The sequence below is a fragment of the Streptomyces sp. WM6372 genome (genome assembly GCF_001279655.1).
Lineage (GTDB): Bacteria > Actinomycetota > Actinomycetes > Streptomycetales > Streptomycetaceae > Streptomyces.
The window spans coordinates 1-55,529 of record NZ_LGDB01000180.1 but is presented as its reverse complement, the minus strand read 5'-3'; the positions used below and the strand labels follow the sequence as shown (position 1 = coordinate 55,529).

The following is a 55,529-nucleotide window of genomic DNA, read 5'->3' as shown; positions in this document are numbered from 1 at the left end:
GAGTTCGCGGAGGTGTTCCTCGACGAGGTCCGGGTGCCCGTCGCGAACCGGGTCGGGGACGAGAACGACGGCTGGCGCGTCACCATGGTCACCCTCTCCTTCGAGCGGGGGACGGCCTTCGTCGGCGAGGTCGTGGCCTGCCGCCGCACCCTGGGCGAGCTCGCGCGCACGGCGAAGGCGAACGGCCGCTGGGACGATCCGGTGCTGCGGCGCCGGCTCGGGCGGCTGTACGGGGAGTTCGGCGCGCTGTGGCGGCTCACCCAGTGGAACGTCAGCGAGTCCGAGGCCTCGGGCGGGGTGCCGGGCGTCGGCGGCTCCGTCTTCAAGCTCGCCTACTCGCACGCGCGCCAGGAGCTGTACGACGCCGCCGCCGAGGTGCTCGGCGCGGACTCCCTCGCGCTGGACGGCGAGTGGGCCCTGGACCGGCTCTCGTCCCTCTCGTACACGATCGCGGCGGGCACCTCGCAGATCCAGCGGAACATCGTCGCCGAGCGGATCCTCGGCCTCCCGAAGGGCCGGTGAGGGCCGTGGACTTCCGGCTGACGGACGAGCAGCGCGACCTGCGGGCCGGCGTACGGGACCTGCTGGCGGGCCGGTACGGGCGCGAGGCGCTGCGGGCATCGGTGGACGCGGGCGGGGCCCTGGACCGGGGGCTGTGGCGGGAGCTCGGCGAGACCGGGTTCTTCGCGCTGCGGCTCCCGGAGGAGCGGGGCGGGGTCGGGCTGGGGCTGCCCGAGGCGGTCCTCGTCTTCGAGGAGGCGGGCCGGGCGCTGCTGCCGGGGCCGCTGGTCGCCACGCACCTGGCGGCGGGGACGGTCGAGGGGGCGGCGCAGGGGCGGGCGGTGGTCACGGCGTTCGACCTGCGCGGGTCGCTGGTGGCCCACCTCGGGGAGGCGGACGCGGTGCTCGGCACGCCGTCGTTCCCTTCGGGTGAGCCGGTGCCCTCGGCGGACCCGCTCACCCCGCTGCACCGGGTGGCTCCGCGGGCGGCCGGCGGGGAGGCGTACCGCGACGAGGGCGCGCTGCTGACGGCCGCCCTCCAGGCCGGCAGCGCGCTGCGCACGGTGGAGCTGGCGGTGCGGTACGGGCGCGAGCGCGAACAGTTCGGGCAGCCGATCGGGGCGTTCCAGGCGGTCAAGCACCTGTGCGCGCAGATGCTGGTGCGGGCGGAGGTGGCCCGTACGGCGGTCTACGCGGCGGCGGTGACGGCGGACCCGGCGGAGGTGGCCGGGGCCAAGCTGCTGGCCGACGAGGCCGCCGTGCGCAACGCCCGCGACTGCCTCCAGGTGCACGGCGGGATGGGGTTCACGTGGGAGGCGGACGTGCACCTGCACCTCAAGCGGGCCTGGGTGCGCGCCGAGCAGTGGCGGACGGCGGGGGAGGCGGAGGAGCTGCTGGCGGCCGAGCTGGGCGGCGGGGCCGGCGGCTGAGCCGACTGCTGACCCGGCGGGGGCCGACGGCTGACCCGGCAGCCGCTGCTCGGGGGTAGCTCCCTGTCACGAAGAGCCGGGGAACGGGGCACGGTCGGGACGGCCCGGGACGCATGTCCGATTACGGAGAGTTGATATCGGTTTGTGTCCTTGGCCCGGCTCATTGCGGCCCGGACTCCGGGGCCTGCTCCGGTACGCTCCCGGGAATGCGAGCGGCCCAGCAGCGCGAGCGACGCGCAGTATGCACCACGCCTACTCCTTCGCGCTGGAATATGCCCGAAGCGCTTGTTGTCGTGACTGTATGTCAACCATGCTGCTCCGCAAGGGGGTCACAGTCGGTGATCCCGTCCTGTCGCGAGGCGAAGTGTCCGCCGGTTCGGATGGTGTGAGCGGTGCAGGTGCTTCAGGTACAGCTGGAGGTAGGACCGGACCCCGCCGAAGTCGGCCGGGCCCGCCGCTGGGCGCGGTCCCGGCTGGCGGGGTCGGGCATAGGGGACGACGAACCGCTCGCCGAGACACTCATCCTGCTGATCTCCGAGCTGGTCACCAACGCGGTCGTGCACACCGGTTGTCCGGCCGTCCTGCGGATGCTCTTCGGGGAGCCGGGCGTACGGGTCGAGGTCGCCGACACCAGCGCCCGCGGCCCGGCCCGCCGGCAGGCCGCCGGGGACGACACGGGCGGGCGCGGGCTGGAGCTGGTGGACGGACTGGCCGACCGCTGGGGCTGGCAGCGCGAGGGCGCGGGCAAACGGATCTGGTGCGAGATCGACCGCGCAGGCAAACCCGCGGACTGCGGATCGACGGCGTGGGAACCGCGCGTGTACCTCTAACGAGGTGTTGACGGTTCGTCAACTGTTGATCACCCTTGTACTGAGCGATTCGTCGCGAGGGGACGCCAAGGGCAGACCTTGACGAGTGCGGGTCGTGGGGTGGCGGCTGCCGTGCCGCGCTCGGGGCGCGCACGACCGTACGCCGCCACCCGCTGGTTCTCGCGCTGCCCTACTGGGGCGGCGCGACCAGGCCCATTTCGTAGGCCTTGATCACCAGTTGTACCCGGTCCCGGGCGTCCAGCTTCGTCAGCAGCCGGGCCACGTGCGATTTCGTCGTCGCCACCGTGATGAACAGGTCCTGCGCGATCTCGCTGTTCGACCGCCCCCGCCCCACCAGGGTCAGCACCTCCTGCTCCCGGCCCGTGATCGCCGGGACGCGCTCGGGGGCGGGCGCCGGGCCCGCGACGAAGTCGGCTATCAGGCGGCGCGTGACACCGGGCGCGATGAGGGCGTCGCCCGCCGCGACCACGCGGACGGCGGCGAGGATGTCGTCCAGCGCCATGTCCTTCACGGCGAAACCGCTCGCACCGGCGCGCAGCGCCCCGTACACGTGCTCGTCCTCGTCGAAGGTGGTCAGGATCAGCACGCGGGCGCCGCCGGGGGCGGCGGCCGTGAGCCGGCGGGTGGCCTCGATGCCGTCCATCTCCGGCATCCGGATGTCCATCACCACCACGTCGGGGGCGAGCTCGGCGCTCATGCGGACCGCCTCGGCGCCGTTCGCGGCCTCGCCCACGACCTCCAGGTCCGGGGTGTCGGCCATCAGGACGCGCAGCCCCGAGCGGACCAGGGGCTGGTCGTCGGCGAGCAGGACGCGGATGCCGCTCATTCCTTCTCCTCCCGTTCCTGTCGTGCGGGTTGTTGCGGCGGTTCCGGCTGCGCCAGGGGGAGGGCCGCCGTGACGCGGAAGCCCCCGCCGTCGCCCGGTCCGGCCTCGAAGCGGCCGTTCAGCAGGGTGGTGCGCTCCCGCATGCCCGTGAGGCCGAACCCGGCGCCGGGAGCGGCGCCTTCCGGGAGGCCGCGCCCGTCGTCGGTGATCTCCAGGGCCAGTTGGTCCCGTCCGTACGCGATCTCCACCCGGCAGCGGTCGGCGCGCGCGTGCCGGACCACGTTGGTCAGCGCCTCCTGCACGATGCGGAACGCGGCCAGCTCGATGTCGGAGGGCAGCGGCCGCCGCTCCCCCGACCACGCCACGTCCACCCGTAGGCCCGTATCGCCCGCGGTGGCCGCGGCGAGCCGGTCGACGCCGTCCAGGCCCGGCGCGGGCGCCAGCGACGCGGGATCCAGCGGCGCGGGCTCGTCGCGGCGCAGGGCGACCAGCGTGCGGCGCAGCCCCGCGAGGGTCTCGCGGCTGGTGGCCTCGATGGCCCGCAGCGCCTCGCGGGCCTGTGCGGGCTGCGTCTCGATGACCCGGCTGCCGACCCCGGCCTGGATGGCGATGACGCCGATGCTGTGGGCGACCATGTCGTGCAACTCGCGGGCGATGCGCAGCCGCTCGTCGGTGAGGGCCTGCTCGGTGGCCCGGGCCTGCGCCTGCGCGGCGGCCTCGCGGCCGCGCCGTACGGAATCGCCCATCAGCCAGGCGAGGACGACGATCGGCAGCTGGCTCTGGGTGAGGACGAGGGCGGAGCCGGTCGCGGGCAGCGCGAACTGGGCGGTGAGCAGCAGCAGGACGGTGATGCTCACGGCCGACAGGGTCACCCGGCGCGAACGGGTGGCCGCGACCGCGCCGAGCGCCACCGCGGCGGGCAGCACCGTCGCGAGGGTGAGACCGGGGGCGCGGCCGAGGAAGAGCACCAGGTACGTGCCGAGGAGCATCAGGGCGAGGGTGGTGAGCGGCGCCCGGCGCACCAGGAGGGCGCCGGTCAGCGCGCCGATGACCGCGAGGAGCGGCCCCACTTCGAAGATCCTGTCCCCGACGCCGAGGGGGACGCGGTACGCGAGGTTCCACAGTACGAGGGTGCCGAGCGCGGCGCCCGTCCAGAGGGCCGCGACCGGCCACCGGAAGGCCGGCGGCCCGCCGCCCGTATGCCCTGATGAGGTGTTCATGCCGCGACCCTAACGACCGCCCCGGGTACGGACATCGGCCTGCGGGATGCATCCCGCAGGGGGGTGTCGGGGGCGGTGGTAACCAAGCATTCCGCTTCGAGGACAATTGGGGACGCACTCGACGTTACTCAGCGGTAGGAGCAAGCGCGTTGAACCAGGACAGGCGCCGCCAGGCCGAGGAATTCCTCCAGCCCGACGAGCAGTTGATCGCCGTATGTGCCTGCGAACCGGGTCCGGGCGTGCCGAGCCCGCCGGAGGACCTGCTCGCGCCGCCGGAGCCGGCGGCGCTCGGCCGGCGGATCGAGGAGAAGCTCCCGCGCCCCCTCCAGCACTTCTTCAGGGCCCGCGCGCACGAAGAACGCCGGGACGACCCGGCGGCCGAGCGGCGCCCGGACCCGGCGGACGGAAAGGGCATGGAGGGCGGCTGGCAGAGCGCGGCCGGCCGGTACCTGATCGGCCGGGCCAACGCGCGGGGCTCTGCGACGGACGTCCTCGTCGTGACGGACCGGCGCTGGTTCGCCCTCACGGACGTCTCGCCGGTGTGGCAGTCGACGCCCGCGATGAAGCAGTTCTGGGAGGTCCCGCGGTCGGCGGTCACCGTCGTCCGGGCGAGCGCGGCGGGCCTGCACGCGAAGGGCCGTATGGACATCGAGTTCGCCGACCTCTCCTGGGTCGCCGTGGCGGCCCTGGCCCCCGCCGAGGCCCCCGCCTTCGCGGCCGCCGCCGCCCGCTACCGCTAGCGCTGCGACCGCAGCGGGCGCGGTCGGCGGGCCGGGCGCACGCGGGCTCGGGCGGGGGCCGAGGGGCGCCGGAGGGCGCCTCCTTCGCGCCGGTTGACCACGAAAAGCACTCGCGTGAATACTCTCCGTTGCGAAGTGGGTCCGTGGTCCGGCATGGGAGACGGTGGCGTATGAGCATCCTGAACAGTCCCTACGGAGCATCCCCGCGTCCGCCGCGACGCGCAGTGCTCGCAGGGGTGCTGGGCCTCGCGTCCGGACTGGCCGTCACGGGAGCGACCGCCGCGACCGCCGCGACCGCCAGTCCGGCGGCCGCGGCGGACACGCAGGACAAGTGGCGGTTCTGCGTGAAGTGCCACTGCATGTTCTTCCGCGGCTACCCGAACGACGGGGCCTGCGCGGCGGGCGGCGGGCACGACGCCGACGGGTTCGACTTCAACCTGCCCCACGACGTGCCCGAGACCGCGAACACCCAGCGCAACTGGCGGTTCTGCGACAAGTGCTTCGTCATGTTCTGGTACGGCGCGCCCAGCGCCGGCCACTGCCCCACCGGCGACGGCCACCGCATGGCCGGGTACGACTTCGTCCTGAGGCACGACGTGGTGCAGATCGCGAACACCCAGCGCGACTGGAGGTACTGCGACAAGTGCCACGGCCTGTTCTGGAACGGCTACGCGGACAAGGGCGCCTGCCCGGCCGGCGCCAAGCACCACATGGCCGGCTACGACTTCGTCCTGCCCTACCTGTAGCCCTCGCCCGCGGGCCGGACGCCCAGGGGCGGGCGCGGGTCCGGGCGCGGGTCCGGGTCAGGGCGCGGGTCCGGGTCCGGGTGCGTTGCCCCGGCCGGGGGCCGGGGCAAGCGGCGGGCTTGTTTATGCGGGGGATTCCGGGGCGGTCGCGGTGATCACGGCGAAGGTGCCGCCCTGGGGGTCGGAGAGGACCGCCATCCGGCCGGCCGCCATGTCGAACGCCGGGGCCCTGACGCTGCCGCCGGCCCGGACCACGGCCGCCTGGACGCCGTCCACGTCGTCGACGTGGAAGTACGGAAGCCAGTGCGGCGGAACCTCGGCCGGCAGCGCGGCGAGGTCCATCATCCCGCCGACCGAGCGACCGCCGACCTTGAACTCCGTGTACCCCTCGGCGCCCGGCATCTGCGACTTCGCCGTGCTGATCGGCAGGACGGCGGAGTAGAACGCGGCGGCGGCGTCGGTGTCGCCGGTGCTCAGTTCGTTCCAGATCAGCGCGCCGTGCTCGTTGACGATGCCCGCCCCGGCGAAGGTGCCGTACTGCCAGAGGCCGACGACGGCGCCGGTCGGGTCGGTGATGACGGCCATCCGCCCGAGGTCCATGACGTCCATCGGGCCCATCATCACGCTGCCGCCCGCGTCGGTGACCGCCTTGAGGGTGGAGTCGATGCCGTCGGTGGCCAGGTACGTGGTCCACACGGTCGGCGGCATCGGGTCCGGCACCGTTCCGTCCGGGTTGGAGGCGCGCATGATCCCGGCCACCGGCTTGCCCTTGAGGGTGCAGACCGAGTACCCGCCGGTCTCCGGCGGACCGACCTCGCCCTGCCAGCCGAAGAGGTCGCGGTAGAAGTCGAGGGCGGCCTGCTGGTCGGGGACCATCAGGTCGATCCAGCAGGGGGTGCCGGACATGTAGGGGCCGTTCATTTCGGGCACGGATGCCTCCGGGACTGGCGGTGAGGGATGGGACGGCCGCTCCCTACCCCGCCCCCGGCGGCCGAATCGGGCCGTACGGCTGAATCGGGCCGTACGGCCGGATCGTCCTCAGAGGACGGCCACCGGGGCGACCGGGGTGCCCACGCCGCCGACGAAGGGCTCCGGCATGGCCGACAGCAGGAAGGCGTACCGGTTCTCTTCTGCACAGGCTGTGGACAACCTTTCGAGGTTCCAGTTCTGGCCCTGGTGCATGCCCATCTCCACCAGGTCCAGCGCGTGCACCGGCAGCCACAGGTTCTCGATCTCCGGCGGGAAGATCTCGAAGGTCAGGGTGTCGTTGGCGACGGCCGCCACGTCTCGGGCGTGGAACCACTGCGGCGTACGGACGGACAGTCCGGGCGACGGGAAGCCGTAGCCGTGCTTGTCGCCCGCCAGGTAGACCTGGATCTGGCCGGTGCGGACCAGGACGACGTCGCCCGCCCGGACGCTGACCCCGCCGAACTCCTCGGCCTCCGCGAGGTCCTCGGGGGTCACCGCGTGGCTCCCCGGCAGCCGGTCCAGGCCCTTCGCGCGCGCCACGTCCAGCAGGACGCCCCGCGAGACGATGGGCGTGGCCTTGTCGATGCCGCTGAACTCGGCGCGCGCGTGTGCGGTGATCGTGGAGGCGGGGCGGCCGTTGTAGATGCGGCCCGAGTGCGAGACGTGCGTCAGGGCGTCCCAGTGGGTGGCCGACTGGAGGCCCATCGTCACGGCGTCGTCGCTGCACGCCACCGTGCCCGGCCCGAAGAGCTCCTGGTTGATCTGCACCATCGTGTGCAGCGGGTTGACCCGCCCGGGGATCAGCCCCGCCTGCACCCCGTCCTCCTTCAGCGGGAGCGCCAGGGGGATCCGCAGACCGGCGCGGACCTCGGCGGCCGCCGCCCGCACCACCTCCGGAGTGATCAGGTTCAGGGTGCCGATCTCGTCGTCGGCGCCCCAGCGTCCCCAGTTGTTGACGCGCTTGGCGATGTCGTGGAACTCGGCGGGCAGGGTCACGGCTTCCATCAGCTCCTGAGGTGCACTGGGGCAACTGAGGCCAACTAGGGCTTGTGCCTGGGCATCTGACTGGTCATAGAATCTAACGGACCGTCAGAAATCGCGGGAAGGGGTCGGGCGTGGGGAACTTCTTGGCCGGCAAGGTCGTGGCCGTCACAGGCGCGGGCCGGGGCATCGGGCGGGCCGTGGCACTCGCGGCGGCAGCCGAGGGCGCCAAGGTCGTCGTCAACGACTACGGCGTCGGCATCGAGGGCGGGGAGCCGACGAGCGAGATCGCCGACGGCGTGGTGAAGGAGATCCAGGCCGCCGGCGGCGAGGCCGTCGCAGTCGCCGACGACATCTCGACCATGGCGGGCGGCCAGCGCATCGTCGACACCGCCCTCGCGCAGTTCGGCCGGATCGACGGCGTCGTGTGCGTTGCCGGCATCCTGCGCGAGCGGATGCTGTTCAACATGTCCGAGGAGGAGTGGGACCCGGTCGTCGCCACTCACCTCAAGGGCACCTTCACCGTCTTCCGCGCCGCCTCCGCCGTCATGCGCCGCCAGGGCTCCGGCACCCTCATCGGCTTCACCAGCGGCAACCACCAGGGCTCCGTCGCCCAGGCCAACTACAGCGCCGCCAAGGGCGGGATCATCTCCCTCGTCCGCTCCGCCGCGCTCGGGCTGGCCAAGTACGGGGTCACCGCCAACGCCGTCGCACCCGTCGCCCGTACCCGGATGTCGGCCAACGTGCCCATGGAGCTCAAGGAGATCGGCGAGCCCGAGGACGTCGCGGCGCTCGTCACCTACCTGCTCTCCGACAAGGCCGTCGCCGTCGGCGGCGAGAAGATCACCGGGCAGGTCTACACGATCGCCGGCCCGAAGATCGCCGTCTGGGCGCAGCCGCGCGAGCTGCGCGCCGGCTACGCCGAGGGCTCCTGGACCCCCGAGAAGATCGCCGACTTCCTGCCCGGGACGGTGGGCACCGACCCGATGCCGATGCTCGCGCAGCTGGAGGCCATGGCCAGGGCGGCGGCCGCCAAGGACCGCCCCAACGCGTAGGGGAGCCCGGACGACATGGACTTCAGCTTCGGGGCCGGGGACGAGGAGCTGCGCGCCCGCGCCCGCGCATGGCTCACCGGGCACCTGGTGGGTCCGTACGCCGGCGCCCTCGGCCTCGGCGGGCCCGGCAGCGAGCACGAAGGGGTCGAAGCCCGGCGTGCCTGGGAGCGCGAGCTGGGCCGCGGCGGCTGGATCGGCCAGGGCTGGGAGCTGCCGTCGGGGGCGTACGGGCAGCAGCGGCTCTCGCTGACCGGCCAGGTCGTCTGGGCCGAGGAGTACGCGGCGCTGCGCGCCCCCGGCCGGGTCGGCCACATCGGCGAGAACCTCCTCGCGCCGACCCTGATCGCGTACGGCTCCCGGGAGCAGCGGGACCGCTTCCTGCCGGGCATCGCGCGCGGCGAGGAGCTGTGGTGCCAGGGGTACAGCGAGCCGGGCGCCGGCTCGGACCTCGCGGGGATCCGTACGACGGCGGTCCGGGACGCTGCGGACCGGCAGTTCCGGGTCACCGGGCAGAAGATCTGGACCTCGCTGGCCCAGGACGCCGACTGGTGCTTCGTCCTGGCCCGGACCGAGCCCGGCTCGCGCCGCCACCGCGGGCTGTCGTTCCTGCTCGTACGGATGGACCAGCCGGGACGGGTCGAGGTCCGGCCGATCCGCCAGATGTCGGGGACGAGCGAGTTCAACGAGGTGTTCTTCGACGGGGCGGTGGCGGCGGAGGTCGTCGGAGGGGAGGGCAACGGCTGGACCGTGGCCATGGGGCTGCTCGCCCTGGAACGCGGGGTCTCGACGCTCGTCCAGCAGATCGGGTTCGCGGCGGAGCTGGAGCGGGTGGTGGGGGCGTACGTCGCTGCGGCCTCGCGGGGCGCGTACGGGGCCTCGGGCGCCGGGGATCCCGTACTGCGCGAACGCCTCGTACGGCAGTGGGCCGAGCTGCGCACGATGCGCTGGAACGCCCTGCGGACCCTCGGGTCCGCCGACGACCCGGGCGCGCCGAGCGTGGCCAAGCTGCTGTGGGGCGGCTGGCACCGGCGGCTCGGGGAGCTGGCGGTGGCGGTCCGCGGAGCCGGGGCCTCGGCCGGACCGGCGGACTGGGCGCCCGGGACCCCGTACGAACTCGGACTCGACGAGGAGCAGCGCCTGTTCCTGTTCACCCGCGCCGACACCATCTACGGCGGCTCGGACGAGATCCAGCGGAACATCATCGCCGAGCGCGTGCTCGGCCTGCCTAAGGAGCCCAGGTGAGAGGCGTCGTGTTCGACGGCAAGCAGGTCCAGGTGGTCGAGGATCTGGAGATCCGGGATCCGGGGCCGGGGGAGGTGCTGGTCGCGATCGCGGCGGCCGGGCTGTGCCACAGCGACCTGTCGGTGATCGACGGGACGATACCGTTCCCGCCGCCGGTCGTCCTGGGGCACGAGGGCGCGGGAGTGGTGGAGGCGGTCGGGTCGGGTGTGACGCACGTGGCGCCGGGCGACCACGTCTCCCTCTCCACCCTCGCGAACTGCGGGGCCTGCGCGGACTGCGACCGGGGCCGGCCGACCATGTGCCGCAAGGCGATCGGGATGCCGGGGCAGCCGTTCTCGCGGGGCGGGAAGCCGCTGTTCCAGTTCGCGTCCAACTCGGCCTTCGCCGAGCGGACCATCGTCAAGGCCGTCCAGGCGGTGAAGATCCCGGACGACATCCCGCTGACGTCGGCGGCGCTCATCGGCTGCGGCGTCCTGACCGGCGTGGGGGCCGTACTGAACCGGGCCCGGGTCGACCACGGCGAGTCGGTGGTCGTCCTCGGCACGGGCGGCATCGGGCTGAACGTGATCCAGGGCGCGCGGATCGCGGGCGCGGGCACCGTCGTGGCGGTGGACGCGAACCCGGCGAAGGAGGCCGTGGCCCGGCAGTTCGGGGCCACGCACTTCATCGACGCGTCGGCCGTCCCCGACTCCTCGGCGGCGGTGCGCGAGATCCTCCCGACGGGCGCCGACCACGCCTTCGAGTGCGTGGGCAACGTCAAGCTGATCCGCCAGGCCGTCGACCTGCTGGACCGGCACGGGCAGGCGATCCTGCTCGGGGTCCCGGGGTTCAAGGAGGAGGCGTCGTTCATGGTCTCGTCCATGTACCTGGACAAGACCATCATGGGCTGCCGGTACGGCTCCTCCCGCCCGCAGCGGGACATCGCCCTGTACGCGGAGCTCTACCGGCAGGGCAGGCTGCTGCTCGACGAACTCGTCACGGAGACCTACCCGATCGAGGACTTCGCGAAGGCCGTGGACGACGCCCGGCACGGCAGGGTGGCGCGGGGAGTTCTCACGTTCTGACCCGTCCCGACCCTTCTTCCGCCGGCCGGGGGGTCGGCGGAAGAAGGTCGCCGGGCCGGGCGCCGCGCCGGGCGCCGCGCCGGTCGACGGCGCCGGGTTCAGTCGGCGAGGTCGGCGAGGCGGCCGAAGCGGCCCTTGTGGAAGAGGAGCGGGCCGTCCTCCCCGGCGGCGCCCATGGCCTCGACCCGGCCGACCACGATCAGGTGGTCCCCACCGGTGTGCACGGCGTGGACGCGGCAGTCGATCCAGGCGGGCACGGCATCGAGCTGCGGCGACCCGGTCACGGGGGCGGGGGTGTGCGCGACCCCCGCGAACTTGTCGGCGCCGCTGACGGCGAAGGCCCGGCACAGCTCGCCCTGCTCGGCGCCCAGGATGTTGACGCAGAACACCCCGGCGCGGGCGATCCGCGGCCAGGTGGTCGACGTACGGGCCACCATGAACGTGACCAGCGGCGGGTCGAGGGACAGCGAGGCGAAGGACTGGCAGGCGAATCCGGCCGGGCCTTCCTCCCCCTCCCCGGCCGGTGAGGTGATGACGGTGACCCCGCTGGCGAAGTTCCCGAGCACGGCCCGGAACTCGGCGGGGCTGACGGGCGCACGCTCGTCCTCGCCCACGGCCCGCAGATCGGGGCGCGGCAGCGCGTCGACGTGGCCGGCGTCCGGGTCCTGCTCCGACGGGGCGGAGGTGGGGGAGCCGACTGACCTGAGGTATCGGACGACGGTGGCCGCCATCCCTGCGTGTCCCATCACACCGCCGATTGAAGCTGACGGACCGTCAGATGGGAAGGGGTGCGGTCGGGTGACTCGGGAAGGGGGAGGGTGTATCGTCCCCATTGATTGAACGTGTTCAATTGTTCTGGGGGTGGGGGCCGTGGCGGTGACAGAGGCGTACCCGGGGCCGACCGCGGCGAGCGGGAGGTGGTCCCGTCTCGCGACCGGGTCCGAGCTGGCCTTCGTGGCGCAGTCCGTCGTGGCGGGAGCGGTCTTCCTCGCCACCTCCGGCATGCGCGACGACCACGGCATCGGCATCGACCCCGGTGTCTTCGGCGCGATTCCCGTGCTGCTCCTCGCCGTGGTCCTGGCCGCGTACCTGCACCGGGTGCTGTTCGTGCTGCCGGTGATGGCGCTGACGCGGCTCCTGGGAAGCCGGTGGTGGGCGGCGCTCTGGGCCGCCGCGATCGCCGCGGCCTACGCGGGCTGGGCCAGTGCGGGCTGGGACCTGCCGTACGGCTGGACGGCGCTCTGGATCGCGGGCCCCGGGGTGCTCCCGGTGGTGGCGGCCTCGTACGCGCACCACCGGTCGCTGGGGTGGACCGGGATGGCGGCCCGGGTCGGCGCCGTCACCGGGATCGCCCTGCTCGTCTGCGCGGTCGGCGCGTTCCTCCAGGAGCGGACCGGGTTCGGCGCGTACGAGCCGCCCCGGCTGGAGCGGGAGCGGTACGCCGGGGAGTGGACCGGCGGCGGGGGCGCGTACCGGCTACGGCTGGGCGAGAACGGCGAGGCCGTCGCCGGGAACCTGGCGCTGGTCGCGCCGTCCGGGCTGTGGGACACGTGCTCGGGGACCGGGACGTGGAAGTTCGAGCCGAGGCGCGAGTCCGGCGGCCTCTTCCACCGCGGGCCGCGGGACCGGGTGACGCTCTCGATCGAGGGCTGCGGCCCGATGCGCGACTGGGAAGTGGCCGGCACGGCCGAACGGCCCGAGCTGTTCTGCGTCATCGGCGATCCGCAAGACCTCCATCCCCGGTACGCCGAAACCCTGCACCGTCCGTAGCCGCGGGGGCGGGTCCGGGTCCGGGTCCGGACCGGGGCCGCACCGTTCGCCCGTACGGGTGAATCCATCGCCCCGCCGGGACCCGTGCGGCGGACAGCCCCGCGGGAGGTGGGCATCGTGGCCCCCGGCCCGATCCCCCCGTCCCCCAGGAGGACTCCCATGCTCGGCACCGACTTCCGTATCGGATCGCCCGTCTGGCTCGACCTCGGCAGCCCCGACACCGACGGCGCCGCCGCGTTCTACAGCGCCGTCTTCGGCTGGCAGTTCGTCTCCGCCGGGCCCGACGCCGGCGGGTACGGGTTCTTCCAGGTGGGCGGGAAGACCGTCGCCGCGCTCGGGCCGCTCACCGAGGAGGGCGCGCGTTCCGCCTGGATGATCCACTTCAAGGCGGACGACATCCAGGACACCGTCTCGGCCGTGAAGGCCGGCGGCGGAACGATCCGCATGGAGCCCATGGACGTCATGGGCGAGGGCTGGCTCGCGCAGGCCACCGACCCGCAGGGCGCCGAGTTCGCGCTCTGGCAGCCCGGGAAGACGGCCGGGCTGGGGCAGGTCTCGGAGGAGAACACCCTGGTGTGGGCGGAGCTGCACGTACCCGACCCGGCCGCGGCCATCACCTTCTACAACGGCGTCTTCGGCTGGCGCAGCCAGGACATGGAGGCGCCCGGGATGACGTACCGCGTGCTGAGCCTGAAGGACGGCGACCAGCAGCAGACCTCGTTCGCCGGGATCGCGCCGATGGGCGACGGCGCGGGCGGCGACGGGGTCGAGAAGCCGCGCTGGGTGCCGTACTTCAACGTCGCGGACGTCGACGCCACCGTCGCCGCGGCGGGCGGGAACGGCGGGTCGGTGCTCATGCCGGCGGCGGACGTGCCCGACGTCGGCCGGATCGCGTGGGTGGCCGACCCGTCCGGCGCCGTGTTCGCCCTGCTGAAGCCGAACCCCCTGATGTGAGCCGCCGGTCGACGACTAGCGGCCGAGGTACTTGGGCGAGCGGCGCTCCACGAAGCTCGCCACGCCCTCGTTCGCGTCGGCGGTGGTCATGTTGATCTCCTGAGCGGTGGCCTCGGCGGCCAGTGCGGCCGTCCGGCCACCGTCCAGGGAAGCGTTGACCAGCTGCTTGGTCAGGGCGAGGGCGCGGGTCGGGCCCTGCGCGAGGCGCTCCGCCCACTCCCGGGCGGTCGTCTCCAACTCCTCGCCCGGGACCACCCGGTTGACCAGGCCGAGCCGCTCGGCCTCCGCCGCCGGGACGGCGTCGCCGAAGAACATCAGCTCCTTGGCCTTCTGCGGGCCGACGAGGCGCGGCAGCAGGTACGCGCCGCCGCCGTCGGGGACCAGGCCGCGGCGTACGAACACCTCGATGAAGCGCGCCGATTCGGCGGCGATGACGAGGTCGCAGGCGAGGGCGAGGTGGGCGCCTATGCCGGCGGCCGTGCCGTTGACGGCGGCGAGGACGGGCTTCTCGCAGTCGAGGACCGCGGTGATGAGGCGCTGCGCGCCGAGCCGGATCATGCGGGCGACGTCGCCGGCGACGCGCTCGCTGCTGCCGCCGCCGGCCGTTGAGGGTGCGCCGCGGAGGTCCGCGCCCGCGCAGAAGCCCTTGCCGGTGGCGGTGACGACGACGGCCCGCACGCCGGGGTCGGCGGAGGCCTCGCCGAGCAGCCCGATGACGCGCTCGCGCTGGTCCCAGGTGACGGCGTTCATGGCCTCCGGCCGGTTGAGGGTGATCCACGAGACGCCGCTCTCGACGCGGTGCAGTACTTCTTCGGTCATGGGTCGGACTCCCCTTCGGGGTGGGGTGGGGTGGGCGCGGAGCCGCCCACAGCGGGCCGCACCTGTGCGGGGTCCGGAGCTGCGTCCCGGGAAACGGGGAAAGGGCGGGGCGGGGAGCGGAGGCCCCGCGCGGCGGCGGCTCAGCGGCAGATGGCGAGTGCGTCCAGCGCCACCGCCCCCTGCCCCCGCGGGAGCACCATCAGCGGGTTGATGTCCAGCTCCGACAGCACGCCCCCCAGCTCCAGCGCCATCCGCTGCACCCGCAGCACGACCTCCACCAGCGCGTCCACGTCCGCCGGCGGCGCCCCCCGGACCCCCTCCAGCAGGGCGTGCCCGCGCAGTTCGGCCAGCATCGCGCGCGCCTGGTCCTCGCCGAACGGCGGGACGCGTACCGCCGCGTCGTGCAGGACCTCGACCAGGACCCCGCCCAGGCCCACCGTCACCGTCGGGCCGAAGAGGTCGTCCTGGGTGACGCCGACGACCATTTCGACCCCCCGCTCCACCATCTGGCAGACGAGGATGCCGTCGAGCGGGACGTTCTCGTAGCGGGCGATGTCCGTCAGCTCCCGGTACGCGTCCCGGATCTGGCTCGCCGAGGTCAGGCCGATCTTGACCAGGCCCAGCTCCGTCTTGTGCGCGAGCTGCGGGCCGGAGGCCTTCATCACCACCGGGTAGCCGACCAGCCCCGCCGCCCGTACCGCGGCCGCCGCGCTGGTCACGAGCTGCTCGCGGGGGACCCGTATCCCGTACGCCCGCAGCAGCTGCTTCGCCGCGTGCTCGCTGAGCTGCTGGCCGGGGCGCATGAGCGCCTGCGCCTTGCGGTACGAGGGGGACGGGGTCCGCGGCGCGTCCTCGAAGGGCGAGCGGTACGCGGCCGTGAACCGGTGGTGGCCGAGGTAGGCGCGGACGGCGGTGATGCAGTTGCCGAACGTACGGAACGTGGCCACGCGGGAGGAGCCGAGCAAGGTGGTGCGGTAGGCCTCCTCGGTGCCGACCGGGGAGCCCCAGATCACGCAGACGAGTTTGTCGGTGGCTTCCGCCGCGTCCACCAGGTCCTGGGCGAGCTTGTCGCTCATCGGTGGGAACGGGCCGGTGATCGGGCAGATCAGGACGCCTACGGACGGGTCGGCGAGGATCGCGTCGATGATCTTGCGGCCGCGCCAGTCGCCGACCGGGTGGCCGCCGTTGTCGACGGGGTTGGCGACGTTCAGGTACGGCGGTATCCACTGGTGGAGCTCGTCCTGCTTGGCCTGGGAGAGGGTGGGCAGGCTCAGCCCGGCCTCGGTGGCCAGGTCGGAGAAGTGGGCCCCGGTGCCGCCGGAGATGGAGTACACGACGACCCCGTCGGCCAGCGGTTTGCGGGCCCGGGCGAGGAGGGCGGCGGTGTCCTGGAGCTCGTCCAGCCCGTCGACGCGGATGACGCCGAACTGGCGCATCGCGGCGTCGACGACGGTGTCGGCGCCGGTCAGCTTCCCGGTGTGGGAGGCGGCCATGCGGGCGCCGGTCTCGGTGCGGCCGACCTTGACGGCGACGACGGGGACGCCGTTGCGGGCGGCCCGGTCGGCGGCCAGCAGGAACTGGCGGCCGTCCTTGAGGCCCTCGACGTAGCAGGCGATGGCGCCGACCTCGGGCCGCTCGGCGAAGTAGGAGATGAAGTCGGAGGTCTCGAGGTCGGCCTCGTTGCCCGTGGGCGCCCAGTGGGAGAGCCGGATGCCCAGCTCCTGGAGGGTGTAGACGGGCCGGCCCTGGTGACCGGACTGGGTGATCAGCGCGATGGCCGGGCCGTCGAGGTCCTCGCGGAACTCCTCGAAGGCGTTGAGGTTGGTGTTGGGGCCGAGGAGGCGCAGGCCCGACCGCCGGACGGCGGCGGCGAGCCGCTCCTGGGCCGCGGCGCCCTCGTCGCCGGTCTCGGCGAAGCCGGAGGCGAAGGCGACGGCGAACTTCACCTTGGCCTCGGCCAGTTCCTCGATCACGGGCAGCGGATCGCCGACGAGGAGGACGGCGAGGTCCACCTGCTCGGGCAGGTCGGCCACGGACGCGTGGCAGGCCAGCCCGAAGACGGTGGGGCGGGTGGGGTGCACGGGGTGGATCCGGGCGCCGACGCGCTCCGCCCAGGCGATGAGCTGGCGGGTGATTCCGGTGTTCGGTCTGCCCTCGGCATCGGAGGCACCGATGACGGCCACGGACTCGGGCCGGAAGAACCGGTCGAGGTCGGGGACATCGGCGTGCAGGGGCCGTCCGCTGACGTCCACCGCGACCGCGTCCGCGGCGGACGGCGCCGCCGTGGAGTGGACGGCCGTCCTGGGGGTCTCCCCGCAGGCCTCGACACGTGCGCGGAAGTCGGTGGTGAGGGTGCCGTGAGTAGATCCAAGCATCGTTCCGCCCGCTCCTGCTCGATGAACCTCAATAACTGACGCGTAGTCAGATTACTGAACTGACGTGCCGTCAGGAACAGTGCTGCGCAGGAAAGCTGGTGGAGGTGGTGTGTGGAACGGTGGCAGATCCCGCCGGGACGGGTCCAGGGCGCGTTTTCGGCCGCTGACGGGGTGGGTCGAGCCGGTGAAGTACGGGCCCGGGGCCGGGGGCGGGCGCCCGAGCCCGAGCCTGAGCCCGGGGGGCCCGAGCCCGGCGGCCGGGGCCCGGGCGGTCAGGCGAGCGGATCGACCGGGCGGAGGCCCGTGTCCGGGAGGGGGGCGGCCGGCGGCAGGCCGGTTCGGGGGCCGAGGCGGCGGGAGATCGCCTTGGCCATCTTCTCCGCGTCCAGGGCCATCTCGCGGAACATGCCGCTGATGGGGTTGGTGAAACCGGTGAAGTACAGGCCGGGGGCCTGTGCGGGGGCGCGGGTGCCGTGCGTACGGGGACGGCCGCGCCCGTCGAGCACGTCCAGGTGCCCGACCAGGCCCTCCAGGCCGCGGCGGTATCCGGTGGCCGCGACCACCGTGTCCGGGGTGATGCGGGAGCCGTCGGCGAGCACCACGTCGGCGCCCTCGAAGGAGGCCACGGCGGCGACCGGTTCGACGCGGCCCGCGCGTACGGCGTCGATCAGGCCGACGTCCTGCACCGGGACCGCCCCCTCCTTGACCCTGCTGTACAGGCCGGTGTCGGGGCGGGGGAGTCCGTACGCCGTCAGGTCGGGGACGGAGGCCTTGGCGAGGAGCGCGCCGACCCGGTCCACGAGCCGCACGGGCAGCCGCCGCACCAGGATCCCGGTGCGTTGCGCGGGCCAGCCCGCGGTGGAGCGGCGCACGATGTGCGGGGCGGTGCGCACGGCGAGCCGCACCCGCGCGGCCCCGCCCTCGACCAGGTCGACGGCTATCTCGGCGCCGGTGTTGCCGGTGCCGACGACGAGCACGTCCCGGCCCTCGTACGGGGTGGCGTTGCGGTACTCGCGGGCGTGCAGCAGCTGCCCGGTGTACGTCTCGCGGCCCGGCCAGTCGGGGAGCGCGGGGGTGTGGTTGAAGCCGGTGGCGACGATGACGGCCCGGGCGTCGAGCACCCGCCCGCCGGTGGCGTGCAGCAGCCAGCCGTTCCCGCCGGGGGCGGGGTCGATCCGGGTCACCTCGACGCCGGTGACGAGCTCCAGCGCGTGGAACTCGGCGTACTTCTCCAGGTACCGCACCACGTCGTCCCGCGACACCCACCGTCCGAACCGGCGCGGCATGGCCAGCCCGGGGAGGGCGGAGAGCCGGCGGGTGGTGTGCAGGTGGAGCCGGTCGTAGTGCCCCCGCCAGGAGGCGCCGACGACATCGGACTTCTCGACGACCACCGCCCGCACCCCGCGGGCGCGCAGCGCGGCGGCCGCGGCGAGGCCGCCGGGCCCGGCGCCGATCACGTAGACCGGGCGGGGCTGGGTGGACATGTCGGGGGGTGTGGGGACTCCGGGCATGAGGAGTGATCGTATCGACACACAGCGTTGATGGGTCTCGGACAAGGAGGGAATCGATTGCGGATCGATCACGGGGCGGTTGGGTGGCGGGCCGCGGGGTGAAGGGCGGGCCCGGGGCGGCGGCCGGCGGCGCGGCTCACATGGGGTACGTCCGGAACGTGACCTTGGCGTGCTGCTCGTCCGTCCACAGGACGCGCACGTCCAGGACGTCGTGCCCGCGCCGGTCGGGGCGGGAGGTCTTGAGATCGAGCCCGTACTGATCCTCCGTCACGCCGTCGGGGCTGGACCGGCAGGCGGGGTCGCACCGGTCCCCGGGGAGGGAGACCAGCCAGGCCCGGGCTTCGCTCCGCGGCATGTCGAAGGAGCCTTCCCACTGGCTGATGTAGCCGCCTTCGAGTATCTCCATGCAGGCCTCCCCGGCCGTCCCGGACGGCAGGGCGGCGCCGAACTGCGACACCGCCTCGGCGCAGGGGGCGGATTGCGTTCCCCAGGTGCCGCCTCCGGCGAAGGCCCACAGGAACACCCCGAACCAGACGAGCGGCGGCCCGAGGCCCGAGAGCAGGGCGAGCCCGATCAGCCGCTTCGTGCTCCGCCGCATCGGGGGCGACGGCGGTACGTGGGCGCCCCAGGCGGGCTGCTGCCGCTCCGTGGCCGGTCGGACGTCGTGGCTCATCGCGCTTGTTCTCCTCGGAATTTCGAACATGTTCAACAACGAGGACGCCGGCGAAGGGCGGGTGGTTCCGCGGCGGTTCCGGTGGGGGCCTTGCGGGATCGGCGGGGATCCGCTGAACTGACGTACCGTCAGATCGAGGAAGGGGAGGGCCGATGCAGACCATCTGGCTCAGTGGGGCCGAGTGGCTGGCCGTGCTCCGGATAGGGCTCGGCCTGTGGTGGCTGGAGAGCTGGCGGCACAAGGACAAGAAGGGCTGGTTCGAGCGCGGCACCGGCATCGCCTGGGCCGCTGACGTCGCCGGCAAGCACCGCTGGCCGTTCGTGAAGGGCGGCTTCGAGAAGGTCGTCCAGCCGCGCCCGCGGCTGATGGCGTACGTCGTCGTCTACGCGGAACTCGCCCTCGGGCTGGGCCTCGTACTCGGATTCCTGACCCCGGTCGCGCTCGTCGGCGGCCTGCTGCTGAACCTGCTCTACCTGGTCCTGATGATCCACGACTGGGCCGAGCAGGGCCAGAACGCGATGATGGCCCTGATCTCGCTCGTCGCGCTCTTCGCGATGGCCTGGCAGACCTGGTCCCTCGACTCGGCGACGGGACTGTTCCTGTGAGTTCCGTGAGCGCGCGTCACGACCTCCCCGAGACCGACGACTTCACCCGCCCCTACTGGGACGCGGCCGCCGCGGGCCGGCTCCTGCTGCGCCGCTGCGCGGACTGCGGGCGGGCCCACCACTACCCGCGCGAGTTCTGCCCGTACTGCTGGGCCGGCGAGGAGCGGGTGGCCTGGGAGCCCGCGAGCGGCCGCGCCACCCTCTACACCTGGTCGGTGGTCCACCGCAACGACCTCCCGCCGTTCGGGACGCGCGTCCCGTACACGGCGGCCGTGGTCGACCTGGCCGAGGGCCCGCGCATGATGACGGAGGTCGTCGACCGCGACCCGGCGGAGCTGCGGATCGGCATGCGGCTCGAAGTGGCCTTCCGCGAGGCGGCGGAGGGCGTGTGGGTGGCGGTGTTCCGCCCGGCGGCTTAGGAGCTCTCTTCCGGTTCACTCGGCGGCGGTTCCAGCGCGATCATCAGCGCCACTCCCGCGCCCTGGAGCATGCGGGCGCCGATCAGCGCGCCCGGCCCGGCAGCCAGGCCGTACAGGAGCGAGGCCGCAGTGAACACGACGGTGCCCATGAGGAGGCTCCCGCGCCGTCCGTGGAGGTCGCCGAGGCGCCCGCCGGTGATCAGCCCGACGGCTACGGGCAGTGAACAGCCGGTGGTCGGCCACTGCCGTGCGGACGGTCCGGCACCGGTCGGTGGACCTGCTCACCGGCGGGGACTTCCGCCGGATCCTGGCCGTCGTGGACCACCTGGGGCTGCCCGTCATGGACCACGCCTTCGATCCGCACCGCTCGCGGCAGTCCGTGCGTCGACGTCCCTTCAGGCGGTGTCGGCGCGGGTGTAGTCGGGGAGGCGGACCGGTTCCGTGCGGGTGTTCTCCGGCGCGTTGGCGGCCAGCATGTCGAGGATCTCCTGGGTGGGGGCCGGCATGAAGAACCGTTCGGCGCCGTCGCGGCCCAGGGCCTGGTGCTCGGCGACATAGGGGCGCATCTGCTGCTCGTAGGCGGCGAAGGCGCCCGTGTGGTCGCCGCCGCGGGCGGCGAGTTCGCCGGCGAGGAGGTAGGCGCCGATCAGCGCCTGCGAGGTGCCGCGGCCGGAGGTGGGGCCGGCGCAGTAGCCCGCGTCACCCAGGAGGACGACCCGGCCCGCGGACCAGGTGTCCATGACGACCTGCGCGTTGGCGTCGAAGAAGAATTCCTGCGCGGTGTCCATCTCCTTCAGCAGGCGCGGCACCTCCCAGCCCTCGCCGATGAACCGCTCGGCGATGATCCGCTTGTGGGCGGTGGCGTCGCGGCGGTCGTACTCCAGGCCTTCGGCGGCGAAGTGGAACGCCGCCCGGGCCTCGGTGTTGCCGCGGGCCGTGAAGATGTTGGCGGCCTTGCCGGGGACGGCGTAGAGGCGTCCGGTGTGGTGAAGGCCCAGGTAGTTGTCCAGGTTGAAGATCGCCGTGTAGATGCCGAGGTGGCGGACGAACTCCTCCTCGGGGCCGAAGGCCAGCGCGCGGGTGCGGGAGTGCAGGCCGTCGGCTCCGACTACCAGGTCGAAGCGGCGGGGCGTGCCGTACTCGAAGGTGACGAGGACGCCGTCGGCGTCCTGGTGCAGGCTGGTGATGGAGTCGCCGAAGACGTACTCGACGTCCTCGCGGGTGATTTCGTACAGCATCCGGGTCAGGTCACCCTTGAGGACCTCCAGGTCGCCGGCGAATATCGCCGCGGGGAGGGTGGCGTACTGCCGGCCCTCGGCGTCGACCATGGCCGCGTCGCCCATCTCGGTGTCCAGGGCGCGGATCTCCTCCAGCAGGCCCATGCGGTCGAGGACGTCGAGGGCCTCCCCGCGGAAGTCGACCGCGTAGCCGCCGTCGCGCAGTTCCGGCGCCCGCTCGACGATCGTGGGGGTGAAGCCGTGGCGGTGCAGCCAGAACGCGAGGGCCGGGCCCGCGACGCTGCCGCCGGAGATCAGCACGGTCTGGCTCTGGGACGTGTTCTCGTTCATGTTTCCTGCTCCTCCGTCGGGGTGATGTGTACAACGTACAGACGGGAAGTGCCCGCTGGAACAGGTGAATTGAGTAAACCAATCTAGTGCACTAAGATTCATCCGTACTAGTGCACCAAGGAGGGTGGGATGACGCGGCAGACGCAGGCGCCCTACATGCGGATCGCCGCCGAGCTACGCGGGCGCATCGAGCGCGGGGAACTGGGGCCCGGGGACCGGGTGCCCTCGACACGGGCCATCACCCAGCGGTGGGGGGTCGCCATGGCCACCGCGAGCAAGGTCCTGGCCGCACTCGGGCAGGAGGGCCTGGTCGAGGCGGTGCCGGGAGTCGGGACAGTGGTCGCGGCCCGGCCCTCCGCCGGCCAGGGCCGCCGCCCCGCCGCCGCCGCCGAGGACGACACCGCACAGCGTGCCCGCATCGTCCGGGCGGCGGTCGAGATCGCGGACGCGGAAGGACTGGCGGCCCTGACCATGCGCCGGCTGGGCGCGGAGCTCGGGGTCTCGGCGATGTCCCTGTACCGGCACGTCAGCAACAAGGAACAGCTCGTGGTGCTGATGGCCGACGCGGCCTTCGGGGAGCAGGTCCTGCCGGAGCGCCCGCCGCCGCACTGGCGGGAGCGACTGGAGCTGTCGGCCACCCTCCAGTGGCGGCTCTACCGGGCCCACCCCTGGCTGGCCGCCTCCATGAACCTGAACCGCCCCCTGCTCATCGCCAACGGCATCCGGCACATCGACTGGGCCCTCGCCGCCCTGGACGGTCTCGGCCTGGACGCCGGCACCCGCATGCACGCCGCCGTGACCCTGTTCGGTTACGTCCGGGGACACGCGGTGGACCTGGAGCCGGAGTCCGACGCTTCGCGCACCAGTGGGGTGAGCGGGCAGCAGTGGATGCGGGCCCAGGAGACCCGCCTGGCGGCCCTGGTCGACGACGGCGCCTTCCCCGCCTTCGCCGCCGCCCGCACCCGCTCCGACCTCTCCCCCGAATCCCTCTTCCAGTACGGCCTGGCTGCCCTGCTCGACGGACTCGCCGGCCGCATCACCACACGGCCCAGCCCTCAGGGCCAGAGCAGCTCGCGGGTCCAGGCGGAGGCGGCGGGGGAGCGGCGGTAGCGGAGCCTGATGTGGCGGCGGGCCGGGTCGCCCTGGAAGAACTCGACTTCGGTCGGGTCGAGGACGTACCGGGTCCAGGTCGGGGCCGGAGCGTCCGGCTCGGCCCCGGCCCGCTCCCAGGCGGCCGCGGAGACGCGCCGCAGCTCGTCGACGCTGTCGAGCACCTCGCTCTGCCGGCCGGTCAGCGCCGCCGCGAGCGCACCGCGCGAGCGGACCGCGAGGTCCGCCCGGCTCTCCTGCGGTCCGCGGGCGGTGACCCGGCCGCGGATCCGGACCTGCCGGGCCACGGTCGGCCAGTAGAACCCGAGCGCCGCGTCCGGGTGTCCGGCGAGCTGCCGGCCCTTGGCGCTGGTGGCGTGCGAGGCGAAGTGCCAGCCGTGCCCGTCGGCGTCGTGCAGCATCAGGGTGCGTACGTCGGGCCGCCCGTCGGCGTCCACCGTGGCCAGGCTCATGGTGTGCGGCTCGGGCTGCCCGGCCGCGGCGGCGTGCAGGAACCACTCCCGGAACAGCGCCAGCGGCTCGGCGGGCGCGGCGTCCGGATCGAAGCCGGGCAGCGGGCCGTCCCACACCCGCAGCGAGTGCAGGGTGGCGTGGAAGTCGTCGCTGCTCGTCTCACTGGTCATGCCGCCCATCGAACACCATCGCCCCCGGACCGGCCGACGCGGACCCGGCGGTGTCGACCGCCGAGTCCGCGCGGGAGGGGATGGAACCGATGGAGCCGGTGGAGCCGATGGCTAGTCGGTGCAGTACCTCTTGAGCGCCGCGTCGAACGCGCTGGTGTAGGCCTGGTCGTGGGCCTCCTTGGCCTGCTTCTTCCCCGCTGCGTCGGGGACCAGGCCGTGGAAGTTCTGGTTGTTGTTCAGCTTCGGTTCGGCATCGCAGTTGCCGGCCTGGGCCAGGGTCTTGCCGTCCGTGAAGCCCTCCTTGGCGCCGCGCTGCCGTTCGGAGGTGATCAGCTTCTGGTTGATGGCGTCCTGGGCCGCCTGGCCGCCCAGACAGGTGGCCTTGCCGCCTCCTTGCACGTTCTGGAAGGCCGTGTACTTGCCGGCCGGTACGTCACCGGACGTGAACTTGCCGTCGTCGCCGACGGTGCCGGAGCCGGCGCCGGTGCCGTCGGTCTGGTCGAGGAAGACCTTGCCCTTGGCCTTGTCCCATCCCTCGCCGCTGACGATCGCCTTCGTCGCGTCGCCGGCCTTTGCTTCGACGAAGCACTCGGGCGCGGCAGGTGCGGCGGCCGGAGCGGTCTTCGGGGTCGCGGCCCATCCCGTGGCGGCCGCCCCTATGGCGAGCGAACAGGCCATGAGGGGGGTGAACAGAGTCATGCGGATCCGTTGGTTCATCGTCGTTCCTCACCTGTGATGCGGGAGGGCGGGAAGTCGCACGGCCAACACGGCGAATGGGCCCACGCGGTCGGTGCACGGACTCGTGCCCACGATGCCGGCACAGTGCGCGGGGGGCGGGTGCGCTCCTCGCGCATGTCCCGATCGGTCCCGGAATGAGTCCGTCCCTTCCATCGTGCCCCGCCCCTGCGGACCTGTCGACCGGGGGCCGCGCCGCCCCCGAATCACCGCCCGGAACCACCGCCCGGGAGCCACGGCCACAGGATCGCCGCCCCCGAATCACTGCCCGGAACCACCGCCCGGGAGCCACGGCCACAGGGCCGCCGCCCCCGAATCACCGCCCCCGAATCACCGCCCCCGAATCACCGCCCCAGGATCAGCGTCCCCGACGAGCAGAACCAGCCCCCCGTGCCCGACGCCAGGGCCACCTCCGGGCGCCGGCCCCCCGGTTTGGTGACCTGGCGGTCCGGGCCGGCCTCGCCGCGCAGCTGGCGGACCGCCTCGACGAGCAGGAACAGGCCGCGCATGCCCGGGTGGCAGGCCGAGAGGCCGCCGCCGTCGGTGTTGACCGGCAGTTCCCCGTCCCGCAGGAGGCGGCCCTTCTCCACGAAGGCCCCGCCCTCGCCCTTGGCACAGAAGCCGAGGTCCTCCAGCGTCACCAGGGTCATGTACGTGAAGGCGTCGTAGATTTGGGCGAGGTCCACGTCCGCCGGGGTGAGGCCGGCGCGGGCGAACGCCGTGCGGCCCGAGACCGCCGCCGGGGACACCGTGAAGTCCTCCCACTCCGACATCGTGGTGTGGGAGACCGACGTGCCCGAACCCAGGATCCAGACCGGCTCCTTCGCCGTGTCCGGTACGTAGTCCTCCGCCGCCAGCAGCACCGCGCAGCCGCCGTCCGAGCGGATGCAGCAGTGCAGCTTCGTGAACGGGTCCGCGATCATCTCGCCGGACAGGACGTCCTCCACCGTGATCGGGTCGCGGAACATCGCGTCCGGGTTGGCCGCCGCGTTCGCCCGCGCCTGGACCGCCACCGAGGCGAGCTGTTCCAGCGTCGTCCCGTACTCGTGCATGTGGCGTCGCGCGGCCATCGCGTACTTCGAGACCAGCGTGTGCCCGTACGGCACCTCGAACTGCAGCGGCCCCCGGGCCCCGAACGACAGGTTCGAGGTGCGCCGGCGCGCCTTGATGTCGGCGCGCGCCGTGGATCCGTACACGAGCAGCACGGCGTTGGCGTGTCCCGCCGCTATCGCGTCCGCCGCGTGCGCCGCCATGACCTCCCAGGTCGAGCCGCCCACCGAGGTGGAGTCGACCCAGGTGGGGCGCAGCCCGAGGTACTCGGCCACCTCGACCGGCGCGAGGATGCCGAGCCCGGCCGAGGCGAAGCCGTCGATGACGGAGCGGTCCAGGCCGGAGTCGGCCAGGGCGCGGCGGGCGGCCTGCGCGTGCAGGGCGTACGGGGTGGGGCCGTCCACCCGGCCGCAGTCGGAGAGGGCGACGCCGACGACGGCGACCCGGCGGCGTCCGGTGCCGTGTCCGGCGCTGCGTCCCGTACGGGGTTCGGTCGTGGTTCCAGGCGTGGGTCCAGGCATGCGTCAGACCGTACATCTGACGTAGCGTCAGTTTCTAGGCCGCACCGCGCGATCCCCGCGATACCGGCGCGCTCCGCCCCCTGTGCATCTGCCGCCGCCCGCCCTAACATGACGGCCCGTCAGATATCCCCCCGGCTACCGCTGGGAGGTGCCCCCAGGAGGAGCCCGACGATGGACGCCGCCTTCACCGCGGAGCAGGACGAGATGCGCCGCACCCTGCGCGAGATCCTGGGCAAACGCTGCGGCCCGGACGAGGTCAAGGCCGCCGTCCGCACCGCCGCCGGACACGACCGCGAGCTCTGGCAGCAGCTCGCGCGGCAGCTGGGCCTGCCCGGCATCGCCGTCGCCGAGGAGTACGGGGGCGTCGGCTGCACCCCCGCCGACCTGGCGCTGGCCTGCGAGGAGACCGGCCGGGCGCTGCTGCCCTCGCCGCTGCTGGCCACCGCCGCCCTCGCCGTACCGCTGATCACCGCCCTCGGCACCGCCGCCCAGCGCTCCGCGCTGCTCCCGGCGCTCGCCGCCGGCGGGCTCACCGCCGCCCTCGCCGTCCCCGGCCCGGCGCTGTCCACCGCCCTCGCGCTGACCGGCGACAACGCCCCCGGGGAGTGGGCCGGCGGGGGGCGCGCGGGCGGGGTGCAGGCCCGGCCCGGCGAAGACGGCGGCTGGCGGCTGTACGGGGAGGCCGCCCAGGTGCTCGACGGGCACAGCGCCTCCCTGCTGCTGGTCGCCGCGCACACCGGGGGCTTCGCCCGGAGCCGGACCCTGCTGTTCCTCGTACGGGAGGACGCGGCCGGACTGGCCCGGTCGCGGCAGGCCACCCTGGACGAGACCCGGCCGCAAGGCCGCATCCAACTCCGCGACACTCCGGCTGAGTTGCTCGGCGCCGACGCCGACAACGCCACCGACGAAGCCGTCCTCGCCGCGCTCGCCGCCACCGGGCGCACCGCCGCCGCCGTCCTCGCCGCCGAGGCGGTCGGCGCCGCCGGGCAGGCGCTGGCCCGCACGGTGGAGTACGTACGCCAGCGCGAGCAGTTCGGACGGCCCATCGGTTCGTTCCAGGCGGTCAAACACCGGCTCGCCGACCTCTACGTACACGTCCAGGCGGCCCGCTCCGCCGCCTACTACGCCGCCTGGGACCCGCGGCAGGGCGGCCTCGCCCTCGCCCAGGCCCTGGAGGCCCTGCGGATCACGGCGGGCGAGGCGATCCAGCTGCACGGCGGCATCGGCTTCACCTGGGAGCACGACGCGCACCTGTACTTCAAGCGGGCGGCGGCCGACGAGCTGCTGTTCGGCCCCGTCCACCGGCTGCGGGCGCACGCCGCCCACCGCGCGGGCCTGTTCACCACCCCCCAAGAGAAGGTGGCCGTCTGATGCCCATGGCAGCCGGCGTCAAGCTGATGCAGAAGGTCTCCTCGACCATGCTGTTCGCCAAGATCGCTCCGCACTTCATCCCCGCCATGGACAAGGCGGTGCACAAGCTGACCCGCGGCAAGGTCATGCTCAGCGCCCAGATGCTCCCCGGCGTGATCCTGACCGCCAAGGGCGCCAAGACGGGCGAGCCGCGAACCACGCCGCTCGCCTGCATGCCGGAGGAGGGGGGCGTCAGCTGGCTCCTGATCGGCTCCAACTTCGGCCGCCCCGGACGCCCGGCGTGGACCGCGAACCTGCTCAAGCACCCTGACGCGGACGTGAGTTGGAAGGGTGAGGACATCGCCGTACGGGCCCGGCTGCTGGAGGGCGCGGAACGCGCGGCGGCGTGGCAGGCCGTGCTGAGGTTCTGGCCGCCGTACGCGACGTACCAGGCGCGCATCGAGCGCGAGATCCGGCTGTTCCGCCTGGAGCGTCGCTGATCGCGGCAGACGGCCGGCAAGGGGGCGGAAAGGGGCGCGGGGGAGGGGAGAGGGGTGTAGCGCGGGACGGGAAAGCGCGGGCAGGGGCAGGGTGGTGAGGGGCGGGAGGGCGGCGGACCCCGGAGAGGGGTCCGCCGTTACTTGGTCGGCTTCTTCCCGGTGATGCCCAGGTGGACGAGCAGTGCCAGGTTCGGCTTGAGCTCGGCCTGCTTGACGCCCCAGGTCTGGAAGCCCTTCTGGTGCGAGGCGACCGCGGCCAGCATCGCGACCAGCGAACCCGCCATCGCCGCCGGGCTGACGTCCTTGTCGACCTTGCCCTTGGCCTGGAGCTCCTTCATCGACTCCGTGAGGGAGTTGGTGACGGAGTTCAGGATCTTCATGCGGATCTTGTAGAAGCGCTTGTCGCCCTCGGCCGCGCCGAGGTCGACGACCCGCAGGATCGCGTCGTTGCGCCGCCAGAAGTCCAGGAAACCCTCGACGAGTTCCTCGGCGGCCTGCCAGCCGGCCTTGCCGACCCAGTTGCGGCCTTCGACGAGCGCCGTCAACTGCGCGCCCTCCGTGGCCATTTGCTCGGCGATCTCCAGGACGGCGCCCTCGACGTCCGGGAAGTACTGGTAGAAGGTCGCGGGGGAGGTGCCGGCCTTGCGGGCGACGTCGATCACCTTGACGTCGCGGTACGGCGAGGAGCTGAGCATCTCGCTGAGGCAGTCGAGCAGCTTCTGCCGCGTCGCCTGACCGCGCCGGCCGGCAACGCGGCCGTCGACGGTGCGTACTTGTCCTGTCATGCCGTCAGCTTACCGAGGGGTGATCTGCGCGCGATTCGGCCGCCTGCAAATGGGGTTACGTGACGCCTGGCCTGGGTGAAGACCGCGCCCCGGGCCGCTCCGGGCGGCGGATTCCGGGCGGTGGACGTGCCGGTTCCGGGTGGCGGAGGTGCCGGTTCCGGGCGCATCCCGCACAGATCCGGTGCGAAATCCGAGCGGGAGAAGCCCCGCCCCGGGCCGCTCCCCGGCCGCTCCCCGGCCGGTCCCGGGCCGACTCCGGGTCGATTTCGGGTCGGCCCCCGCCCGTTTCCGGACCGCCGTCCGCCCGCGCGCACCCCGCCCGCTTCCTCTCGAAATCCCCCGATTAGTCTTATCAACAGGCTGTGGACAAGTTTTCGGGCAGATCATGGCTGAGGGGCACAGAGGGGCACAACGGAAGGAACCGGGCCATGGCCGCATTCGCGGAGGGAACACCCTGCTGGGTGGACGCCTCGCTGCCGGACGTCGAGGCCGGCAAGCGCTTCTACGGTGAGCTCTTCGGGTGGACCTTCGCCGCCGGAGCCGGCCCCGAGTACGGCGGCTACACCCAGGCCTACAGCCGCGGCCGCAACGTCGCCGCCCTCGCCCCCAAACCCGACGGCCGCATGCCCACCGTCTGGGGGATCTACCTCTACACCTCCGACGCCTACGCGTGCGCCGCCCGCATCCGCGCCTCCGGCGGCCAGATGGTCATGGAGCCCCAGCCGGTGGGCCCGTACGGCGGCGCCGCGCTGGCCGCCGACCCCGGCGGGGCCGTCTTCGGCCTGTGGCAGGCCGGCACCCACCACGGCTTCGAGGCCCAGCAGGAGCCGTACACGTACTGCTGGAGCGAGCTCTACACGCGCGCCCGCGACGCGGTCGACGTCTTCTACGCCAACGTCTTCGGCTACGTCCCCGAGGACCAGGACGACGCGGGCAGCGGCGTCGAGTACCGCCTGTGGTCCCCGCCCGGCAGCCGGCCCGGGGCCGAGACCGCCGTCCTCGGGCGCAGCCTGATCACCGACGCCTTCCCGGAGATCATGCCGGCGCACTTCCTCGTGTACTTCGCCGTCCCGGACGTCGACGAGTCCGTCGCGACGGTGAAGCGGCTCGGCGGCCGGGTCACCGCCGACCCCTTCGACACGCCGTACGGGCGGATCGCGGTCGTCGCCGACAACCAGGGCGCGGTGTTCGCCCTGCTCTCGGAGCCCCGTACGGGCCCGCACGGCCGGTGACGCCCTCCCGGCTCCCTCCCGGCTCCCGTCCGGGTTCCTCCCGCTCCCTCCCGGACTGTGACGACGCGCCCTGCGCGCGGGCCTGACAGAATCGGGTTGCGCGACTCCGGGCGGCGCCCGGGGTGAGACGCTGCACGGGGCCGACCGCCGTGCCGGCGCGCGTGCAGGTGGGAACGGGCCCGGCGAGGGCACGTACGGGGATGGTGAGGCGAGTGGTGGAGCAGCTGACGCAGCACGACCCGAGACGGATCGGCCCCTTCGAGGTGCTGGGACGGCTCGGCGCCGGCGGCATGGGGCTGGTCTATCTCGCACGGTCGGCATCCGGACGCCGGGTGGCGATCAAGACGGTGCGCACCGAGCTCGCCGAGGACCAGCTCTTCCGGGTGCGCTTCACCCGTGAGGTGGAGGCGGCGCGCGCCGTGTCCGGCTTCTACACCGCGGCCGTGGTCGACGCCGACCCGCGGGCCGCCGTGCCGTGGCTGGCGACCGCGTACGTCCCGGCGCCCTCCCTGGAGGAGATCGTCAACGAGTGCGGGCCCATGCCCGCCCAGGCCGTGCGGTGGCTCGCGGCCGGCATCGCCGAGGCCCTCCAGTCCATCCACGGCGCGGGCCTCGTCCACCGCGACCTGAAGCCCTCCAACGTGCTCGTCGTCGAGGACGGCCCGCGCGTGATCGACTTCGGCATCGCGAGCGGCGTCTCCAACACCCGCCTGACCATGACGAACGTGGCCGTCGGCACGCCCGCGTACATGTCGCCCGAGCAGGCGAAGGACTCGCGCAGCGTCAAGGGCGCCAGCGACGTCTTCTCGCTCGGCTCGACGCTCGTCTTCGCCGCGACCGGGCATCCGCCGTACCACGGGGCCAACCCCGTGGAGACGGTGTTCATGCTGCTGCGCGACGAGCCCAACCTGGAGGGGCTCCCGGACGAACTGCGGCCGCTGATCGACTCCTGCATGCAGATGGACGCGACCCAGCGCCCGACCCCGGCCGACCTCCAGGCGCAGCTCGCCCCGCACCTCTTCGACGGCGGCGACGACAGCGGTACCGCCTCGGCGTGGCTGCCGGGCCGGGCCGTCGCGATGATCGAGGCCCGGCGCGCCGGGCAGCGTACGGCGGCCGCGCCGGTCCCGGCGCCCGGCCGTTCCCCGGGACGCGGCTCCGACGCGGCGACGCACCGCCGGGAGCCGCACGGCGGCGCCGGCGGGCCCGCCGACCCCTGGGTCGACCCGCGCACTGGCCAGGCCCTGCCCCAGCGTCCGCAGCACCCGCCGCGGCCGATGTCCCCGGCGCCCTCCGGCGAGCCGGTCCGGCTCGGCGGCTCCCCGGTGCCGATCGGGCCCGGGCCGCGCGCGAGCGCCGCGGCGCCCGCCGCGCACGCCGCCCCCGCCGACTCGGCGACCGGCTGGGTCCGCCCGCCGGGCGGTGGCGCGGCCGCCGGCCCGGCCCACGCTCCGGCGTCCTCCTCCGCCTCGGCCGTGGTGCCCTCGCCCGCCGCGGGCCCCGACAGCGGGCGCTGGCGGCCCTGGCGCTTCCGCATGTCGAACGAGGTCTGGGGCACCCCGACCGTCGCCGGAGACCTGCTGTACGTGACCTCCTTCGAGGTGCACGCGCTGGACGTGGCCAGCGGCCGCCGCCAGTTCAAGACCCGCGACGTCGCCTGGTCCATGGCCGTCGCGGACGGCCGCATCCACGCCTCCGACGGGCCCTCCCTCTACGCGCTCGACGCCGGCGACGGCTCCGAGCGGTGGCGGCTGAACACCGACGCCTGGGTGTACGCGCTGCGCGCCGACCGGGGCACCGTCGTCACCGCCACGCGCGGGGGCGGCGTACAGGGCTGGGAGGCCTCCAACGGCCAGAAACTGTGGGAGCTGACCGGCGCCCAGAGCGACTTCGAGACCCCGGAGGCGGCCCCCGTCCTCCACGAGGGCACGGTGTACGTGTGGCAGGACGCGCGGCTGCGCGCCCTGGACGCCCGCAGCGGCCGCGAGGCCTGGTCGTACCCGGTCGGCGACGCCGCCTCCTGCGGCAACGTCCCGGTACGGGTCACCCCGGCCCCGGACGGCAACGTCTACATCGCCGCCGGCACCCGGGTCCTGTCCGTGGACCGGGCATCGGGCCGGGTCCGCTGGCACTTCGAGGCCCCGGCGGTCTTCCTGGCCGCCCCGGCCTTCGCGCCCGGCGCGGCGGTCACGGGCGGCGGGGTCTACCTCGCCGACTACCTGGGCACCGTGTACGCCCTCGACGCGGCCACCGGCACCGACCGCTGGCGCATCGCCACCGAGCCGCGGCCGTCCTCGGACCCGGTGCTGGTCGCGAACGGCAACGTCCACCTGGGCTCGGGCAGCGCCCTGTACACGCTCGACGCGGTCACCGGCACCCCGAAGTGGCGCTTCGCCGCGGGCGGCGAGATCACCGGCCCGCCGGCGGTCGCGGACGGCCGGGTGCACTTCGGCTCGGCCGACCACTGCCTGTACACCCTGGACGCGGCGGGCGGCCAGCTGCGCTGGAAGCTGGCCACGGGCGGGGAGATCGTGGGCGCCCCGGTGGCCGAGGCGGGCGTGGTCTACGCATGCAGCAAGGACCGCTGCGTGTACGCCCTGGACGCGGCCAAGGGCACGGGCACCCGTACGGCCGGGTGAGGGGTTTCGGGCCCCTCCGGGTCGCGTGCGGCACCGGGAGTGACAGGATGGACCCCATGAGCAACGTTTACTTCGACATCAACATCGACGGCAAGCCCGCCGGCCGCATCGTCTTCAACCTCTTCGACGACGTCGTCCCGGAGACCGCGAAGAACTTCCGCGAGCTGGCCACCGGCCAGCACGGGTTCGGCTACGCGGGCTCGCCCTTCCACCGCGTCATCCCGCAGTTCATGCTGCAGGGCGGCGACTTCACCAACCAGAACGGCACCGGCGGCAAGAGCATCTACGGCGAGAAGTTCGCCGACGAGAACTTCAAGCTGAAGCACGACCGCCCGTACCTGCTGTCGATGGCGAACGCCGGCCGCAACACCAACGGCTCGCAGTTCTTCATCACCACCGTCGTCACCCCGTGGCTGGACGGCAAGCACGTCGTCTTCGGCGAGGTCGTCGAGGGCTCCGAGCTCGTCGACGCGATCGAGAAGCTCGGCACCCCCTCGGGCGCCACCCGCGGCAAGATCGAGATCGCCGCCTCGGGCGTCGTCGAGGCCTGATCCACCCCGCACCACCGCCGTACCGGCTGGTCGGCCCCGCCCCCTCACGGGGGTCGGGGCCGCCGCCATGTGGTCACGGCCCGTGGAGCGTCACGGGCTGCGGAGCGGCACGGCTCGTGCAGCGTCACGGCTCGTGCAGCGTCACGGCTCGTGGCGCGTCAGAGCTTGAGGAGCACCCCGCGCCAGGTCCATCCGGCGTCGAGGACCGCCTGCCGCAGGGGATCCTTCAGCTGCCCCGTGTCGAAGCTGAAGTCCTCGGTCAGGCCCCGCTTCCCGTCGGGCCCCTTCTCGATCGTCCACCGCTTGGACACCGTGGTCACCTGGCCGCGGCTGTGCTCGGCTCCGGTGGCCAGCCTCGGCGTGCCGCCGACCCAGCTGACCTCCAGCTGCTCGTCGAGGGCCCGCACCTCCCGCTTGTCGCCGACCAGGCGCATCCTGATCTTGAGGGTGCGCTCCAGCTGGGACCGGAAGAAGAAGGTGTGCCAGGCAGGATCCAGGATCCGCCACTCGGCCACCAGGTCGGCCTTCTCCTCGGGGCGGGCGTTGCGCACGACGTACGCCTTGTCCGGAGCGTTGACCGCGAGCAGCGCCTCCCGGACCTCCCGGACGTTGCGCGGCGCGACCGAGGCGTCAGGGCGACGGGTGCCGGTGAGCTTGTTGAAGAGACCCATCGTCAGCCTTCCGTCGCCGTGTCGGTGCCCGTGTCCGTGTCCGTGTCCGTGTCCGGGCGCACCGTGCGCAGGAACGCCTGGAAGTCCGGCAGGACGCTGTCGTGCTGTGCGGCGGTGGCGGTCAGGACCGTCCGGATCAGCGCGCGCTTGTCCGGGTCCCCGGCGTCCTGGACGGTCGTGTAGACCTGCGTCTGGACGAGGTCGCGGTGGACCCCGGCGACGACGGCCGACAGGGTCAGCCGCTGCGTCAGCCCCGGTGCGGTGGGGGAGTCGATCGCGCGGCGGCCGACGACCTCCGCGGTCTCCGCCATCGCGCGGACCCGCACCACCGACGCGTCGGCGAGTTCCTCCAGCGTCGTCCCGTCCGGCAGGAAGTCGCCGTCGACGGTGATGTTGGCGGTGAACCCGGAATCCGGGTGCGGGTGCAGCGCGATGAACGCCGCCTCCGGGGCTCCGACCTCGTCCGGAGGAGCCGCTCGCCAGCCCTCCGGCAGGCTGAACTCGATGGGTACGGGCAGTGTCGTGGGCATTTTCTCGGGCCCTCCTTCCTCGTGCTACTCGGGTTCCTCGGAAACGTACATCAGTCGAACCATCCGCCCACGGTGTCCTTGACCCCGCCCGCGAAGTCCCCGACCGCGTCGGCCGCATCGCCGAAGGCCTCGCCGACCTTGTCGGGGTCGACCGTGAACTCGCCGCCCACGGAGCCGCCGACCCCGACGGCGAGGCCCACCTTGCCGCCGATGTGCCACTTGCCGTCGTCGCCCTTGCCGAAGGTCGCCTTGGCCTCGGCGCCCGCACCGACCCAGCCCTCCGCGGTGCCGCCGGCACCGATCCCGGCGAGCTCCCCGCCGCCGGCGGCGGTGGCCTTGCCGCCGGCGAACGCCTTCGCACCGGCGTTGAAGCCGTCCTTGCCGACGCCCGCGCTGACCTGGGCCTCGCCGCCGGCGAAGCCCTCGACGCGCCCGTTGGCGCCGAGGTACCCGTACTCGGCGTTGACGCTCGTCAGCGTACGGACGCCCGCGGACACCTCCGCCTTGCCGTTGAGGCCCTTGTCGGTGAAGCCGTAGCTGGCGGAGCCCCGGGCTCCGATGACGAAGTCGTCGACGCCGGAGAGCTTGACCCCGTTTACCGTCGTCTCGCCCTTCGCGGTCGCGTGGAAGAGGTCGGCGTAGGCCTTGACCTGGCCTTCCTTGCCGTTCTTGACGCCGGTGACGGTGATGCCGGCATCCGGTCCGGTCACCTTGACGGAGTCTTCCTTCGTCTTGACGTCCGCTTCGTCGACCTTGGCCGCCTTCGCCTCCTTCACGGCCTTGTCCAGGCTGCCCTCGGCGCCGGCGTTGAAGCCGTTGAGCGTCTCGTCGGCCCCCTTGCCCAGGGCGTCCTTGTTGCTGTCGACGACTTCGGCGCTGAGCGCGAGTTTGACGTTCTGGTCGAGCTCGTCGACCGCCTTCACGCGGTCGTCGATGTGCTTCTGCCACTTGGTGACGGCATCGCTGATCGTCTTCTGGCCGTCGGGGTCGTGGTGGTAGGCGCTGCGTTCGGAGGGCGTGAGCTTGCCCCAGTCGAAGGCGACGTGGCCCTGTTCGGAGACCGTCATGCCGGCGGCTATCGCATCGTCGCGCGCGCTCTCCAGCTTCTTCTTCAGGTCGGCGAACTGGGTGTGCGCGTCCCGCAGCAGGCTCGCGATCGCCTTGGCCTGGGTCTGCGCGGCCGTGTATTCGTACCGGGTCGCCGTGAAGTTCGTCCGGGCGGTCTGCTGGCTGACGCCGTTCCAGGTCTCACCGCCCACGGCGACCTTCTGCACGGTGTCGCCGTAGCGGGTCTCGACCTTCTTCAGCTCGCCCGCCATTTCATCCCATTTGGCGGCGGCCGTCGTCAACAGGCCCAGGTCCGTGGTCATGACTTCGTAGTAGGTGAGCACCAGATCCCCTCACAGCTTTCACAGCGTCTTCACCGTCGACTGCGCCGCAAGGAATCGGTCATGGTGCGCCTCCCCGTTGGCCGGGTTTGATCATATGCATGGCAACTGTGAACGCGGCAAGCGGTGATAGCGTGGCCCGCCGTTGTCCAGGGGAGGGGTTTCGAGCCATGGTGGCTGGACGTCGGATCAGGTTCACCGCGGTGCTGGTCGCCGTCGTGTTCGCGCTCACCGGATTTTCGTCCAGCGGGCACGGCCACGGGCACGGCTCGAAGAGCAGCGGCAGCAGCGGAGGCGGCTGCTCCAGCTCCAAGAAGCGGAGCAGCTACAACAGCAACAACAGCAGTAACACCAATAACAGCAACGGCAGCGGGAAGTCGACGCCGTCGCCCAGCAAGAGCGCGGGCCCGCCCGCGCACGCCCAGGTCGTCACCTGCGCCGGCCCGGGCAGCCCGAAGGCCGTCCTCAAGGTGACCTCGGACGTCGACACCTCGCGCCTCATCGACGTCCCCGTCGTCTTCCAGGGCGCGTCCGGCGTCGTGGAGCGGACCTCCGTCCGGGTCTCGCTCAAGGCCCGCGAAACCCAGACGGTCACCGCCGAGATGACCCGGAAGGACAAGGCGGCCGAGGTCACCAGCTGCCTCCTCGGCACGATCAACTGAGAACTGACGGCCTAGCGGACCCGCGGCTCCGGTGCCGCCGCCCGGCGACCCGCGAACAGGTCCGCCTGCCGCTCCGGCGGCAGGTTCCCCAGCGAGATCAGCGCCGGAGCCTGCGCCAGCGCCTGCGCCAGCGCGGTCTGCTTCGCCGACCACAGGGCCCGTACGGTGCCCTGCACGGCCTCCGTCGGATACCCGGCCAGCGTCCGTGCCGCCCGCAGCGCCGCCGGGAGCAGCTCCCCGGGCTCGGCCAGCTCCGAGACCAGGCCGATCTCGTAGGCCCGCCGCGCGGAGAGCCGCTCCGCCGTCCCCATCAGGGACATCCGGGCGGCCTCCCCGAACGGCATCCGCTGCGCCATGTACACGGCCTCGTAGGCGCTGACCATCCCGTACGTCGTGTGCGGGTCGAAGTACGTGGCGGTGCGCGAGGAGACGATGAACTCCGACTCGCCCAGCAGGTAGAACGCCCCGCCGCACGCCATGCCGTTGACGGCGGCGACCACCGGCTTCCACAGGTCGTTCGCCTTCGGGCCGATGGCCACCAGCGGGTCGTCCACCGAGTAGGGGGAGGACGGCTGCGGGACCTCCACCCCGCGGTCGACGCCCGTGCAGAAGGCCGCCCGCCCGGCGCCGGTCAGCACCACCGCCCGTACGTCGTCCGCGTAGCGGAACTCCCTCCACACCGCGCCCAGTTCGGCGGCCGTGGCCAGGTCGATCGCGTTGTGCTTGCGCTCCCGGTCCAGGGTGACGACCGCGACCCCGCTCTCCTTGTCCCGCTCCACCCGCAGCGTCACGGCTTCTCCAGGATCCAGCGGGGCACGGCCATCCCGCCGGCCTCGGTGAACGCCACCTGGACGCGGGCGCCGATCCGCAGCCGGGCCGGGTCCACCGAGTCCAGCGGGGCGTCGGCCGAGGTGACCAGGTTCCCGGCGAGGCGGATGTGCGGGGCGTCGGCGAGTTCCACGAGGATCACGTTGTACGGGGCCTGCGCGGCGTACGCGGGCAGCAGCGGCGGGTGCGGCAGGACGTACGACCAGATCCGGCCCCGGCCGCTCATCGGCCGCCACTCGGAGTCGAACGACTGGCAGTGCGGGCAGCACGGGCGGGGCGGGAAGCGGAGCCGGCCGCAGGCGGTGCAGGCCTGGACGCGGAGTTCGCCCCGGGCGGCGTACTCCCAGAAGGGGGCGCCGTCCTCGTCGGGGACGGGCAGGAGCAGCTCTTCGGCGCGGGCCGCGGCGCTCAGGGCGCCGGCGGTGTCAGCGGCGCCGGCGGTGTTGGCGGTGTCGGCGGTCATCATCGGCTCCTCAGGCTCGCAGCAGGATCGCGGACGTCGGGACACCCTCGCCCGCCGTCACCAGGCAGGTCGCGGCGTCCGGCACCTGGGCGGTGGAGATCCCCCGGAGCTGCTTGACGCCCTCGTTGATCAGGTTGAACCCGTGTACGTAGGCCTCGCTGAGCCCGCCGCCGCCCGTGTTGATCGGGAGCCGCCCGCCCATCTCCAGGGCCCCGCCCTCGGTGAACGCGGCGCCCTCGCCCCGCCCGCAGAAGCCGTAGCCCTCCAGTGACAGCGGGATGAGCGGGGTGAAGGCGTCGTAGATCTGGGCCACGTCCACGTCCTGCGGCCCGAAGTCGGCGTGCTTCCACAGGTGCCGGGCGGCGGTCCAGGCGGGCCCGGACAGCGGGTCGTCGTTCCAGTAGTTGACCATGCCGTGGTGCTGGGCCGGCAGGCCCTGCGCGACGGAGTGGACGTACACGGGCTTGCGGCGGCAGTCGCGGGCCCGCTCGGCGGAGACGATCACGCAGGCCAGCGCCCCGTCCGTCTCCAGGCAGTTGTCGAAGAGGCAGAGCGGATCGCTGATCATGCGGGAGGTCATGTACATCTCGCGGGTCAGCGGGCGCTCGTACATCATCGCGGCCGGGTTCTCGTTGGCCCGGTTGCGGCAGGCCATCGCGACGTTGAAGAGATGGTCGCGGGTGGCGCCGTACTCGTGCATGTAGCGCCGGGCCAGCATGCCGATCTCGTCGGCGGGGCGCAGCAGCCCGAAGGGGCGGGTCCACTGGCCGGGGGTGGGCAGCTGGACGGCGGTGTTCTTCCAGGGGCGCGGGCCGGAGCCGCGTTTGCGCGAGCGCCAGGCGATGCCCACGCCCGCCTGCCCGGTGGCGACGGCGGCCGCGAGGTGGCCGACGGTGGCGCAGGAACCGCCGCCGCCGTAGCCGATCTTGGAGAAGAAGGTGACGTCGCCGGCGCCGATGGCCTTGGCGACCTCGACCTCGTCGGTCTCCTCCATCGTGTACGAGGAGAAGGCGTCGACCTCGGAGGGCGCTATACCGGCGTCCGCGAGGGCCGCGAGGATGGCGCGGCAGGCCAATTCCTTCTCGGACTCGGGAAGTCGTTTGGCAAAGGCGGTCTGGCCGATCCCGACTATCGCCGTAGCGTCCTTGAGTGTTGCCGCCATCGCCACCTCCGGAGCCGCACCAGTACTGACAGCCGCGAAGGCTACAGCTAATCTGACGGATAGTCAGCTACCGGGAGGGGTGTGCGATGACCGAAGACGCGCGGGGGGATCTGCGCTGGGGCAGCATCGCGGGACTGGTGCGCGCTGCGGCCGCACGGTACGCCGACCGCGAGGCCGTCGTCGACGGGCGCGTGCGCATCAGCTACGCGCAGCTCGGCGAGCGCGTGGAGCGGGCCGCGGCCGCCGCGATCGGCGCCGGGATCGAGCCGGGGGACCGCGTCGCCGTCTGGGCCCCCAACACCCTGGAGTGGATCGTCTCCGCGCTCGGCGCGGTCTCCGCGGGCGCCGTCCTCGTCCCCCTCAACACCCGTTTCAAAGGCTCCGAAGCCGCGTACGTCCTGCGGCGCAGCCGGGCCAGGCTCCTGTTCGTCACCGGCACCTTCCTCGGCACCTCGTACGTCGCCTCCCTGCGCCGCGCCGCCGCCGAAGGGGAGGGCCACGGGCCGCTGCCCGGGCTGCCCCACCTCGAACAGGTCGTCGTGCTCGCCGAGGACGCCCCGGACGACTTCCGCACCTGGAAGGAGTTCCTGGCCGGCGGGGACGGGGTCGGCCCCGAGACCGTGCGCGAACGCGCCCGGTCGATCCGCCCCGACGCCCCCTCCGACATCATCTTCACCTCGGGCACCACGGGCAGCCCCAAGGGTGCCGTCATCACCCACGCCCAGTCGCTGCGCTGCTACGACGTGTGGAGCGAGCTCGCCGGCCTGCGCGAGGGCGACCGCTACCTGATCGTGAACCCCTTCTTCCACACCTTCGGCTACAAGGCCGGCATCATCGCCTGCCTGATGCGCGGGGCCACGATGGTCCCGCAGCCCGTCTTCAACGTGGACACAGTCCTCGCCAACATCGCCGCCGAGCGGATCTCCGTACTCCCCGGCCCGCCCACCCTCCACCAGTCCCTCCTCGACCACCCGCAGCGCGACCACCACGACCTGTCGGCGCTGCGCCTGGTGGTCACCGGAGCCGCCGTCGTCCCGCTCCAGCTCGTGGAGCGGCTCCGCGGCGAGCTGCACATCTCCACCGTGCTCACCGCGTACGGGCTCTCCGAGGCCAGCGGCATCGTCACGATGTGCCGCCGCGGCGACCCGGCCGAGGTCATCGCCTCGACCTCGGGACGGGCCATCCCCGACACCGAGGTGAAGGTCGCCGACCAGCACGGCCAGGCCGCGCCCGCCGGCACCGCCGGGGAGGTGTGGGTCCGCGGCCACCACGTCATGCAGGGCTACTTCGAGGACCCGGCCGAGACCGCCGCCGCCGTCACCCCCGACGGCTGGCTGCGCACCGGCGACGTCGGCGTCCTCGACGCCGACGGCAACCTGCGCATCACCGACCGGATCAAGGACATGTTCATCGTCGGCGGGTTCAACGCCTACCCCGCCGAGATAGAGCAACTCCTCGGCCTGCACCCGGACATCGCCGACATCGCCGTCGTCGGCGTCCCCGACCCGCGCCTCGGAGAGGTCGGCAAGGCGTACGCGGTGCGCCGCCCGGGCGCCACCCTCACCGCCGACGACCTGATCGCCTGGTCCCGCCGGGAGATGGCCAACTACAAGGTCCCGCGCGAGGTCGAATTCGTCACCGAACTGCCCCGCAACGCGAGCGGAAAGGTCCTCAAGCGGGAGCTGCGCGCCACGAAGTAGGCCGTACGGGCGAAATATCGGCAATTCCTGCCGCAGGCCGGAGTCCCATGGCGGGTCCATCCGATAGGTAGCCGGTCGTGATCATCGGCTACCGCAGGACCACGACCGCCCGCTGCCGATCCGCCGGCGGAACCGTACCCCCGACAGAGGCTGAAGGGGGGAACCCGTGTCGACGAGACGGATCCTCCGAATGAACCGGCGCCTGACGCAGCGCAGGACGCCTACCGCGCGCGGCTGGTCGCGTGCGCTCCTGCTCGCACTCACCGTGACCCTCACCGCCGCTGCGCCGGCCGCAGCCGCGGTGCCCGCCGAACCGCGTCCCAGCGCACCGGCCTCGGCCGGCGTCCCCTCGCCTTCGGGGGGCGAGGGGACGCTGTCGCGGGCCGAAGTGAAGCAGCGCGTGGACGTGAGTGCGCTGCCCCGTCCCCAGCGCACCGCCCAGCCCCAGGTGCGGCCCCGCCTCGCGCCTCCCGAGCGGCGGGCGCCCGTGGGACCGATGCGCCAGCCGAGTCTGCCGGTCACCACCGCGCTGCTGACTCCGAAGGGCGCGACGTCACCGAAGGCGGCGCCTTCCTCCGCCGTGGTGGAGCGGCTGAAGACCTTCCCCACGCTCGGGAACGGCGACAACGACGCCGCCTCCCAAACCGCACCCTCCGATACCAACCTCGCGGTCGGACCGACGTACATCGTCGAGTTCGTCAACCGCGCCGGCCAGATCTACGACAAGGCCGGCAACGCGGTGGGATCCCCGTTCGACCTGGGCACCTTCTTCGGGTTCGCGGCGGACACGGGCGGTGACCCGCGGGTGCACTACGACGCCGGATCGGGCCGGTTCTTCGCCTCGTACGAGGGGCTCCTGGCCGGCGGAGACGAGAACGACGTCGCGGTCAGCGACACCTCCGACCCCCGAGGGCACTGGACCGTCTACAACATCGGCAGCAACACCTCCAACGTGCTGCAGGACCGTCCGCTGCTCGGCTACACCAACGACAAGGTCACGCTGGGCTGGAACAACTTCGACCGCAACCAGCCCGAGCCGCTGCCGTTCCTGGGCGCGGTGAACGTCGTCGTCAACAAGGCGGACCTGTTGGCCGGTGGCACGATCAGCTTCACGACGTTCGCGCAGGACACCACCCTCGACGACGCCGTACCGGCCACTTCGCTGTCGGCGATCAACGACCAGCTCTCGATGAAGCACGAGGGCACCAACGTGATGGTGACCACGATCACCGGCGTGCCCGGCGTCAGTGCGGTCAACCGCACCGTGAACACCATCGCCATCGGAACCGCGGACCCGCCGCCGGCGGCGGCCCAGCCCCCCGGGGGGGATGCCACGATCGAGACGAACGACGACCGGATGTTGTCGGTCGCCTGGCAGAACAACCGCCTGTGGGGCGTCTTCAACGTCAGCTGCACCCCCGTCGGAGACACCGCGGTCCACGCCTGCCAGCGCTTCGTCCAGATCGCGACCGGCGGGACCCAGAGCCTGTCGACCAACCTCGACCTCGGCCTCGTGGGCGGGGACATCTACTACGGCTCGCTGACCCTGAACGACGAAGACGACCTGTTCGCAGGATTCACCGCCTCCTCGTCCACCCTCTTCGCGGGCGGGGTCGCGATCGGAGTGCCGGGCGGCAACTTCCCGGCCACCACCTTCGGCGACTTCTACGCCGCGGGCACGCAGGCCTACACGTGCGCCTGCAATGGCGATCCCCGCTGGGGCGACTACTCGGGCACGGCGCGCGACCCGAGCAACCCCAAGGACGTCTGGACGGTCCAGCAGATCGGAGCCACCGGCAACACCGGGATCTTCGGCGGTGACTGGGGCACAGCGATGGACCGCGTCACGCTGTCCCCGCCGACCGTCACGAGCGTCACCCCCAACCACGCGCCGGAACTGGCGCAGTGCGTGAACACCGTGACCGTGCGCGGCACGGAGTTCCCGACGAGCGGCACCACCGTCGCGTTCGGCTCCGTGGCGGCCACGAACGTGAACGTCACCGGGCCGGAGGAGCTGACCGCGCAGGTGCCCCCGCAGGCACGGGGCACGGTGGACGTCACCGTGACCACGCCCAACGGCACCAGCCCGGTCACCGCCGCCGACCGCTTCACCTACGACGCGGACACCTCCGCGCCGACCGCCTCCGCGAGCACCTCACCGGCACCGAACGGGGCCGGATGGAACACCACCAGCCCGGCCACCGTCAACATCACCGCCGCTGACGGGTCCTGCGGCTCCGGCATCCAGAAGATCACCTACAGTGCGAGCGGCGCCCAGCCCATCGCATCCACCGTCGTGTCCGCAGCGAACGCGGCCGTCCCGATCACGGTGAACGGCGTGACCACCGTGACGTACACCGCCACCGACAACGCGGGCAACACCTCCGCGCCGCAGACGATCACGGTGCGGCTCGACACGGTGGCGCCGACGATCACCATCGTCCGTCCGGCGGCCGGCACCTACCTGTACCGGCAGTCCGTCACCGCGTCCTACTCGTGCACGGACGCCACCTCCGGCGTGGCGAGCTGCGTCGGCACGGTCCCCAACGGCAGCCCGATCGACACCTCCACCCTGGGCTCGCACACGTTCACGGTGAACGCCAAGGACGTCGCCACGAACCCGGCCACGAAGAGCGTCAACTACACCGTCGCGTACCGGATCTGCCTGCTCTACGACCCGGCCCGGCCGGTCCGCCTGCTCGGCCAGGTCGTGATCTCCCTGCGGATCTGCGACGCGAACGGCAACAACCTCTCCAGCTCCGGCATCACCGTGACGGCCACCCGGATCACCGGCCCCGTCACGAGGACCGTCGGCGCCCGGATGATCTACAGCGCGCTGGCCTCCGGCTACAGCCTCCCGGTCAGCACGAGGGGCCTTCCCAACGGCGACTACAACCTCGAATTCACCATCAGCGGAGCGGACACCACGACCCACGTGGCGCCCTTCACCCTGCGCTGACCTCGCGGTACCCGTCGGCCCGGCCCCCGCAGCGGGGGCCGGGCCGACGCGCGTCAGGCGGGCTTGCGGGCCAGGAGGAGGCGCCAGCGGGGGGTTCCGTCGGGGCGGCGGCCGAAGGGCTCCAGGGGGGCGGTCTCCACCGTGAAGCCGGCCGCGCGCAGGTCGGCGCGGACGCCGCCCAGCGGGAAGGTCCGGTAGTACATGACGAACGGCGGCCGCCACACGGCGTTGCGCACCCGCATCGCGGCGTCGAAGCCCGCCACCGCCCACCACACGGGGGAGGCCGGCGGGATCGGCGCCCCGATCGGGAACGCGAAGAGGCCGCCCGGGCGCAGCGCGGTGTGGACGCCGGCGAAGAGGGCGGGCCGCTCGGCCGGCAGGAAGTGCCCGAAGGCCCCGAAGCTGACGGCCAGGTCGTACGAGTCCGCCAGCTCGGGCGGCAGCGCCAGCGCGTCGGCCCGTACGAGGTCGACGCGCTCGTCGGGATGGGCCCGCGCGGCCTCGGCCAGCATGCCCGCGCTCAGGTCCACCCCGGTCACCCGGCCCCGGCACAGCCGCCGCAGCATCCCGAGCCCGGCGCCGGTCCCGCAGCACACGTCGAGCCCGGCCCCGAAGGAGCCCTCCCGCTGCGCGAGCGCCTCCTCGACGGCGTCGAGCATCCGGTCGGGGGTGCGGAACGGGGTCTGGTCGAACTTGGGCGAGAGCAGGTCGTACCCGCGCTCGACGGACGAGAGGGCCTGGACGGCGAGCTCGCGGACGGTGGGTCCCTGTGAGGTGAACACGGGCCCAGCCTAGTGAGGGAGGCCCGGCAGCGGGTCCCGCCCGGCGCGCGCGGGCACGCGCATGGACACCGACACGGACGCGGGCATGGACACGCGCATGCGACGGTGGCCGCGGTGGCTCCCCCTCCGGGCCACCGCGGCCACCGTCCTTGTTGTGCTCCCCCGTCGGTCGTGCTCCCGGCGGGTCCCCCGTGACTCCGCCGGGCCTTGCTCCCCCGTTGGTCGTGCTCCCCGCGGGTCCCCCGTGACCCCGCCGGGCCGTGCTCCCCCGTCGCCACGGCGGGTTCCCCCGAATCCCCCCGTGGCCCCCCGTTGGTACCGGTCCCCCGTATCCCCCGTGGAACCGGCCCCCGTCCCCCGTTATCCCCCGTGGGACGTCTTACGGACGCGGACCGGACGCGTGGTTGTCCATCGCCACGATGTCCTCGCCCGAAGCCGGCTTCTTCTCCTGCGGTTTGATCTCGATGCCGGAGGCGTGGTTGTCCATCGGCGTGATGTCGACGCCCGGTGCAAGGCTGTCGTCGAGCGGCTTGATCTCGATGCCGGACGCGTGATTGTCCATCGGCCTCATGTCGCCGTCGTTCGGCAGGATGTTCTCGTTCGTCGTCATCGGTTCTCCTGATGGATGGGTCGGGCCCGTTCGGCGATTCCCCCGCGGACCGCCGAACGGGTGGTCCTCCAGCCGACTCTCGCGCCCCCCGACGCGGTGAGTCGATGTACCTATCGTGGCGGGCGGCGATAAACGAACGATGAATGCCTCGTTCATCCGCCGACCAGCGGGCGAGCGCCCGGCGATCGGCGCAGCTCAGGCCGCTATCTCCGCGGCCAACAGGGCTTGTACTTCGGACAGTTCCGCCGACTTCAGTTGCTTGAACACGACCTCCGCGTCCCGCCAGCACACCCGCGCCCGGTCCCGCTGCCCCAGCCTGCGCAGCGCCTTGCCCAGCACTGTCAGCACGGTCGCCCGCCGCCACTCCCCGCCGATGCCGCGCAGCGCGATGGCCTGCTCCGCGTGCGCGGCGGCCAGCGTGGGCCGGTGCGCGGCCAGATGGGCCACGGCGAGCCGGAAGTGTGTCACGCCCTCCCACAGCGGCTGCCGGTTGTCGTGGAACAGCGAGAGCGCCTCGGTGAGCTGCTCCTGCGCCTCGCCGAGCCGCCCGGCCTCGGTGAGGGCGATGCCCAGCGCGTAGCGGCCGTTGGCCAGGCGCAGCGTCAGGCCCATCCGGTCGTATATGGCGATGCCCTGCTCGGCGAGGTCGATGGCACTGGTCAGCCGGCCCAGTCCGACGTGGATCCGGGAGAGGTTGCACAGCGCGCTGGCCTCGCCGATGTGGTTGCCGTCGGCGCGGAAGTTCTCGATGGCCTCCAGCAGGTACCGCTCACCGTCGGCCCACCGGGCCTGGTAGAGGGCGATGATCCCACGGTCGTTGGGCGCCCAGCAGCTGGGCAGCGGGTCGCCGGCCTCGCGGGCGAGGGCCATGGCCCGGCGGGCCTCCTCGTCGGCCTCGCCGAAGCGGCCCGCGACCAGGTGGACGTTGGTGAGGGTGGTCCGGGCCCGGCCCTCCGCGTGCGGGTCCTTCGCGGCGTGCGCGGCGTCGCGCAGGGCCACGGCGGCGGACTCGTACTGCTTGGAGTTGGCGCCCGACTCGGCGAGGTCCTTCGCCGCCCACAGCAGGTCGACGGCCCGGCGCAGCACGTCCGCCCGCCCGGTCGAGCGTACGGAGGCCTGCCGGACGCACGCCAGCAGCGGGTCCGCCTCGGCGTACAGCCAGTCGAGGGCGGCGCGGGGCTCGGCGAAGCGCAGCCCGGGGTAGTGGGTGGCGGACAGGTGGGCGGGGAGCCGGTCGCCGGGGCGCTCCACCGCGTACACCGCGGAGGCGGTGGCGAGGTAGAAGTCCAGCAGCCGGTCCAGGGCGGCGTCGCGGCTGCTCGGCGGCTGCTCGTCGCGTTCGGCGCAGGCGCGCGCGTAGAGGCGTACGAGGTCGTGGAAGCGGTAGCGGCCGGGCGCGGCCGATTCGAGGAGCGAGCAGTCCACTAAGGCTTCGAGGAGGTCCTCGGTGTCGTACTCGGGCAGGTCCAGTACGGCGGCCGCCGCGGCCAGCGAGATGTCGGGCCCGTCGGCGAGGCCGAGGAGGCGGAACGCGCGCTGCTGTTCGGGCTCCAGCTGCCCGTACCCGAGCTCGAAGGTGGCCTTGACGGCGAGGTCGCCGGCCTGGAGCTCGTCGAGGCGGCGGCGCTCGTCGGCCAGCTTCGCGGCGAGGACGGACACGGTCCAGGTGCGGCGGGCGGCCAGCCGGGAGGCGGCGATGCGGATGGCGAGCGGCAGGAACCCGCAGGCGCCGACCACGTCGAGGGCGGCCTGGCGTTCGGCGCCGACGCGCTCCGCCCCGACGATCCGGGTGAACAGCTGGAGGGCCTCCTCGGGGCTCATCACGTCGAGGTCGACGAGATGGGCGCCGGCGAGGCCCGCCATGCGGACCCGGCTGGTGACGAGCGCGGCGCAGCCGGCGGTGCCCGGCAGCAGCGGGCGGACCTGCGCGGCGTCGCGGGCGTTGTCCAGCAGGACCAGGACGCGGCGGCCGTCGAGCGTGGACCGGTACAGGGCGGCCCGTTCGGCGGCGCTGTCCGGGATGGCCGTGTCGGGGGTGCCCAGCGCCCGCAGGAAGGAGCCGAGGACGGCGACGGGCTCGGCCGGCCGCGGCTCGGTGCCCTGGAGGTCGGCGTAGAGCTGGCCGTCGGGGAAGTGCGGGCGGGCGGCGTGCGCGACGTGTACGGCGAGGGTGGTCTTGCCGACACCGCCGATGCCCGCGAGCGCGGAGACGGCCATGACCTGGCCGCCGGCGCCGGACAGGATCTCGCCGAGTTCGCTGACGAAGGTGGCGCGGCCGGTGAAGTCGGCGACGGTGGCGGGCAATTGGGCGGGCCTCACGAGTGCGGGTGCGGCGGCCGGGGCCGGGTCCTCGGCGCACGCGAGTTCGGCGTCCGCGCGCAGGATGCGCTGCTGGAGCGCGGAGAGTTCGGGGCGGGGGTCGACGCCGAGTTCGTCGGCGAGGAGCCGGCGGGTGTCGGCGTACACGGCGAGGGCCTCGGCCTGGCGGCCGCTGCGGTACAGGGCGAGCATGAGGAGCTCGCGCAGCCGTTCGCGCAGCGGGTGGGCGGCGGTGAGGGCGGTGAGCTCGGAGACGGCCTCGGCGTGGTGGCCGACCTCCAGGTCGAGGTCGAGGCGGGTTTCCAGCAGCTGGAGGCGCCATTCGGCGAGCCGCGTCCGCTCGGTCTCGGCGTGCGGGCCGGGGACCCCGGCGAGCGGTTCGCCGTCCCACAGGTCGAGGGCGCGGCCGAGCAGCGTACGGGCGAGGCCGCGGTCGCCGGCGCCGCGCGCCTGGTCGGCGTCGGCGGCGAGGCTGCGGGCGACACCGAGGTCGAGGGCGTCGGTGGGGGTGTGGATGGCGTAGCCGCCGGACTCGGTGACGAGCATGCCGGGCTCGAGGACCTTGCGCAGGCGGGAGGCGTACGTACGGATCGTGGCGAGGGCCTGCTGCGGGGGGTCCTCGCCCCAGATGGCGTCGATCAGCTCGGGCGCGGTGGCGGTGCGGCCGCCGCGCAGCAGGAGCGCGGCGAGCAGGGCGCGCTGCTGGGGGGTGCCGGAGGGCAGGGCCTCGCCGCCGCGCCAGGCGCGGATGGGGCCGAGGACGGCGAAGCGGCAGGGGTCGGGTGCGGCGGTGGGGTGGGGGGCGGCTGCGGCTTCGGCTGCGGGTGCGGTGTGCGCGGCGGGTGGGCCGGCCGGGGTGGGCGGACCGGCTGCGGGGGGTGTGCCGGCCCGGGAGCCGGCGGCGGGTGTGCCGGCCGGGGAGCCGGTGGCGTGCGTGCCGGTCGGGGCGTCCGGGGCGTGCGTGCCGGTCGGGGCCTCGGCGGCGCGAGCGGTCGTGAAGTCAGGCCGCGTCCCGGTCGTGGCGTCCGGCGCGGCAGCGGAATGGCGCCGGGCTGCCTCGGGGTGGTTCCGCTGGTGCGGGATGGCCGGTATGCCGTCCATCTGTCGTCCCCCCTGCCTTCCGTCGGTGTAAGGGCCAGTCTGCCCTGTCTTGCGCTTACCCGTCAGCCCGTGTCGAACCGATCACTCCCCAACTAGCTGACGGTTCGTCAGATCGGCGCTACCGTAGTCCACATGGAGACCTTCCCGAAGATCATCTCGGTGGACGACCACACGGTTGAGCCTCCCCACGTCTGGCGGGACCGGCTCCCGTCCAAATACCAGGACACCGGCCCCCGGATCGTCCGAGCGCCCCTGAAGGAAATGACCTTCCTCGGCGGGAAGTTCGCGCCCGTCATGGGTGCCAAGGGTGACGACGGTCCGATCGGCGACTGGTGGGTGTACGAGGACCTGCACCGACCCCTCACCCGCCTCGACACCGCCGTCGGCTACGACCGCGACGAGATCAAGCTCGAAGTCATCACGTACGAGCAGATGCGCCCGGGCTCCTTCTCGGTTCCCGAACGCCTCGCGGACATGGACGTCAACCACGTCCAGTCGGCCCTCTGCTTCCCGACCTTCCCCCGCTTCTGCGGCCAGACCTTCACCGAGGCCAAGGACCGCGAGCTGGGGCTGCTCGGGGTGCGGGCGTACAACGACTGGATGGTGGAGGAGTGGTGCGGTCCGGACGCCCGCGGCCGCCTGATCCCGCTCACCCTGATCCCCCTCTGGGACGCCCGGCTCGCCGCCGCCGAGGTCCGCCGCAACGCGGCGCGCGGCGTGCGCGCGGTCGCCTTCTCGGAGATACCGCCGCACCTGGGCCTCCCGTCCGTCCACACGGACGAGTGGGACCCCTTCCTCCAGGCGTGCGACGAGACCGGCACGGTCATCGCGATGCACATCGGCTCCTCCTCGCGCATGCCGTCCACCTCGGCGGACGCGCCGCCCGCGGTCGGCTCCACCATCACCTTCGCCAACTGCTGCTTCTCGATGGTCGACTGGCTGATGAGCGGCAAGTTCGAGCGCTTCCCGAACCTCAAGATCATGTACGCGGAGGGCCAGATCGGCTGGATCCCGTACATCCTGGAGCGCGCGAACGTGGTGTGGGAGGAGAACCGCGCCTGGGGCGGGGTCGCGGACAAGGTGCACCGCCCGCCGTCGGAGCTCTTCGCGGAGCACGTCTTCGGGTGCTTCTTCGACGACCCCTTCGGCCTGAAGAACCTGGACTCGATCGGCGTCGCGAATGTCCTCTACGAGACCGACTACCCGCACTCGGACTCGACGTGGCCGAAGTCCCGGGAGGTGGGAGAAGCCCAGATGTCCCACCTGGACCCCGCCGTGGTGGACCGCATCGTCCGCGGCAACGCGATCGACTTGCTGGGCCTGACGCCGGAAGGCCTGTGGGCGGGAGCCTAGGGAGTGGCCGGGGGTCCCCTTGCGGCGAAGGCGAACATCAAGGCATGCTTCGCCGGAGCAAAGTGGGAGGGGCGGTGGCGGTGGACAAGCGGACCGTGGTGACCGGGGTGTTGTGCGCGGTGGCGGCGCTGGGCGCGTCCGCTGTCATGACGAAGGTGGTGCCGGCCGCGGAGGGCCGGCCGGAGGCGCACGTCAAGGCGGCGGCCCCGGCGAAGCCCTCGCCGAGCGCACCTTCGCGATCGCAAGCGGCGAAGCAGCCGCAGCTGAACACCTCGGGAACGCCCCGGCCGGGCAGCCCCGCAGCCTTCACCGGAGCCCTGTTCGAAGGCGGCGTGCAGGGTGACCACTTCTGCACCGCCACCGTCGTGCACAGCCCGGGCAAGAACATGATCGTCACCGCCGGGCACTGCCTGCTCGCCGGAAAGCCCGACGGCGGGGGAGCGGTCTTCGCACCCGCGTACGCGAACGGCGGGGCCCCGTACGGAGCCTGGACCATCGAGGAAGTCTTCGAGGACCCCCGCTGGTCCGATGGCTCGGACGACGACTACGACCTCGCTTTCGCCCGCCTCGCCCCGGACGCCTCGGGCCGCAACATCGAGGACGTCACCGGCGCCGCGACCCTGGACACCACGGGCCGCTCGGGCGAGGAGATCACCGTCACCGGCTACCCGGCGGACCGCAAGGTCCCGCGTACGTGCACGGCGTCGGCGATCCGCGAGACCCCGGCGGAACAGCGCTTCGACTGCGCGGACTTTCCGGGCGGCACGAGCGGCAGCGCCTGGCTCGCGAAGGACGGAAAGATCATCGGGGTCCTGACGGGCGGCGACACGGACGACGTCTCGACGAGCACGATCCTGGGCGAGTACGCGGCGACGCTGTACGCGAAGGCGACAGCGGCGACCCACTGAGCCGGCCGCGCCGACCGCCCGGACGCCTGTCCTCCCGGACGCCTGTCCGCCCGACCGCCCGGCCGCGTCCGGATACCGGCCGGGACCAGCCACCCGGCGAACGGGGAGCGACGCCCTCGGGGAGGGTGCGAGATCCGCGCCATCGGCGCCACCACCGGGACTCCCCCGAGGAACTGACGGACCGTCGGTGACGCCTGTCCAGGTTCGGTACGATGGCGCGTGGCCGTAAACAATCGGCCACTCGACCGCTCGAAGGACTGGATCGGTGTCACCTGGCATGACGCCCGCAAGGCGGCGGGAACGCGGCCGTCCTTCGGTCACGACGGGCGTCGCAGAGGCTGTGGGCGGACGGCGCCGGACGCCCGGCGGCGCCGGGCGCGGGGCGTTCCGCCGCCGGGGGAGCCAGTCCGGGCGCTGCCCGTTGGGCCGGATAGGTGGTCTTCACCATCCGGTTGTGCTCCTCGTCGGTCCGGGTGAGCAGAATGCTTTTGCCGCTTGTCGTGGGCCCTGCATCTCTGTGTGAGTTCGTGTAGTTGGAGGGAAAACCGCCCATGGCGGCGAACGGAAGCCCCACCGTCAGGAGGCTCCGCCTGGGCGCGGAACTTCGGCGGCTGCGCCGGGCCTCGGGTATGACGGCCCAGCAAGTGGCGAGTCTGCTACTGGTGTCCCAGTCCAAGATCAGCCTTCTGGAGACGGGCCGTCGTGCCATCAATCCCCGTGACGTGCGTGATCTGTGCGAACTCTACGACGTCACCGACCAGTCGTTCGTCGCCTCGCTGATGCGGATGGCGAAGGAGTCGGGCCGGCAGGGCTGGTGGGTCGCCTACGGCGACGTGCCCTACGGCGTGTTCGTCGGGATGGAGACGGAGGCCGTCTCCATTCACTCGTACGAGCCACTGGTGATGCCGGGTCTGCTGCAGACTCCCGCCTACGCCGAGGCGGTCATCGTGGAAACGAACCCTCACATCACGGCCGAACAGGCTGCCACCCGTCTCGAGGTGCGGCTACGGCGCCAGCACCGCGCCCACCACCCCGCCCGTCCCTTTCGCTTATGGGTCGTCCTGGACGAATCGGCGTTACATCGCACCGTCGGCACCGCCGACGTCATGCGCGAACAGCTCGAACATCTGGACCGCATCAGCGCCCAGCCGCACATCACCGTGCAGATCCTCCCGCACGCCGCGGGAGCCCACCCCGGTGTCTCGGGGCAGTTCTCCATCCTCACGTTCTCCGACAACGACGCGGGAGTCGTGTACCTGGAGCGTTTCACCAGCGACCTCTACCTGGAGAAGCCCGCGGACCGCCGGCCCTACCACTTCATGTACGACCACCTCCAAGCACAAGCACTCGCACCCGAACAGAGCCGCCGGTTCATCCGCGACACCATCCGGATCTACGCGCGACCCTCGTAAGCGGTGGGCAGCGCCGACGCTCAGCCAGCGGCCCCGCCCTCCCACCCGGCCAGAGCTCCGCAGGCGGAACACGTCGCGCTGCCGACGGGTTCTCGCACCGGCGCGGCGCCCTCCGGGACTTCGTGCTGGAAGAGCCAGGGGGCATTCGCGTTCCGCTCCAAGACGTGCCTGAAGTGCTGTTGGCGCCTCAGTTCGAGGGCGTCCTTGTGCCGCATCCGGCCCACCCCCGACGACGCCATCGCGCTCCAGAACGCACCTAGTACCGCACAGATCAGCACGAGCCTCACCAACATGTCTGCCACAGCGGGTCCCTTCCGGTGACGGATTCGCGCAACGGGGCCCGTGCGCGAGCCCTCGGCAACATCTCCACATAACGCAGCGGCATATGCAGAGTTATGCCCCGCGCCCTCATTGAATCCATGTGCAGCACCCTGTCGGGTTGCCTTAATTTCCTATTTCCGCGAGGCGGCCGGTTCCGGGGGCGGGCCGGTCGAAAACGTGCCCGCTCGACAGCACGGCGGTCGCACGACCCCCACACAGGCGATACCGAAAACCGCCCGAGAGGGAGGCCGGCCGTCGCGACCCGACCCCTCGTCCTACCCCGATCCGCCCCGGCCCATCCCTCGCCATCACCGCTCTGAGCTGCGGCGAATCCTGCTCCGGGTGGTTCGCCGCGACTGCGGAAGCGAGGAAAGGAAACGGTCAGCACGCGCGCTCGCCGTCATCATCACCCGCATGGCTCACACCCTGCCCGGCGCCGGAAGCGTTGGTTGGACTATGACAACAGCAAACCTCGGTGCAATCTTTCATCGGCACTCAGAGGAGGAGGATCTCCCCGTACGCCCAGGGGCTTCCCGGATGGGTAAGTGGACATTCACACCGGCTTCATCGGACCGAGCCCAGGGCGAAAACGCGGCCCTGCATCATGAAGGTCTGAAAATCGAGCTGAATTACTCGTCATCGATCTTCGAGGATTTCCTGGAAGCGATCAGCTCGATCCGCCACGACTTCAATCGACGGTCGCACGGCGTGGCCGCGTCCGGGACGTGCACCGACGGCCGGCTGAGGCAGGACTCCCGTGTATGAACCATACGGTCATCACGACTGGAACGGCTTCCCCATCCAGCCGGATGTCCGCATGTTCCGGCCGGGGCCGGACCCCGAACAGCACATCGGCATCGGGTATTCGCCGCTCGGAGCGGCCCAGGAGAACGGCGCGTGGGATCCGGCGGAGGAGCTCGCCTGTCTCCTTCAGGGGAGCCTGGCCGGCGACCAGGTGGAACAACCCTTCGAACGGGTCGTCTTCGACGAGCCGAACGACACGATGAGCACCACCGGGCTGATGGCCGGACCGCCGGGCATCGGGTCGACGGGCATCGGGTCGACGGGCATCAGGCCGACGGAGACGGAAGCGTCCGGCAGACACCACCGCCGGCCCGTCCGGGCGAAGGCACCGGCGATGGCCCTGATGCGAACGGGCAGCATGTGCACGTCCGTGCTGGTCGCGCTCATCGCCGCCGTCGTGAGCATCTTCAGCGGGCTCGCCATCTGCGACGCCCTACGGCACAGCGCCGTACCCCACACCGGCCACGACGTGGTCAGCTGGTGGCCGCTGCTGATCTACGGCCCCTGGATGGTCGCCTCGCTGTCCATCCTCAGGGCGGCCCTGCATCAGCGCCGCGCCGTCCACTCCTGGTCCATCGTCCTGTTGTTCTCGACCCTGGCCACGCTGCTGTGCGTGGCCCAGGCGCCGAGGACGCTCCCCGCCCAGGCAGCTGCGACCCTGCCCGCCATCGCCGCGCTCGCCTGCTTCCAGCAGCTCGTCCGCCAGATCACGCTCACCCGACCGCCCCGCCAGCCGACGCCGCGGCACCGCAACCCCAGGCCCTCCGCCGCTCCCAGGCCCTCCGCCGCCCCCAGGCCCTCCGCTGCCCCCAGGCTCCACTACGGGGCATGACGGCCACGTCCGGGATGTCCCTGGCCGGCACCGGTCCGCCGCCCGTGCGAAGTCCTGCGCCCGGCGAAGGCCGTGACGACGCCCCGGCGAAGCGCGGGGACGCCGGGAGAGACGGGGACGCCGGGAAGGACAGGGCCGCCGGGAGGAACGGGGCCGCCGTCCGCCGAGTCGGTCGTGGCCGCGCCGACCCGGACGGAGTCGGCGCCGCCACGTACGGCGCGGGGGACGAAGGCGCGACAGTCTCTGACCGCATGGAGAACGTGGTCCTTCCCAGAGCCCGCCGGAGTGATCGTTTTCACCTCAGGAACGACAACCGAATCCGATAAGTCACGGGCGGTCCGCAATCCAGTCGCGACGGCCTCCGAGCCCTGCCCCGCACCCCCCCAGCGCTCCCGCACCACCCACTGAGAGAGGACAGCAACCATGGCGTACGAGCCCTCATACGCTGAACGGCTCCGGTACAAGCGGCTTCAGGACGCCGCCTACCAGGCAGGCCTGGACGCCGCCACCAATCTCCAGGCAGCCCTCGCGCTGGCGGGGATGGTCCTCCCCTCCCTGGCGAACGACGGGCCCGTGGGGGCCCGCGGGTACGTCCGGCTCGGCGGATGCAGCGTCGCCGTCGCCAACCAGCTCGCCGAGGTGATCGCAGCGGGCGCCCACGCCCTACAGGAGCAGGGGACGTGAGTACCCGTCCCCCCTCACCACCCACCTCAACCACCCCACCACCAGGCAGACTCCAGGAGGTTCCTGCATGAAGTGGCGAGATTCCTCGCGCGCGCCGAAACCGCGGGAGGCGCTCGACCCCTACCGCTTCCCCGGTGTACGGAACTTCGAGGACCAGGGGGACACGGGGGACGCCCGCCCCCCGGACTCCGCGCCGATCCCGGCCCCGGACCCGGAGGAGAGCTCTCGCAGCCGAATCAGCGCAGTGCACCAGCGGCGCCTGGGCCTGCACGCGGCGCTGACCGCGGCCGGCATCCCGCCGCTCGCCGGGGACCTGCACGCCATCGAGGCCGTCGCCGCCCTGGACGGCACCACGAACGCGGCCGTCCGGCGATGGATCGCCGGCGCCCGATGACTCACGTCACCGGACGGCCCTGGTCGCCCACCAGACCGAGGTGAACGGTCTCGGCGGGCGGGTCGGCCAGCAGCTCGGCGAGCCGCGGCGGCCACAGGGGCTCCCCGAGCGAGGCCAGGGCCTGCTGCGACAACCACCGCCAGTGCGCGTCGGGCGACTCGGGGACGGGATCGCGGCGCGGGCCGGTGGTGACGTAGATGTGCTCGTGCTGCCGTACGGGGATGCCTTGATGGGTGAAGTCGTGCTCCCAGGTGCACAGCAGCCGCTGCGGCTCGAGATCGGTCCACCCGGTCTCTTCCCGCAACTCCCGCCGCACGCACTCCTCAGGAGTCTCCCCGGGATCGATCCCCCCGCCGGGCGGCAGCCAGTGGATCCCGACCTCGATGTTGTTCTCGCGGAAGAGGAACACCGATCCGCTGGGGGAGAGGATGACAATCCGCGCTGCCTGCCGAGGAGTTCTCATCACCTCAGGGTACGACGGGACGGGAATGCTTGGACTGGGGGCGGGGGCCCCTGGTTCGGGGTCGGGTGAGCTGGCCGGGCTGTTGGGGGCGGGACCCCCTGATACGGGGTCGGTGGTGTGTCCGGGGGCGTCCCGTCAGTCCACTGTCCTTCCGTGTCGGGTCGGTCCGTCAAGGGCGCTCCCTGCGGTCGCGTCGCTTCGCGATGTCGCTGCGCTCCACCCTTGACTGACCGCCCCGCCCCGGAATGCCATAAGACTGCCGGGAAGCCCCCGAAGGATGGCCGGGAGGT

The 55,529-nt window shown here is 72.8% G+C and carries 52 protein-coding genes and 1 pseudogene (1 of these 53 running past the window's edge); 28 read left to right on the top strand and 25 right to left on the bottom strand.

What is annotated here, in order from left to right; all coding sequences use genetic code 11:
- The 3 genes from ADK52_RS16410 to ADK52_RS16400 form a co-directional block, all read left to right on the top strand.
- A protein-coding gene (locus tag ADK52_RS16410; RefSeq protein WP_053690556.1) for an acyl-CoA dehydrogenase family protein crosses the window boundary here: on the top strand, positions 1-522 show its 3' portion. The gene continues 642 nt to the left of window position 1, outside the view; the window shows 522 of its 1,164 coding nt (coding positions 643-1,164); its start codon lies beyond the left edge, outside the window; its stop codon occupies positions 520-522.
- Positions 523-527: 5 nt separating this feature from the next.
- Positions 528-1,430 carry an acyl-CoA dehydrogenase family protein gene (locus ADK52_RS16405; protein WP_053690648.1) on the top strand — a complete coding sequence of 301 codons (903 nt, stop codon included), beginning with the start codon at positions 528-530 and terminating at the stop codon, positions 1,428-1,430.
- A 392-nt stretch (positions 1,431-1,822) separates the two neighbouring features.
- A complete protein-coding gene (locus tag ADK52_RS16400; RefSeq protein ID WP_053690555.1) occupies positions 1,823-2,260 on the top strand; it encodes an ATP-binding protein in 438 nt (145 codons plus the stop codon).
- A gap of 169 nt (positions 2,261-2,429) precedes the next feature.
- Here the strand turns inward: ADK52_RS16400 and ADK52_RS16395 are convergent, their stop codons facing one another.
- Complete coding sequence (locus ADK52_RS16395) at positions 2,430-3,086, bottom strand: response regulator (protein WP_053690554.1); 657 nt, start codon at positions 3,084-3,086, stop codon at positions 2,430-2,432.
- Positions 3,083-4,306 (bottom strand): sensor histidine kinase, encoded by a 1,224-nt coding sequence (locus tag ADK52_RS16390; protein ID WP_078988372.1) that lies wholly within the window; start codon positions 4,304-4,306, stop codon positions 3,083-3,085. Before ADK52_RS16390 ends, ADK52_RS16395 begins: the two co-directional genes overlap by 4 nt.
- A gap of 149 nt (positions 4,307-4,455) precedes the next feature.
- Between ADK52_RS16390 and ADK52_RS16385 the strand changes: the two genes are divergently transcribed.
- Both ADK52_RS16385 and ADK52_RS16380 read left to right on the top strand, forming a co-directional pair.
- Entirely contained in the window at positions 4,456-5,046 is a 591-nt protein-coding gene (locus tag ADK52_RS16385) for a hypothetical protein (RefSeq protein WP_053690553.1), read from the top strand.
- Positions 5,047-5,216: 170 nt separating this feature from the next.
- Positions 5,217-5,792 carry a hypothetical protein gene (locus tag ADK52_RS16380; RefSeq protein WP_053690552.1) on the top strand — a complete coding sequence of 192 codons (576 nt, stop codon included), beginning with the start codon at positions 5,217-5,219 and terminating at the stop codon, positions 5,790-5,792.
- A gap of 123 nt (positions 5,793-5,915) precedes the next feature.
- Here ADK52_RS16380 and ADK52_RS16375 read toward each other — a convergent pair whose 3' ends face one another.
- On the bottom strand, positions 5,916-6,713 hold the full coding sequence (locus ADK52_RS16375; protein WP_053690551.1) for a VOC family protein: 798 nt from the start codon (positions 6,711-6,713) through the stop codon (positions 5,916-5,918).
- 117 nt (positions 6,714-6,830) lie between these two features.
- Positions 6,831-7,757: a cyclase family protein gene (locus ADK52_RS16370; protein WP_053690647.1), complete on the bottom strand. Its 927-nt coding sequence runs from the start codon at positions 7,755-7,757 to the stop codon at positions 6,831-6,833.
- Between the two features lie 119 nt (positions 7,758-7,876).
- Here ADK52_RS16370 and ADK52_RS16365 point away from each other — a divergent pair, with 119 nt between their 5' ends.
- The 3 genes from ADK52_RS16365 to ADK52_RS16355 are packed head-to-tail and all read left to right on the top strand — an operon-like array spanning position 7,877 to position 11,103.
- Positions 7,877-8,797, top strand: coding sequence for an SDR family oxidoreductase (locus ADK52_RS16365; protein ID WP_053690550.1), 921 nt, complete (start codon positions 7,877-7,879; stop codon positions 8,795-8,797).
- A 15-nt stretch (positions 8,798-8,812) separates the two neighbouring features.
- The gene (locus ADK52_RS16360; protein WP_053690549.1) at positions 8,813-10,039 is read left to right on the top strand and encodes an acyl-CoA dehydrogenase family protein; all 1,227 of its coding nucleotides are present in this window, start codon (positions 8,813-8,815) and stop codon (positions 10,037-10,039) included.
- Positions 10,036-11,103 (top strand): Zn-dependent alcohol dehydrogenase, encoded by a 1,068-nt coding sequence (locus tag ADK52_RS16355; RefSeq protein WP_053690548.1) that lies wholly within the window; start codon positions 10,036-10,038, stop codon positions 11,101-11,103. Before ADK52_RS16360 ends, ADK52_RS16355 begins: the two co-directional genes overlap by 4 nt.
- Positions 11,104-11,201: 98 nt before the next feature.
- Here the strand turns inward: ADK52_RS16355 and ADK52_RS16350 are convergent, their stop codons facing one another.
- A complete protein-coding gene (locus ADK52_RS16350; protein ID WP_053690547.1) occupies positions 11,202-11,834 on the bottom strand; it encodes a flavin reductase family protein in 633 nt (210 codons plus the stop codon).
- 139 nt (positions 11,835-11,973) lie between these two features.
- Between ADK52_RS16350 and ADK52_RS16345 the strand changes: the two genes are divergently transcribed.
- The gene (locus ADK52_RS16345) at positions 11,974-12,873 is read left to right on the top strand and encodes a hypothetical protein (protein ID WP_159045960.1); all 900 of its coding nucleotides are present in this window, start codon (positions 11,974-11,976) and stop codon (positions 12,871-12,873) included.
- 159 nt (positions 12,874-13,032) lie between these two features.
- Positions 13,033-13,827, top strand: a complete 795-nt coding sequence (locus ADK52_RS16340) for a VOC family protein (RefSeq protein ID WP_053690545.1) — start codon at positions 13,033-13,035, stop codon at positions 13,825-13,827.
- Positions 13,828-13,842: 15 nt separating this feature from the next.
- Here ADK52_RS16340 and ADK52_RS16335 read toward each other — a convergent pair whose 3' ends face one another.
- The 4 genes from ADK52_RS16335 to ADK52_RS16320 form a co-directional block, all read right to left on the bottom strand.
- Positions 13,843-14,646, bottom strand: a complete 804-nt coding sequence (locus ADK52_RS16335; protein ID WP_053690544.1) for an enoyl-CoA hydratase/isomerase family protein — start codon at positions 14,644-14,646, stop codon at positions 13,843-13,845.
- Positions 14,647-14,786: 140 nt separating this feature from the next.
- Positions 14,787-17,021 (bottom strand): acetate--CoA ligase family protein, encoded by a 2,235-nt coding sequence (locus tag ADK52_RS16330; protein WP_053690543.1) that lies wholly within the window; start codon positions 17,019-17,021, stop codon positions 14,787-14,789.
- 272 nt (positions 17,022-17,293) lie between these two features.
- Entirely contained in the window at positions 17,294-18,505 is a 1,212-nt protein-coding gene (locus ADK52_RS16325; protein WP_234343867.1) for a flavin-containing monooxygenase, read from the bottom strand.
- A 163-nt stretch (positions 18,506-18,668) separates the two neighbouring features.
- Positions 18,669-19,205 (bottom strand): hypothetical protein, encoded by a 537-nt coding sequence (locus tag ADK52_RS16320; RefSeq protein WP_053690541.1) that lies wholly within the window; start codon positions 19,203-19,205, stop codon positions 18,669-18,671.
- Positions 19,206-19,357: 152 nt separating this feature from the next.
- On the opposite strand from ADK52_RS16320, the gene ADK52_RS16315 reads away from it, so the two are divergent.
- Both ADK52_RS16315 and ADK52_RS16310 read left to right on the top strand, forming a co-directional pair.
- Positions 19,358-19,810, top strand: coding sequence for a DoxX family membrane protein (locus tag ADK52_RS16315; RefSeq protein ID WP_053690540.1), 453 nt, complete (start codon positions 19,358-19,360; stop codon positions 19,808-19,810).
- Positions 19,807-20,229 (top strand): Zn-ribbon domain-containing OB-fold protein, encoded by a 423-nt coding sequence (locus tag ADK52_RS16310; protein ID WP_053690539.1) that lies wholly within the window; start codon positions 19,807-19,809, stop codon positions 20,227-20,229. The genes ADK52_RS16315 and ADK52_RS16310 overlap by 4 nt, the downstream gene beginning before the upstream one ends.
- On the opposite strand, the pseudogene ADK52_RS41535 reads toward ADK52_RS16310, so the two are convergent.
- Together ADK52_RS41535 and ADK52_RS16305 are read right to left on the bottom strand one after the other, a co-directional pair.
- Positions 20,226-20,483, bottom strand: a pseudogene (locus ADK52_RS41535) (MFS transporter); the annotation flags it as partial. The gene ADK52_RS16310 and the pseudogene ADK52_RS41535 overlap by 4 nt on opposite strands.
- Positions 20,484-20,624: 141 nt before the next feature.
- Positions 20,625-21,797 carry an FAD-dependent monooxygenase gene (locus ADK52_RS16305; protein WP_053690538.1) on the bottom strand — a complete coding sequence of 391 codons (1,173 nt, stop codon included), beginning with the start codon at positions 21,795-21,797 and terminating at the stop codon, positions 20,625-20,627.
- A gap of 129 nt (positions 21,798-21,926) precedes the next feature.
- On the opposite strand from ADK52_RS16305, the gene ADK52_RS16300 reads away from it, so the two are divergent.
- Positions 21,927-22,907, top strand: a complete 981-nt coding sequence (locus tag ADK52_RS16300) for a GntR family transcriptional regulator (RefSeq protein ID WP_053690537.1) — start codon at positions 21,927-21,929, stop codon at positions 22,905-22,907.
- Here the strand turns inward: ADK52_RS16300 and ADK52_RS16295 are convergent.
- From ADK52_RS16295 to ADK52_RS16285, 3 genes are all read right to left on the bottom strand, one after another.
- The gene (locus tag ADK52_RS16295) at positions 22,853-23,530 is read right to left on the bottom strand and encodes a pyridoxine/pyridoxamine 5'-phosphate oxidase (RefSeq protein WP_078988385.1); all 678 of its coding nucleotides are present in this window, start codon (positions 23,528-23,530) and stop codon (positions 22,853-22,855) included. The two genes, ADK52_RS16300 and ADK52_RS16295, sit on opposite strands and share 55 nt — an antisense overlap.
- A 111-nt stretch (positions 23,531-23,641) precedes the next feature.
- Positions 23,642-24,229, bottom strand: coding sequence for a hypothetical protein (locus ADK52_RS16290; protein ID WP_159045959.1), 588 nt, complete (start codon positions 24,227-24,229; stop codon positions 23,642-23,644).
- A gap of 380 nt (positions 24,230-24,609) precedes the next feature.
- Positions 24,610-25,836, bottom strand: coding sequence for a thiolase C-terminal domain-containing protein (locus tag ADK52_RS16285; RefSeq protein WP_053690534.1), 1,227 nt, complete (start codon positions 25,834-25,836; stop codon positions 24,610-24,612).
- A gap of 171 nt (positions 25,837-26,007) precedes the next feature.
- Between ADK52_RS16285 and ADK52_RS16280 the strand changes: the two genes are divergently transcribed.
- A complete protein-coding gene (locus tag ADK52_RS16280; protein WP_053690533.1) occupies positions 26,008-27,207 on the top strand; it encodes an acyl-CoA dehydrogenase family protein in 1,200 nt (399 codons plus the stop codon).
- A gap of 5 nt (positions 27,208-27,212) precedes the next feature.
- On the top strand, positions 27,213-27,686 hold the full coding sequence (locus tag ADK52_RS16275; RefSeq protein ID WP_053690646.1) for a nitroreductase family deazaflavin-dependent oxidoreductase: 474 nt from the start codon (positions 27,213-27,215) through the stop codon (positions 27,684-27,686).
- A gap of 137 nt (positions 27,687-27,823) precedes the next feature.
- Here ADK52_RS16275 and ADK52_RS16270 read toward each other — a convergent pair whose 3' ends face one another.
- A complete protein-coding gene (locus tag ADK52_RS16270; protein WP_030156792.1) occupies positions 27,824-28,471 on the bottom strand; it encodes a TetR family transcriptional regulator in 648 nt (215 codons plus the stop codon).
- 428 nt (positions 28,472-28,899) lie between these two features.
- On the opposite strand from ADK52_RS16270, the gene ADK52_RS16265 reads away from it, so the two are divergent.
- From ADK52_RS16265 to ADK52_RS16255, 3 genes are all read left to right on the top strand, one after another.
- A complete protein-coding gene (locus ADK52_RS16265; RefSeq protein ID WP_053690532.1) occupies positions 28,900-29,703 on the top strand; it encodes a VOC family protein in 804 nt (267 codons plus the stop codon).
- A 212-nt stretch (positions 29,704-29,915) separates the two neighbouring features.
- The gene (locus tag ADK52_RS16260) at positions 29,916-32,342 is read left to right on the top strand and encodes a serine/threonine-protein kinase (protein WP_199828511.1); all 2,427 of its coding nucleotides are present in this window, start codon (positions 29,916-29,918) and stop codon (positions 32,340-32,342) included.
- A gap of 56 nt (positions 32,343-32,398) precedes the next feature.
- The gene (locus tag ADK52_RS16255) at positions 32,399-32,893 is read left to right on the top strand and encodes a peptidylprolyl isomerase (protein WP_053690531.1); all 495 of its coding nucleotides are present in this window, start codon (positions 32,399-32,401) and stop codon (positions 32,891-32,893) included.
- Between the two features lie 158 nt (positions 32,894-33,051).
- Here ADK52_RS16255 and ADK52_RS16250 read toward each other — a convergent pair whose 3' ends face one another.
- Genes ADK52_RS16250 through ADK52_RS16240 form a run of 3 tightly spaced genes read right to left on the bottom strand, consistent with a single transcriptional unit; the run spans position 33,052 to position 35,464 of the window.
- Positions 33,052-33,564, bottom strand: a complete 513-nt coding sequence (locus ADK52_RS16250) for a hypothetical protein (protein ID WP_053690530.1) — start codon at positions 33,562-33,564, stop codon at positions 33,052-33,054.
- Positions 33,565-33,566: 2 nt separating this feature from the next.
- Positions 33,567-34,094, bottom strand: coding sequence for a hypothetical protein (locus ADK52_RS16245; RefSeq protein WP_053690529.1), 528 nt, complete (start codon positions 34,092-34,094; stop codon positions 33,567-33,569).
- A 50-nt stretch (positions 34,095-34,144) separates the two neighbouring features.
- The gene (locus tag ADK52_RS16240) at positions 34,145-35,464 is read right to left on the bottom strand and encodes a hypothetical protein (protein ID WP_078988384.1); all 1,320 of its coding nucleotides are present in this window, start codon (positions 35,462-35,464) and stop codon (positions 34,145-34,147) included.
- Positions 35,465-35,652: 188 nt separating this feature from the next.
- Here ADK52_RS16240 and ADK52_RS16235 point away from each other — a divergent pair, with 188 nt between their 5' ends.
- On the top strand, positions 35,653-36,144 hold the full coding sequence (locus tag ADK52_RS16235; protein ID WP_063783856.1) for a hypothetical protein: 492 nt from the start codon (positions 35,653-35,655) through the stop codon (positions 36,142-36,144).
- Between the two features lie 11 nt (positions 36,145-36,155).
- Here ADK52_RS16235 and ADK52_RS16230 read toward each other — a convergent pair whose 3' ends face one another.
- The 3 genes from ADK52_RS16230 to ADK52_RS16220 form a co-directional block, all read right to left on the bottom strand.
- The gene (locus tag ADK52_RS16230) at positions 36,156-36,935 is read right to left on the bottom strand and encodes an enoyl-CoA hydratase/isomerase family protein (RefSeq protein ID WP_053690526.1); all 780 of its coding nucleotides are present in this window, start codon (positions 36,933-36,935) and stop codon (positions 36,156-36,158) included.
- On the bottom strand, positions 36,932-37,357 hold the full coding sequence (locus ADK52_RS16225; RefSeq protein WP_053690644.1) for a Zn-ribbon domain-containing OB-fold protein: 426 nt from the start codon (positions 37,355-37,357) through the stop codon (positions 36,932-36,934). Before ADK52_RS16225 ends, ADK52_RS16230 begins: the two co-directional genes overlap by 4 nt.
- A gap of 88 nt (positions 37,358-37,445) precedes the next feature.
- A complete protein-coding gene (locus ADK52_RS16220) occupies positions 37,446-38,597 on the bottom strand; it encodes a lipid-transfer protein (RefSeq protein WP_053690525.1) in 1,152 nt (383 codons plus the stop codon).
- Positions 38,598-38,683: 86 nt separating this feature from the next.
- On the opposite strand from ADK52_RS16220, the gene ADK52_RS16215 reads away from it, so the two are divergent.
- Both ADK52_RS16215 and ADK52_RS16210 read left to right on the top strand, forming a co-directional pair.
- Positions 38,684-40,297: a FadD3 family acyl-CoA ligase gene (locus ADK52_RS16215; RefSeq protein ID WP_053690524.1), complete on the top strand. Its 1,614-nt coding sequence runs from the start codon at positions 38,684-38,686 to the stop codon at positions 40,295-40,297.
- Between the two features lie 190 nt (positions 40,298-40,487).
- Positions 40,488-43,256, top strand: a complete 2,769-nt coding sequence (locus ADK52_RS16210; RefSeq protein ID WP_053690523.1) for an OmpL47-type beta-barrel domain-containing protein — start codon at positions 40,488-40,490, stop codon at positions 43,254-43,256.
- A gap of 53 nt (positions 43,257-43,309) precedes the next feature.
- Here ADK52_RS16210 and ADK52_RS16205 read toward each other — a convergent pair whose 3' ends face one another.
- The 3 genes from ADK52_RS16205 to ADK52_RS16195 form a co-directional block, all read right to left on the bottom strand.
- Positions 43,310-44,038, bottom strand: coding sequence for a class I SAM-dependent methyltransferase (locus tag ADK52_RS16205; RefSeq protein WP_053690522.1), 729 nt, complete (start codon positions 44,036-44,038; stop codon positions 43,310-43,312).
- A 379-nt stretch (positions 44,039-44,417) separates the two neighbouring features.
- Positions 44,418-44,648 carry a hypothetical protein gene (locus ADK52_RS16200; RefSeq protein ID WP_053690521.1) on the bottom strand — a complete coding sequence of 77 codons (231 nt, stop codon included), beginning with the start codon at positions 44,646-44,648 and terminating at the stop codon, positions 44,418-44,420.
- A gap of 195 nt (positions 44,649-44,843) precedes the next feature.
- Positions 44,844-48,068 (bottom strand): AfsR/SARP family transcriptional regulator, encoded by a 3,225-nt coding sequence (locus ADK52_RS16195; protein WP_053690520.1) that lies wholly within the window; start codon positions 48,066-48,068, stop codon positions 44,844-44,846.
- Positions 48,069-48,200: 132 nt separating this feature from the next.
- Between ADK52_RS16195 and ADK52_RS16190 the strand changes: the two genes are divergently transcribed.
- The 7 genes from ADK52_RS16190 to ADK52_RS40105 all read left to right on the top strand — a co-directional run bounded on the left by ADK52_RS16190 (position 48,201) and on the right by ADK52_RS40105 (position 54,776).
- Positions 48,201-49,421, top strand: coding sequence for an amidohydrolase family protein (locus tag ADK52_RS16190; protein ID WP_053690519.1), 1,221 nt, complete (start codon positions 48,201-48,203; stop codon positions 49,419-49,421).
- A 74-nt stretch (positions 49,422-49,495) separates the two neighbouring features.
- Complete coding sequence (locus ADK52_RS16185; protein WP_234343860.1) at positions 49,496-50,329, top strand: trypsin-like serine peptidase; 834 nt, start codon at positions 49,496-49,498, stop codon at positions 50,327-50,329.
- A gap of 551 nt (positions 50,330-50,880) precedes the next feature.
- Positions 50,881-51,741: a helix-turn-helix domain-containing protein gene (locus tag ADK52_RS16180; RefSeq protein ID WP_053690517.1), complete on the top strand. Its 861-nt coding sequence runs from the start codon at positions 50,881-50,883 to the stop codon at positions 51,739-51,741.
- A 735-nt stretch (positions 51,742-52,476) separates the two neighbouring features.
- Positions 52,477-52,827, top strand: coding sequence for a hypothetical protein (locus tag ADK52_RS42385; RefSeq protein WP_147420043.1), 351 nt, complete (start codon positions 52,477-52,479; stop codon positions 52,825-52,827).
- Between the two features lie 52 nt (positions 52,828-52,879).
- Positions 52,880-53,698, top strand: a complete 819-nt coding sequence (locus ADK52_RS16170; RefSeq protein ID WP_234343857.1) for a hypothetical protein — start codon at positions 52,880-52,882, stop codon at positions 53,696-53,698.
- Positions 53,699-54,121: 423 nt separating this feature from the next.
- Positions 54,122-54,382: a hypothetical protein gene (locus ADK52_RS16165; protein ID WP_053690514.1), complete on the top strand. Its 261-nt coding sequence runs from the start codon at positions 54,122-54,124 to the stop codon at positions 54,380-54,382.
- Between the two features lie 67 nt (positions 54,383-54,449).
- Complete coding sequence (locus tag ADK52_RS40105) at positions 54,450-54,776, top strand: hypothetical protein (protein WP_053690513.1); 327 nt, start codon at positions 54,450-54,452, stop codon at positions 54,774-54,776.
- Between the two features lies 1 nt (position 54,777).
- On the opposite strand, the gene ADK52_RS16155 is transcribed toward ADK52_RS40105, so the two are convergent.
- On the bottom strand, positions 54,778-55,239 hold the full coding sequence (locus ADK52_RS16155) for an NUDIX hydrolase (protein ID WP_053690512.1): 462 nt from the start codon (positions 55,237-55,239) through the stop codon (positions 54,778-54,780).
- Positions 55,240-55,529: the final 290 nt, after the last annotated feature.

Excerpts from the sequence above, each read along its gene's own strand:
- ADK52_RS16395 (WP_053690554.1), bottom strand. The coding sequence starts at position 3,086 with ATGAGCGGCATCCGCGTCCTGCTCGCCGACGACCAGCCCCTGGTCCGC.
- ADK52_RS16390 (WP_078988372.1), bottom strand. The coding sequence starts at position 4,306 with ATGAACACCTCATCAGGGCATACGGGCGGCGGGCCGCCGGCCTTCCGG.
- ADK52_RS16380 (WP_053690552.1), top strand. The coding sequence starts at position 5,217 with ATGAGCATCCTGAACAGTCCCTACGGAGCATCCCCGCGTCCGCCGCGA.
- ADK52_RS16375 (WP_053690551.1), bottom strand. The coding sequence starts at position 6,713 with ATGAACGGCCCCTACATGTCCGGCACCCCCTGCTGGATCGACCTGATG.
- ADK52_RS16360 (WP_053690549.1), top strand. The coding sequence starts at position 8,813 with ATGGACTTCAGCTTCGGGGCCGGGGACGAGGAGCTGCGCGCCCGCGCC.
- ADK52_RS16350 (WP_053690547.1), bottom strand. The coding sequence starts at position 11,834 with ATGGCGGCCACCGTCGTCCGATACCTCAGGTCAGTCGGCTCCCCCACC.
- ADK52_RS16340 (WP_053690545.1), top strand. The coding sequence starts at position 13,033 with ATGCTCGGCACCGACTTCCGTATCGGATCGCCCGTCTGGCTCGACCTC.
- ADK52_RS16335 (WP_053690544.1), bottom strand. The coding sequence starts at position 14,646 with ATGACCGAAGAAGTACTGCACCGCGTCGAGAGCGGCGTCTCGTGGATC.
- ADK52_RS16330 (WP_053690543.1), bottom strand. The coding sequence starts at position 17,021 with ATGCTTGGATCTACTCACGGCACCCTCACCACCGACTTCCGCGCACGT.
- ADK52_RS16325 (WP_234343867.1), bottom strand. The coding sequence starts at position 18,505 with ATGTCCACCCAGCCCCGCCCGGTCTACGTGATCGGCGCCGGGCCCGGC.
- ADK52_RS16320 (WP_053690541.1), bottom strand. The coding sequence starts at position 19,205 with ATGAGCCACGACGTCCGACCGGCCACGGAGCGGCAGCAGCCCGCCTGG.
- ADK52_RS16315 (WP_053690540.1), top strand. The coding sequence starts at position 19,358 with ATGCAGACCATCTGGCTCAGTGGGGCCGAGTGGCTGGCCGTGCTCCGG.
- ADK52_RS16305 (WP_053690538.1), bottom strand. The coding sequence starts at position 21,797 with ATGAACGAGAACACGTCCCAGAGCCAGACCGTGCTGATCTCCGGCGGC.
- ADK52_RS16300 (WP_053690537.1), top strand. The coding sequence starts at position 21,927 with ATGACGCGGCAGACGCAGGCGCCCTACATGCGGATCGCCGCCGAGCTA.
- ADK52_RS16295 (WP_078988385.1), bottom strand. The coding sequence starts at position 23,530 with ATGACCAGTGAGACGAGCAGCGACGACTTCCACGCCACCCTGCACTCG.
- ADK52_RS16290 (WP_159045959.1), bottom strand. The coding sequence starts at position 24,229 with ATGACTCTGTTCACCCCCCTCATGGCCTGTTCGCTCGCCATAGGGGCG.
- ADK52_RS16285 (WP_053690534.1), bottom strand. The coding sequence starts at position 25,836 with ATGCCTGGACCCACGCCTGGAACCACGACCGAACCCCGTACGGGACGC.
- ADK52_RS16280 (WP_053690533.1), top strand. The coding sequence starts at position 26,008 with ATGGACGCCGCCTTCACCGCGGAGCAGGACGAGATGCGCCGCACCCTG.
- ADK52_RS16275 (WP_053690646.1), top strand. The coding sequence starts at position 27,213 with ATGGCAGCCGGCGTCAAGCTGATGCAGAAGGTCTCCTCGACCATGCTG.
- ADK52_RS16270 (WP_030156792.1), bottom strand. The coding sequence starts at position 28,471 with ATGACAGGACAAGTACGCACCGTCGACGGCCGCGTTGCCGGCCGGCGC.
- ADK52_RS16265 (WP_053690532.1), top strand. The coding sequence starts at position 28,900 with ATGGCCGCATTCGCGGAGGGAACACCCTGCTGGGTGGACGCCTCGCTG.
- ADK52_RS16255 (WP_053690531.1), top strand. The coding sequence starts at position 32,399 with ATGAGCAACGTTTACTTCGACATCAACATCGACGGCAAGCCCGCCGGC.
- ADK52_RS16250 (WP_053690530.1), bottom strand. The coding sequence starts at position 33,564 with ATGGGTCTCTTCAACAAGCTCACCGGCACCCGTCGCCCTGACGCCTCG.
- ADK52_RS16245 (WP_053690529.1), bottom strand. The coding sequence starts at position 34,094 with ATGCCCACGACACTGCCCGTACCCATCGAGTTCAGCCTGCCGGAGGGC.
- ADK52_RS16240 (WP_078988384.1), bottom strand. The coding sequence starts at position 35,464 with ATGACCACGGACCTGGGCCTGTTGACGACGGCCGCCGCCAAATGGGAT.
- ADK52_RS16235 (WP_063783856.1), top strand. The coding sequence starts at position 35,653 with ATGGTGGCTGGACGTCGGATCAGGTTCACCGCGGTGCTGGTCGCCGTC.
- ADK52_RS16220 (WP_053690525.1), bottom strand. The coding sequence starts at position 38,597 with ATGGCGGCAACACTCAAGGACGCTACGGCGATAGTCGGGATCGGCCAG.
- ADK52_RS16215 (WP_053690524.1), top strand. The coding sequence starts at position 38,684 with ATGACCGAAGACGCGCGGGGGGATCTGCGCTGGGGCAGCATCGCGGGA.
- ADK52_RS16210 (WP_053690523.1), top strand. The coding sequence starts at position 40,488 with ATGAACCGGCGCCTGACGCAGCGCAGGACGCCTACCGCGCGCGGCTGG.
- ADK52_RS16200 (WP_053690521.1), bottom strand. The coding sequence starts at position 44,648 with ATGACGACGAACGAGAACATCCTGCCGAACGACGGCGACATGAGGCCG.
- ADK52_RS16195 (WP_053690520.1), bottom strand. The coding sequence starts at position 48,068 with ATGGACGGCATACCGGCCATCCCGCACCAGCGGAACCACCCCGAGGCA.
- ADK52_RS16190 (WP_053690519.1), top strand. The coding sequence starts at position 48,201 with ATGGAGACCTTCCCGAAGATCATCTCGGTGGACGACCACACGGTTGAG.
- ADK52_RS16180 (WP_053690517.1), top strand. The coding sequence starts at position 50,881 with ATGGCGGCGAACGGAAGCCCCACCGTCAGGAGGCTCCGCCTGGGCGCG.
- ADK52_RS42385 (WP_147420043.1), top strand. The coding sequence starts at position 52,477 with ATGGCTCACACCCTGCCCGGCGCCGGAAGCGTTGGTTGGACTATGACA.
- ADK52_RS16170 (WP_234343857.1), top strand. The coding sequence starts at position 52,880 with ATGTTCCGGCCGGGGCCGGACCCCGAACAGCACATCGGCATCGGGTAT.
- ADK52_RS16165 (WP_053690514.1), top strand. The coding sequence starts at position 54,122 with ATGGCGTACGAGCCCTCATACGCTGAACGGCTCCGGTACAAGCGGCTT.
- ADK52_RS40105 (WP_053690513.1), top strand. The coding sequence starts at position 54,450 with ATGAAGTGGCGAGATTCCTCGCGCGCGCCGAAACCGCGGGAGGCGCTC.
- ADK52_RS16155 (WP_053690512.1), bottom strand. The coding sequence starts at position 55,239 with ATGAGAACTCCTCGGCAGGCAGCGCGGATTGTCATCCTCTCCCCCAGC.